The 55,334-nt window shown below is 33.4% G+C and carries 43 protein-coding genes; 16 read left to right on the top strand and 27 right to left on the bottom strand.

Features of this window, described 5'->3' with window-relative positions:
• From QJ521_RS04590 to QJ521_RS04570, 5 genes are all read left to right on the top strand, one after another.
• On the top strand, positions 1 to 988 hold a 988-nt coding region (locus QJ521_RS04590; protein WP_282839259.1), incomplete at its 5' end, for a hypothetical protein.
• 142 nt (positions 989 to 1,130) lie between these two features.
• Positions 1,131 to 1,511: a DUF2085 domain-containing protein gene (locus QJ521_RS04585; RefSeq protein WP_282839258.1), complete on the top strand. Its 381-nt coding sequence runs from the start codon at positions 1,131 to 1,133 to the stop codon at positions 1,509 to 1,511.
• 16 nt (positions 1,512 to 1,527) lie between these two features.
• Positions 1,528 to 2,586 (top strand): SPFH domain-containing protein, encoded by a 1,059-nt coding sequence (locus tag QJ521_RS04580; RefSeq protein ID WP_282839257.1) that lies wholly within the window; start codon positions 1,528 to 1,530, stop codon positions 2,584 to 2,586.
• 3 nt (positions 2,587 to 2,589) lie between these two features.
• On the top strand, positions 2,590 to 3,078 hold the full coding sequence (locus tag QJ521_RS04575; RefSeq protein WP_282839256.1) for a hypothetical protein: 489 nt from the start codon (positions 2,590 to 2,592) through the stop codon (positions 3,076 to 3,078).
• Between the two features lies 1 nt (position 3,079).
• Positions 3,080 to 3,358: a hypothetical protein gene (locus QJ521_RS04570; RefSeq protein WP_282839255.1), complete on the top strand. Its 279-nt coding sequence runs from the start codon at positions 3,080 to 3,082 to the stop codon at positions 3,356 to 3,358.
• Positions 3,359 to 3,454: 96 nt separating this feature from the next.
• Here the strand turns inward: QJ521_RS04570 and QJ521_RS04565 are convergent, their stop codons facing one another.
• Together QJ521_RS04565 and QJ521_RS04560 are read right to left on the bottom strand one after the other, a co-directional pair.
• Positions 3,455 to 4,150 carry a hypothetical protein gene (locus QJ521_RS04565; protein WP_282839254.1) on the bottom strand — a complete coding sequence of 232 codons (696 nt, stop codon included), beginning with the start codon at positions 4,148 to 4,150 and terminating at the stop codon, positions 3,455 to 3,457.
• Between the two features lie 123 nt (positions 4,151 to 4,273).
• Positions 4,274 to 5,308, bottom strand: a complete 1,035-nt coding sequence (locus QJ521_RS04560) for a hypothetical protein (RefSeq protein ID WP_282839253.1) — start codon at positions 5,306 to 5,308, stop codon at positions 4,274 to 4,276.
• Positions 5,309 to 5,517: 209 nt separating this feature from the next.
• On the opposite strand from QJ521_RS04560, the gene QJ521_RS04555 reads away from it, so the two are divergent.
• From QJ521_RS04555 to QJ521_RS04540, 4 genes are all read left to right on the top strand, one after another.
• Positions 5,518 to 6,471, top strand: a complete 954-nt coding sequence (locus tag QJ521_RS04555; protein ID WP_282839252.1) for an L-lactate dehydrogenase — start codon at positions 5,518 to 5,520, stop codon at positions 6,469 to 6,471.
• 197 nt (positions 6,472 to 6,668) lie between these two features.
• Positions 6,669 to 7,865: an enolase C-terminal domain-like protein gene (locus QJ521_RS04550; RefSeq protein WP_282839251.1), complete on the top strand. Its 1,197-nt coding sequence runs from the start codon at positions 6,669 to 6,671 to the stop codon at positions 7,863 to 7,865.
• Between the two features lie 12 nt (positions 7,866 to 7,877).
• The gene (locus QJ521_RS04545; protein WP_282839250.1) at positions 7,878 to 8,651 is read left to right on the top strand and encodes an SDR family NAD(P)-dependent oxidoreductase; all 774 of its coding nucleotides are present in this window, start codon (positions 7,878 to 7,880) and stop codon (positions 8,649 to 8,651) included.
• Positions 8,651 to 9,442: an SMP-30/gluconolactonase/LRE family protein gene (locus QJ521_RS04540; RefSeq protein WP_282839249.1), complete on the top strand. Its 792-nt coding sequence runs from the start codon at positions 8,651 to 8,653 to the stop codon at positions 9,440 to 9,442. The genes QJ521_RS04545 and QJ521_RS04540 overlap by 1 nt, the downstream gene beginning before the upstream one ends.
• 72 nt (positions 9,443 to 9,514) lie before the next feature.
• On the opposite strand, the gene QJ521_RS04535 is transcribed toward QJ521_RS04540, so the two are convergent.
• Positions 9,515 to 9,907, bottom strand: a complete 393-nt coding sequence (locus QJ521_RS04535) for a hypothetical protein (protein ID WP_282839248.1) — start codon at positions 9,905 to 9,907, stop codon at positions 9,515 to 9,517.
• 196 nt (positions 9,908 to 10,103) lie between these two features.
• Between QJ521_RS04535 and QJ521_RS04530 the strand changes: the two genes are divergently transcribed.
• The 3 genes from QJ521_RS04530 to QJ521_RS04520 all read left to right on the top strand — a co-directional run bounded on the left by QJ521_RS04530 (position 10,104) and on the right by QJ521_RS04520 (position 13,455).
• Positions 10,104 to 10,934 (top strand): aldo/keto reductase, encoded by an 831-nt coding sequence (locus QJ521_RS04530; RefSeq protein WP_282839247.1) that lies wholly within the window; start codon positions 10,104 to 10,106, stop codon positions 10,932 to 10,934.
• Between the two features lie 4 nt (positions 10,935 to 10,938).
• Positions 10,939 to 11,910, top strand: coding sequence for a Gfo/Idh/MocA family protein (locus tag QJ521_RS04525; RefSeq protein ID WP_282839246.1), 972 nt, complete (start codon positions 10,939 to 10,941; stop codon positions 11,908 to 11,910).
• A 171-nt stretch (positions 11,911 to 12,081) separates the two neighbouring features.
• Positions 12,082 to 13,455 (top strand): MATE family efflux transporter, encoded by a 1,374-nt coding sequence (locus tag QJ521_RS04520; RefSeq protein ID WP_282839245.1) that lies wholly within the window; start codon positions 12,082 to 12,084, stop codon positions 13,453 to 13,455.
• A gap of 266 nt (positions 13,456 to 13,721) precedes the next feature.
• Here the strand turns inward: QJ521_RS04520 and QJ521_RS04515 are convergent, their stop codons facing one another.
• From QJ521_RS04515 to QJ521_RS04460, 12 genes are all read right to left on the bottom strand, one after another.
• The gene (locus QJ521_RS04515) at positions 13,722 to 14,717 is read right to left on the bottom strand and encodes a carbohydrate kinase family protein (protein ID WP_282839244.1); all 996 of its coding nucleotides are present in this window, start codon (positions 14,715 to 14,717) and stop codon (positions 13,722 to 13,724) included.
• Positions 14,714 to 15,832, bottom strand: coding sequence for a glycoside hydrolase family 130 protein (locus QJ521_RS04510; RefSeq protein WP_282839243.1), 1,119 nt, complete (start codon positions 15,830 to 15,832; stop codon positions 14,714 to 14,716). Before QJ521_RS04510 ends, QJ521_RS04515 begins: the two co-directional genes overlap by 4 nt.
• The gene (locus QJ521_RS04505) at positions 15,822 to 18,923 is read right to left on the bottom strand and encodes a hypothetical protein (RefSeq protein WP_282839242.1); all 3,102 of its coding nucleotides are present in this window, start codon (positions 18,921 to 18,923) and stop codon (positions 15,822 to 15,824) included. Before QJ521_RS04505 ends, QJ521_RS04510 begins: the two co-directional genes overlap by 11 nt.
• Positions 18,920 to 19,459, bottom strand: a complete 540-nt coding sequence (locus QJ521_RS04500; protein WP_282839241.1) for a cupin domain-containing protein — start codon at positions 19,457 to 19,459, stop codon at positions 18,920 to 18,922. The genes QJ521_RS04505 and QJ521_RS04500 overlap by 4 nt, the downstream gene beginning before the upstream one ends.
• Before the next feature lie 8 nt (positions 19,460 to 19,467).
• A complete protein-coding gene (locus QJ521_RS04495) occupies positions 19,468 to 20,514 on the bottom strand; it encodes a glycoside hydrolase family 130 protein (RefSeq protein WP_282839240.1) in 1,047 nt (348 codons plus the stop codon).
• 1 nt (position 20,515) lies between these two features.
• Positions 20,516 to 21,421 (bottom strand): carbohydrate ABC transporter permease, encoded by a 906-nt coding sequence (locus QJ521_RS04490; protein WP_282839239.1) that lies wholly within the window; start codon positions 21,419 to 21,421, stop codon positions 20,516 to 20,518.
• A gap of 1 nt (position 21,422) precedes the next feature.
• Entirely contained in the window at positions 21,423 to 22,205 is a 783-nt protein-coding gene (locus tag QJ521_RS04485; RefSeq protein ID WP_282839238.1) for a carbohydrate ABC transporter permease, read from the bottom strand.
• Positions 22,206 to 22,362: 157 nt separating this feature from the next.
• Entirely contained in the window at positions 22,363 to 23,745 is a 1,383-nt protein-coding gene (locus tag QJ521_RS04480; protein WP_282839237.1) for an ABC transporter substrate-binding protein, read from the bottom strand.
• A 72-nt stretch (positions 23,746 to 23,817) separates the two neighbouring features.
• On the bottom strand, positions 23,818 to 28,551 hold the full coding sequence (locus QJ521_RS04475; RefSeq protein ID WP_282839236.1) for a DUF5011/hyalin repeat domain-containing protein: 4,734 nt from the start codon (positions 28,549 to 28,551) through the stop codon (positions 23,818 to 23,820).
• Positions 28,552 to 28,565: 14 nt separating this feature from the next.
• Positions 28,566 to 30,536 carry a hypothetical protein gene (locus QJ521_RS04470; RefSeq protein ID WP_282839235.1) on the bottom strand — a complete coding sequence of 657 codons (1,971 nt, stop codon included), beginning with the start codon at positions 30,534 to 30,536 and terminating at the stop codon, positions 28,566 to 28,568.
• An 8-nt stretch (positions 30,537 to 30,544) separates the two neighbouring features.
• Positions 30,545 to 32,935, bottom strand: coding sequence for a hypothetical protein (locus QJ521_RS04465; protein ID WP_282839234.1), 2,391 nt, complete (start codon positions 32,933 to 32,935; stop codon positions 30,545 to 30,547).
• 10 nt (positions 32,936 to 32,945) lie between these two features.
• The gene (locus QJ521_RS04460; RefSeq protein WP_282839233.1) at positions 32,946 to 34,532 is read right to left on the bottom strand and encodes a sialate O-acetylesterase; all 1,587 of its coding nucleotides are present in this window, start codon (positions 34,530 to 34,532) and stop codon (positions 32,946 to 32,948) included.
• A 137-nt stretch (positions 34,533 to 34,669) separates the two neighbouring features.
• On the opposite strand from QJ521_RS04460, the gene QJ521_RS04455 reads away from it, so the two are divergent.
• A complete protein-coding gene (locus QJ521_RS04455) occupies positions 34,670 to 35,695 on the top strand; it encodes a LacI family DNA-binding transcriptional regulator (RefSeq protein ID WP_282839232.1) in 1,026 nt (341 codons plus the stop codon).
• Between the two features lie 175 nt (positions 35,696 to 35,870).
• Here the strand turns inward: QJ521_RS04455 and QJ521_RS04450 are convergent, their stop codons facing one another.
• Genes QJ521_RS04450 through QJ521_RS04430 form a run of 5 tightly spaced genes read right to left on the bottom strand, consistent with a single transcriptional unit; the run spans position 35,871 to position 43,477 of the window.
• Entirely contained in the window at positions 35,871 to 37,076 is a 1,206-nt protein-coding gene (locus QJ521_RS04450) for a mannitol dehydrogenase family protein (RefSeq protein WP_282839231.1), read from the bottom strand.
• Positions 37,077 to 37,114: 38 nt separating this feature from the next.
• The gene (locus QJ521_RS04445) at positions 37,115 to 39,583 is read right to left on the bottom strand and encodes an alpha-ketoacid dehydrogenase subunit alpha/beta (RefSeq protein ID WP_282839230.1); all 2,469 of its coding nucleotides are present in this window, start codon (positions 39,581 to 39,583) and stop codon (positions 37,115 to 37,117) included.
• Positions 39,584 to 39,595: 12 nt separating this feature from the next.
• Entirely contained in the window at positions 39,596 to 40,966 is a 1,371-nt protein-coding gene (lpdA, locus tag QJ521_RS04440; RefSeq protein WP_282839229.1) for a dihydrolipoyl dehydrogenase, read from the bottom strand.
• A 10-nt stretch (positions 40,967 to 40,976) separates the two neighbouring features.
• Positions 40,977 to 42,206 carry a dihydrolipoamide acetyltransferase family protein gene (locus tag QJ521_RS04435; protein WP_282839228.1) on the bottom strand — a complete coding sequence of 410 codons (1,230 nt, stop codon included), beginning with the start codon at positions 42,204 to 42,206 and terminating at the stop codon, positions 40,977 to 40,979.
• Between the two features lie 2 nt (positions 42,207 to 42,208).
• On the bottom strand, positions 42,209 to 43,477 hold the full coding sequence (locus QJ521_RS04430) for a zinc-binding dehydrogenase (protein WP_347568079.1): 1,269 nt from the start codon (positions 43,475 to 43,477) through the stop codon (positions 42,209 to 42,211).
• 148 nt (positions 43,478 to 43,625) lie between these two features.
• On the opposite strand from QJ521_RS04430, the gene QJ521_RS04425 reads away from it, so the two are divergent.
• A complete protein-coding gene (locus QJ521_RS04425) occupies positions 43,626 to 44,387 on the top strand; it encodes a DeoR/GlpR family DNA-binding transcription regulator (RefSeq protein ID WP_282839226.1) in 762 nt (253 codons plus the stop codon).
• 784 nt (positions 44,388 to 45,171) lie between these two features.
• Here QJ521_RS04425 and QJ521_RS04420 read toward each other — a convergent pair.
• Both QJ521_RS04420 and QJ521_RS04415 read right to left on the bottom strand, forming a co-directional pair.
• A complete protein-coding gene (locus tag QJ521_RS04420; protein WP_282839225.1) occupies positions 45,172 to 45,474 on the bottom strand; it encodes a hypothetical protein in 303 nt (100 codons plus the stop codon).
• 104 nt (positions 45,475 to 45,578) lie between these two features.
• On the bottom strand, positions 45,579 to 46,295 hold the full coding sequence (locus QJ521_RS04415) for a CPBP family intramembrane glutamic endopeptidase (protein WP_282839224.1): 717 nt from the start codon (positions 46,293 to 46,295) through the stop codon (positions 45,579 to 45,581).
• A gap of 406 nt (positions 46,296 to 46,701) precedes the next feature.
• On the opposite strand from QJ521_RS04415, the gene QJ521_RS04410 reads away from it, so the two are divergent.
• Positions 46,702 to 48,165 (top strand): catalase, encoded by a 1,464-nt coding sequence (locus tag QJ521_RS04410; RefSeq protein WP_282839223.1) that lies wholly within the window; start codon positions 46,702 to 46,704, stop codon positions 48,163 to 48,165.
• Positions 48,166 to 48,363: 198 nt separating this feature from the next.
• Here QJ521_RS04410 and QJ521_RS04405 read toward each other — a convergent pair whose 3' ends face one another.
• From QJ521_RS04405 to QJ521_RS04395, 3 genes are all read right to left on the bottom strand, one after another.
• Complete coding sequence (locus QJ521_RS04405) at positions 48,364 to 49,236, bottom strand: metallophosphoesterase (RefSeq protein WP_282839222.1); 873 nt, start codon at positions 49,234 to 49,236, stop codon at positions 48,364 to 48,366.
• Positions 49,237 to 49,308: 72 nt separating this feature from the next.
• Positions 49,309 to 50,457 carry a lysophospholipid acyltransferase family protein gene (locus QJ521_RS04400; protein ID WP_282839221.1) on the bottom strand — a complete coding sequence of 383 codons (1,149 nt, stop codon included), beginning with the start codon at positions 50,455 to 50,457 and terminating at the stop codon, positions 49,309 to 49,311.
• A gap of 1 nt (position 50,458) precedes the next feature.
• Positions 50,459 to 51,865, bottom strand: a complete 1,407-nt coding sequence (locus QJ521_RS04395; protein ID WP_282839220.1) for an MFS transporter — start codon at positions 51,863 to 51,865, stop codon at positions 50,459 to 50,461.
• Between the two features lie 206 nt (positions 51,866 to 52,071).
• Here QJ521_RS04395 and QJ521_RS04390 point away from each other — a divergent pair, with 206 nt between their 5' ends.
• On the top strand, positions 52,072 to 52,917 hold the full coding sequence (locus QJ521_RS04390; protein WP_282839219.1) for a hypothetical protein: 846 nt from the start codon (positions 52,072 to 52,074) through the stop codon (positions 52,915 to 52,917).
• A gap of 271 nt (positions 52,918 to 53,188) precedes the next feature.
• Here the strand turns inward: QJ521_RS04390 and QJ521_RS04385 are convergent, their stop codons facing one another.
• Both QJ521_RS04385 and QJ521_RS04380 read right to left on the bottom strand, forming a co-directional pair.
• Complete coding sequence (locus tag QJ521_RS04385; RefSeq protein ID WP_282839218.1) at positions 53,189 to 54,643, bottom strand: flotillin family protein; 1,455 nt, start codon at positions 54,641 to 54,643, stop codon at positions 53,189 to 53,191.
• A gap of 13 nt (positions 54,644 to 54,656) precedes the next feature.
• Positions 54,657 to 55,226, bottom strand: a complete 570-nt coding sequence (locus QJ521_RS04380; RefSeq protein ID WP_282839217.1) for a hypothetical protein — start codon at positions 55,224 to 55,226, stop codon at positions 54,657 to 54,659.
• Positions 55,227 to 55,334 lie beyond the last annotated feature (108 nt).

The raw sequence follows: 55,334 nt of genomic DNA, 5'->3' as shown, positions 1-55,334 counted from the left end.
GACTTATAATACGCAAAGAGACAATGCACAAGATGTGCAACTCAGCCCTCACTTGATGATATATAAAGATTTGTTAGATAATGTTGTTGAAGAGATTGAAGCTCAAAATATAGAATCTATAGAAGCGCAAATCTATGTTGATTTCCGAGATTTCATGGAGCTTGATGCTTATGTATCAATTACCAATGACCGCGGTATACTCGTTAAATTAACCCTATCAGTTTACGGATATGAATATTACTATGGTATTAAATTCGGATATGAAGACCAAGATTTTTTCTTGCGAGAACTATCAATGGGTACAGAACCAGGTCGTTATGAATACTTCGAGTTTCTAGAAAATCATCAAATGATTGACATTAGATATACAGAATATTCTTATTGGTATCGTTATCAAAATCAAAACGATAATACTTATTATGAGATTAGTAAAGAAGATTCACAATTTTATGATGATTACGTTTTATCGTGGTTCAATCCTGAAACCAATATCAGAACTCGAATCATTAGAACTGGTGAAGGCAACATGAATCATATTGAATTATTTAATTATAAGGGTATTTGTTTTTCATTTACTGAATATGTAGATGATGGAAATATTGATGTTGCATGGCAACTTCTTGAGGCTACAGGATGGGATAGCGTTTACTATGAAGAAAATACAACTAATCCTTTAAATGGTATCTATAAAGATGGCGAAAAAATTTTTAGTGATGCACGAATGAACATCGACTTGAATAGCATGTTCGCTAATGTTAGAGTACAATATACTTTTATGAAATCTGAATTAACAAACGATATACTTAATCTATCAGCGTATGGACTTGACTTTAATCATGAAGAAATTAATTTAGATTTTATTGAAACTACCATCTCAAACTCATTTGAAGAATCTGCATACTTAAGCGTTTATAGAGGTATAGATTTTGTTAATGATGATTTATCACAAACATTATATGCTGCTATTGATGAAGATATCAAACCATAAATAATTAATTAATCGAACACAAAAGACTTTCATTTTAGCCTATGAAAGTCTTTTATCATTAACAAATATATCTTAATCTCTATAGAAAAATATCGTCATTTATCGTATAATATAGTTAATGCATAAACCAATGGGTGGAAATATGGATCAAGAACTGGATAACCTTTCAAAAAAACACCGTATGTGGCTTTTCTCTATGCACTTTGGCAAAGCTTGTGGGTGTCATCAAAAACCAGAACGTTCACCATTCTTCAAAGGTCATCAATTTTTTCTTTGTTTTAGGTGTAGTGGCATATTTATATCGGAAATAATTATAGCACCACTCTTTTACTTGCTAAATCTTCATTTTGGTTTTTATACATTATTGTTTGCTATTCCATTAATTATAGATGGAAGTATACAGCACTTCTTTCACATAGAGTCTACCAACACCAGAAGATTTATAACTGGATGCCTTGGTGGATATGGTATCGGAATATTTGTTATTCACATTTTAATGACGATTATAAAATATATTATATAAATGAGAGGTAGAAATTATGGCAGTTTTAGACGTATGTAGATTTGAAGGCTTTACGGATCGCCGTTGGTTAGTTTATAAACATCCTAATAACGAGTTTAATACTAAATCAAAACTAACTGTTGGTCCTGGTCAAATAGGTATCATCGTTCACGGTGGTAAAGTGGAAAGCATATTTGAAAGCGGAACCTATACAATGGATAGTGAAAACTTTCCATTCTTAAAAGCACTACAAAAAGGTGTTTATGGTGGAAATGTTCCATTTACCCTAGAGGTTTACTTTGTAAACAAAACTATGAAACTAGATATGCTTTGGGGAACTAAAGATCCGATTCAATTATTAGATCCTAAATTCCAAGTTAAAATTAATGTCAGAGCTAGAGGGCAATATGCATTAAGAATTAGCAACTATCAATTTTTAATTACTCAACTGGTAGGTTCTCTTGGTGGTAAGAACATCGTTGACTTCGATGTGCTTAATGACTTCTTTAGGTCTATTATTAACACAAAAATTAAAACTTTATTAGCACAATATTTCATTAAAAATCAAGTTAGTATTTTGGACATAGCAATGTATCTAGATGAAATATCAAATAGTTCATTTGATTCGCTTAAAGATGCATTCGAAAGATTTGGATTAGAAATCGTTAATTTCTACTATGAAAGCATCAGTATTCCGGATGAAGATCTTGAAGTCATTAATGATATATTAAACCGTAATGCAGAGTTTAACATTATGGGTGAAAATCGTTATCGTACAGCACGTGGTTATGATGTCTTAGAATCAGCTGCTAAAAACGAAGGTGCTGCAGGAAACATGGCGGGTCTTGGTGTTGGTTTAGGTGTTGGTTTAGGTGTCGGTAAACACGCTGCTGGTATGGCAAATGAAGTGATCCCATCAGAAGAAAAAAAGAAAACAGCAAACTGTGTAAAATGCAATGCATTCATCGAATCAGATGACAAATTTTGTCCTGAATGTGGTGCTCCACAAATCATTAAATGTGAACAATGTCACTCTGAACTAGCACCAAATGCTAAGTTCTGTCCTGAATGTGGCACACCAGTAAAGAGAGGATAATATATGAAAAATAAACTGTATTTAAGTATTATAATAATCATTGTCATTGCATTTTCTTTGATTCTAGGATTTGTTCTTGATGGTATGGAAAATATGGCCATAGGTTCGGGAACTCCAGCGGCTATATATTGGGTTTCAAAGGGACTTGCTTTAGCTCTACTGCTTGGTGTTGCTTTATATGTAATGTTTAGAAAACAAGATGTAGGCAATATTTATATTCTCTTATACTCAACTTTAGCATTACAACTTCTTCCATTGATTGAAAGATTATTATTAAGAGGTGATTCTCCTCGTATCATCTGGTCTTTAGTTATCCTATTTATCGTATTTGTTGGGTATTTATCAATTGTATTTGGGCTTGATCTATTAAATGATAAGATTCAAAAGGTTGAAGAAAGTTTAAAGGGTAAGTCTATTCCTGTTGTTGATGAAGACCTTTATAATGACGAAAATGGTCAATTCGTTAGTGCAAAGAATAAGAAGGTAGACTGATATGTCTGAGCACCAATGTAAGTCTTGTGGAAATATATTACATACAAAACAACAAAAATGCCAATACTGTGGAACATCAAATCCAATTTATAAGGTTGAGGCACCTAAACAGGAACCTACTCGATTATTTCAACCTATAGCACCTCCAACAGGTTCTAATACAAACACTACAACAAGTGAATCTACTAATGAGGGTATTAATGTTTGTATTTTAATTCTTCTCATTATTGTATTTTGGCCTGCTGCAATCGTTTATGCGATTGTTAAAATGAAAAACTAGATATTCTAGAAAAAATTAATACTTCAAATAAAAAACCCCTTTAACATAAACACTTTGAAACATAAATTTCAGTGGTTATTGTAAGAGGGGTTTTTATTATATTGAACTTTTCGACAAATCTTCTTGATGTTTTTTAGTTATATACTTATGAATAAAATATAAATATGGAATTCCCAAATTTGTCTCAAGGAGTGAATTGATAATAATTGGGTTCCACCCATTTGGTCTAATCCCTGATAACAGCAATACTGCTTCCCAAGAAAATTGAACTAAGATTCCTATCATTAACATTTTAAGAACTGGTAATCTTTCACTATCATTACTTTTAATGTTTTTAACAATAACGATTGCGTATCCTATGAATAAAATCAATGCCATAACACCGTGATATGAACCAGTACCCCTAGATATTTGAATCAATGGAAAAGTCGATCCAAAACTTTGTGAGAGTAATGCAACAGCAACCCATCCAATAACAATGAGCAATGACCATTCTAAAATCCTTTTATCTCTATTTAAAAACAACCATATCCATACGAAATTAGTAAAACCATAACTCACGGATAACCATAATAAGAACCAAAATGTATTCGCTCCAACAACTTCTCTAGTTCCAAGCAACATATAAAATATGCCATAATCAACAAGAAAATATATAAAAGCCCCTGATAGTCCAAACAAAAACGTTAATCTCTTTTTGAATTTCAACAGTAAAAACCCAAGAAACAACAAAAAAATGATGTCAATGACAATATAAAGTCCATTGAGTTCTCTTGAAACTAAATAGTCCATATTATTTCCTCCAATAGTTAATATTAATTATACAAGAGAATACATCAATGTCAATAACCTGAAAAATGATCAAAAAGAAAAACGCACCAAACGGTGCGTTCTTGTGTTTGAGTATTTATTTAACTAAAACCTACCAATAATAACTTGTTCTTCAGTTATAATTCCAGCTATTACTAATGCTCTTTGGAAAGATGTAGATTCACGTGACATACGAACGGTTGCTCCTGCAATCGTGTCGTATGAATCTTGTGCAGTTCTTGTCCCACCTGCTTGGACATCAATTCCAAATTGATTGTTTTCGTTGACACCTAATGCATAACGCTCAAAACTCCAATCAATAATTGAAACCATTTGCGTAGCATTTTGACCAATCAAAGTCTCAGCAATCGCTTCATAATTGCCTTTCCAGCCACCGAGACCGTAAAAACCATATGATGCCGTTTTCTCTTGTGGTACACCTTCAACAAAAGTTATCTCTAAAGCTTCTAATAAATGTTGAACTGTTGAATTTTGGTTGATACCCTCAAAGACACCTGTTTCAATTAACACATGTGAAAAACTATGGATATTAAATACATTTTTTGAAGCATATGCATCCCATGATGTTGGTTTAACCAATCCAGATGATGAAGTTCTAGTTGTTGGAACATTCAACTCATTTCCAACATTAAGTGTATTTAACTTTTGTGAATAATCAAAATCAGCATCTAGTCTTGTTTCAAACATAAAACGTGTTACGGGATCTACAATTGTTATAGCAACAACACCTTCACTATTGACACCATACGCGTAAAAACTCATAAAGTCTATTGTCTGTATAGTAAACATTGAATCGCCATTCACAACACTTTCCCCAACTGTAGCAGTCGTTGGAATAACAGTATAGTCAATTGCTACTGTAGATGTTTGATCTAGCCTTGATACCCATGTGTCCCCTCTTTTAACTTTAAAATCTAATTCAAGGTCAGTAATGACACCGTCTTTATCTAAAGTCATTTTTGTTTCTATATATTGGGTAGCATCTTCAAATGTAACACCTGTAGCTTCACCAGCCCATGAATACCCGATATATTCTCCAGCGTAACCTGTATCTTCACTGCATGCAAACAATGTTGCTGCAATTAAAAGTAAAATTATAACTAATGATATTTTTTTCATCATATTTCCTCCGATTCTCTATTGATGACTGCTTGAGTATAACATACAAACATCTAATAATCTAATAGAATAATAACACATTATAAATAACATTATAAATAGTATATCTTATTTAGAAAACATATTTTAAACACGGTTAAACTCCTAAACAATGCGAATAATTAGCATATATTGAAATAAAAGAATAAACTGAAATTAGGAGTGATACTATGGAAAAAAGTAAAGTTGTTATTATTGGTACAGGTTTTGTTGGCATGAGTTATGCTTATGCATTATTAAATCAAGGTGCTGTAGAGGAAATAGTTCTTATTGATATCGATCAAAGAAAAGCTGAAGGTGAAGCAATGGATCTTAATCATGGTCTAGCGTTTGCTCCAAGAAAAATGAGTATTAAATCAGGATCTTATGAAGATACAAAAGATGCTGGATTAGTTGTCATCACAGCAGGTGTGAATCAAAAAGAAGGCGAATCTAGAATAGATTTATTAAATCGTAATGCAAAAATTATGCAAGATGTCGTTCGTCAAGTTATGGAATATAAATATGATGGAATTATTTTGGTTGCTACTAATCCAGTAGATATTTTGACATATGTTGCATGGAAAGCATCTGGTTTATCCTCATCAAGAGTTATTGGAAGTGGTACTTCTCTTGATTCAGCAAGACTAAGGTATGAAATATCACAATACATCCATATCGATGTACGTAATATACATGCATATATCCTAGGCGAACATGGTGATTCAGAATTTGTATGTTGGTCCAATGCATATGTTGGTGGAAAACCATTTAGAGATGTGATTGAATCTATGCCAGAACAAATCAAATTCTCTGACTTAAATGAAATATACAAGGATGTAAAAAATGCTGCTCATGATATTATCTCAAGAAAGAAAGCCACATATTACGGCATAGGAATGGCTTTGGTTAGAATTACATCAGCAATCTTTAATAATGAGAATAGAATTATTCCCATATCTGTTTACAATGATGGTGTCTATGATATTGAAAAAGATTTATACATAGGACTACCAGCTGTACTGAATCGAGAAGGTGTTCATCACATCGTGAAATTAAAACTTGACGAGACAGAAACAAAAAATTTAAAGGTGTCTGCTTCAATTCTCAGGTCAAGTATTGATTTAATAAAGTTTGATGCTTAAGAAGAATTACATTATAATCATAATCCAAGCAAAAAAGTTAATGATCCATTGATGATTGACTTTTTTCTTAATGTTAGAATAAGTTTTACTCCTAAAAACATAATGAACTTAAGACAATAAATAAATTTCGAATCATTGTGTTATAAGCTTATAATGGTTATAATAAAACTATATGATTTCTATTAAAGGAGAAAACCATGCCAATCATCAAAGATATCAAAACAATTCTAACAGCACCTGAAGGAATCAATTTAATAGTTGTTAAGGTCATAACAGACCAAGAAGGCTTATATGGGTTAGGGTGTGCAACATTCGCATATAGAGAATTAGCAGTCAAAAGTGTTATTGAGGATTACTTAAAACCACTACTTCTCAATAGGGACGTCAGCAAAATCGAAGACATATGGCATCTTATGTATAATAACGCGTATTGGCGCAATGATGCGATATCCAACAATGCTATTTCTGGTGTTGATATGGCTTTATGGGATATAAAAGGTAAAATAGCAGGACTTCCTGTTTACGAATTGTTAGGTGGAAAATCTAGAGAAGGTGTTCCTTATTATAAACATGTTAATGGTTCTACCTTAGATGAGATTACAGAGAAAGTCGAATCACTAAAAAAACAAAATGTAAAACATATTCGAATCCAATGGGGCTTATATGGTGGCATACCTTCAAACTTAAATACACCTCCTAACTCAGAACCTGGATTTTATCTAAACCCAACACAATATATTTTGGACACAATTAAAATGTTTGAGCATGTCAGAAAACACTGTGGGGATGAGATAGAACTTATTCATGATATCCATGAAAGACTTGCTCCATCTGATGCAATCTATTTAGCAAAACAACTTGAGAAATATCGCTTATTCTTTTTAGAAGATCCGCTTCCACCAGAACAAACCAAATGGCTAAAAAACCTAAGGTCACAATGTGCAACACCTATTGCAATCGGAGAACTTTTTAACAATCCAAAAGAATGGGAATACTTAATCAAGGAAAGATTAATTGATTTCATTCGTGTACACATCAGTCAAATCGGCGGATTTACTCCAGCTAAAAAATTAGCAATCCTAGCAGAACATTTTGGTGTTCGTACTGCTTGGCATGGGCCTGGTGATGTATCACCTGTTGGACATGCTGCTAATGTTCATTTAAGTATGCATGTTCATAATTTTGGAATTCAAGAATGGTGTGGGTTTTCAGATGTAATGTATCAAGTATTCCCAGGAATGCCTTATGAAAAAAACGGATATCTATACACAGACAATAAACCAGGGTTTGGCATAGATATTGATGAGGAACTAGCAAAGAAATACCCAATAAAGACTAGTATTACAAAATGGACTCAAACTAGATTACCAGATGGTACATTGGTTAATCCTTAAGAGGTGTATATAATGTCAAAAAAAGTATTCATTACAGGTGGTAGTAGGGGCATTGGTCGTGGAATAGCTTTACGTTTAGCTAAAGCAGGATACGATGTCGCTTTCACATATCATTTGGAACAAAACGAGGCTGAAACTCTAAAGACTGAAATACTTAATCTAGGTCAAAATTGCTTCTACTATCAAGCATCACTACAAGATGCAAGTATTCCAGAACAAATTACCAAAAAAGCAATCGAAGACTTAGGTGGAATCGATGTTTTGGTTTGTAATGCTGGTAAAACTAAATTTACAAGTATTCGCACGATTGATTTAGAAACGATTGATTTCGTTTATGGTTTAAACTATCGAAGTTATGTAATGAGTACAAAGATTGCTGCTAACTATATGATTGAAAACCAAATACCAGGTCGTATTATCCACATCTCATCAACCAGAGGTATCCGAGCTTATCGTGATGATGCAATCTATGGATCATTAAAAGCAGCCTTAAATCGGCTAATTCAATCACTAGCGATTGAATTAGCCGAGTATAACATTACAATAAATTCTATAGCCCCTGGCGCTACTTCTACTAGAGGTAATTATTCACTTGAAGAGTTACAAAGCGGACACATTAGTTCATTAATCCCCTTAAAACGAAAGGGAAAACCAGATGATGTTGCTGGATTAGTTGAGTTCTTAATTTCTGATGATGCAAGTTATATTACAGGAGAAACAATCAAGGTAGATGGAGGTCTTATTTTATATGGCCCAAACGAAAGACCTAACGGAGGACAATTTTAATGGATGTGAAAATACTAGCAAAAGGATTAAAATTCCCAGAAGGACCAGTGGTTACAGATAAAGGAAATATTTATTGTGTGGAATTGTTAGGTGGGGCAATAACTGAGTTCCATCGTGATACCAAGACAATATCAAGATATGATGTTGGAGGTGCACCAAATGGCATGATGGTTAAAGATGATCGAACATTAATATTTTGTGATTCAAAAAATAATGCTATTCGATCATTAGATGTTAAAACAGGTGAAACCAAAACATTAGCTGATCAAGTTAATGGCACGCCACTAAGAGCTCCAAATGATTTAATTCAAGATAGTGAGGGCAATATCCTATTTACATGTCCCGGTGGCTCTCAAAGGCAACCCATAGGTTATATGTGTGCTTTGAATAAAAACAATGAAGTATCTATTATCGCAGATAACATGTATTTCCCAAATGGTTTATTGTTGATTAATAATGAGAAAAATATTATTATCAACGAAACATGGCAACATCGTCTATTAATTGGAGATTGGAATAAAAAAACATTAAAAATTGAAAATATAAGAACTTTCTATACGATAGGTGGAAACGCTGAACCTGATGGATTAACATTATCAAAAGATAATTTAATCTATGCTGCAGTATATGGTACTGGAATGATATGGGTTTTTGATACAAAAGGAACCCTTATCAATCAAATACAACTACCCGGAAACTGTCCAACAAATTTATATTTTGATCACGTTGGAGATTTAGGATTGATTGTTACAGAAGCTGAAAAGGGATCACTATTATCTATAGAAATGTAAACTAAAAAAATATTCTCTCGTCCGAATTGTCGGGTGAAAGAATATTTTTTTTATTTTTGATATTTAATTCATCTATTCGACTTTATCGATTTTTTTTAATTCTGCCACACGGCATTCAATTTCATGTTCTTCACCATCAACATTAACTGGGAACAACACTAAACCTGTTCTAATCGTTGAAACTTGGTACATACTACTTCCAATTTCAATGATTTCATTTACTTTGTATTCATCTTTGACTCTATAAGTTAAAGTAAGTTCATCTTGATTTAGTACACCATAAAGTTGTGCCCCAAGATTTAATGCATTTGTATTCATTCGTTTAACTTCAACTGAATATCTTTTGAAGTCTTTACTTTCGCTAACCTTGGTGTCTATATCTTTAACGTATTCCTTTACTTTCTCAACTTGTTCTTTTGCAGTTTTCTTGATGTTTTTAATTAACTTTTTATCTTCTTTTTTCATTTTGTACCTCCAGATACACTTTCATTATATACTCATGCTGAAATTTGTGTATCAGTTTATGAAATTATGTGAAATATGTGATTGTTTATCACGTTAGTTTCGCGTTTCATAAATATTAATGACGTTCATGTGAAACTATAACTTTTTTATTGGTATAATAATAATGATAATGAAAGATATACTTGGAGGTTTGATTATGAAAGTTTTAAATCAAGTTTACACATTAAGCAATGGTGTACAATTACCTAAAATTGGATTAGGTACTTGGCAAACAAAAAAAGGTGAGGAGACTTATCAGTCTGTTATGATGGCATTGAAAAATGGTTATAGACACATTGACACTGCAGAAGGTTATCAAAATGAAGCGAGCGTTGGTCAAGCAGTAAGAGATTCTGGTATTCCACGTGAAGAGATTTTTGTAACCTCAAAATTAGAATCACATATTAAAACCTATGAAGGTGCTCTAGAAGCTTTTGAAAAAACGATGAAGGAACTAAAGTTTGATTATCTAGATCTTTTTTTAATTCATGCACCATGGCCATGGAGCGAAATGTATAAAGATTGCAACGAAGGAAATGTTCTAGCTTACAAGGCTATGGAAAATCTATATAAAGAGGGACGTATTCGTGCAATCGGTGTTTCAAACTTCTCTCCAAATGACATCGAAAATATTATTCAAAACTGTGATGTAGTTCCACATGTCAATCAAATTGGATACTTCATCGGCATTGATCAAAGTGAGACAATTGACTATTGTAGAAAACATAATATTTTTATTGAAGCATATTCTCCTCTTGGCATTGGATATTTGTTGAGTAATAAAGATATTCAAAAAGTTGCTGAAAAATATAATGTATCACCTGCACAAATTTGTATCCGCTGGTGCTTACAAAAAGAAACCGCACCACTACCAAAATCAATTCATGAAAATCGCATCATTCAAAACACTGAAGTTGATTTTGAGATTTCAGACGAAGATATGGAGTTCTTGGATACAATTAAAGGTGATCCAAGACGTTGGGATTAAGCATATGATAAAATTTGGAATTATGGGTGCTGGAAATATAGCAAATAAATTTTGTGAGGCTGCAAAAGGCATAGGTGTAAACCTCTATGCGGTTGCATCCAGAGATATCGAGAAAGCTGAAGCTTTCAAAAATAGAAACGGCATTGAAAAAGCGTATGGTAGTTATACCTCCATGCTTGAAGATCCATTAGTGGATTGTGTCTATATTGCAACACCTCATGGCTTGCATTATGAACATATGATGCTAGCACTCGAACACGGAAAACATATTCTATGCGAAAAAGCATTTACACTAAATGAAAAACAAGCTAAGGTTGTACTTGATAAAGCACACACAAAAGATTGTTTTGTGATGGAAGCTTTATGGACAAGATTTTTACCGACCATTAGAGATGTTCAAGCACTTGTTCTTGATGGGATAATAGGTGATGTCATTAAAGTTGAGGCTAACTTTGGCTTTAAAGCATCAAAAGATGATGACAGTCGATTATTCGCACCACATTTAGGTGGTGGAGCACTATTAGATATCGGTATCTATCCATTAACATTTGCTGATTTATTTTTAGGAACACCACAAAAGATTGAAAGCACTGTCGTTTATTATCATACAGGTGTTGATCTATCTAGTGAGATTACCCTAAGTTATCCCAATGCAACTGCACGTTTAAAATTCTCTTTCGATCATAATCTTCCAATTGAAGGTTTTATTCGTGGAACAAATGGGTATATACATATGCCAATGTTCATCGGTGCAGAGCATGCTCTGATTTATAATCAAAATGGTACACTTATCAAGGAAATCAAACATCCTCATGATGTTAATGGTATGGAGTATGAAATACTTGAGATGATTAAGTGTATAGCAAATGGACGAAAAGAGAGTTATATCATGCCACATGAAAAGACACTTAGTTTATTAAATCAAATGGATCAACTCAGAAAACAATGGAATCTTATTTATCCACAAGAAAAATAGAATGCTAACAATAATATTCACATAAAACCAATTGCAGACTTGCAGTTGGTTTTTCTTTTGCACATGTTTCAACAAGTCAAATCAACTTATGCTTTAAAAATGCTATGCTATAATAAATTTAATCTTGAATATATTTATGTTTTCCTATAAAACTATGAACGTGAGGATAATATGAAATCTATTGATTTAACACAAGGTGATATATTAAAACACATTAAACGAGTTTCAATTCCAGTATCTGTGGGCTTTCTATTTAATACTCTTTTTAATGTTGTAGATACATATTATGCGGGTCAATTATCGAGTGATGCACTCGCTGGTTTATCACTATCGTTTCCGATATTTTTTATTATCATTGCATTAAGCTCTGGTTTGGGTAGTGGAACAACTGCTTTAGCTTCGATAGCATTAGGAAAAAAAGATCCTAAATCCTTCCATATGCTAGCGAGAAATGCACTTTTCTTATCCTTAATTGTTAGTATAATTATTTCTATATTCGCTCCTATGATTACCATACCGTTATTTCAACTATCAGGTGTATCCGGAGTCCCTTTAAGTTTAGGAGTCTCATATACCAATACGATTTTTTACGGTAGTATCTTTTTTATATTAAATTTCACGTTAAATGGACTTCTCAATGCTCAAGGAGACACTAAATCTTTTAGGAACTTTCTAATTGTTGGGTTTTTCTTAAATCTTATTTTAGACCCATTATTTATTTATGGATGGTTTGGTTTACCAGAGTTTGGCGTAACGGGTATTGCTATAGCAACTGTTTTTGTCCAATTTATAGGAACTGTTTATTTAACAATACGTTTAATTAAGTCTTCTGAATTTGTTAAAGAAATATATAAAACTGCAAAAATTAACTTTAATATCATTTTAGCAATCTTAAAACAAGGTGTTCCTGCATCATTAAACATGGCAACGATTGCATTAGGTGTCTTTGTTATTAATTATTTCGTTGTTAGATATGGCGGTGCTGATGCAGCAGCTGGGTTTGGTGCTGCATTAAGAATTGAGCAACTTGCTTTATTACCTGCTCTTGGTCTAAATGTTGCGACTTTAACGATTGTTGGGCAAAACTTTGGAGCAAGTCAATATGATCGCATTATTGAAGTCAGAAAAAAAGCACTGCTGATTGGATTATCTATTATGGCAGTAGGAATTATTGTTATTTATCCTTTAGCACCAATACTTGTTGGTTTGTTTTCCGATAATACTAATGTTGTCAACTATGGTTCAGGATATTTAAGAGTTGAAGTATTCGCTTTTTTCACTTATATCTTTTTAAACATTAATATCTCATTACTACAAGGTATCAAAAAGCCGTTTTTCGCAATTGTAGTTGGTCTCTTTAGACAAATACTTCCAATCACTTTATTCTACTATCTTGGAACAACACTAAACATGGGTGTTCATGGTGTATGGTGGGGTATAGTTATTATTAATTGGTTAGCAGTCATTATTGTATTGCTTTATACATCATATGAACTTAAAAAATTGAAAAAGGTGCTTAGTGCACCTTCATTAAAAGCTATATAATTTTTATTAATACATAAAAGACCTGAACATTATTTGATTGATTTGCTAATTTAACACGTCAAACATAGTGCTTCTTTTTACAATATGATTATCCAGTTTCTCAACATGCAAGGTTCTTTAACATTTGCAAATCATTTTAAATAATCTAAAATATCCCCTTTCTATAAACATCTACAACTTTAATTATTTGTAGTGTCTACTTTAAGGGGATTATATCATTCTTGGATGAGTGCTTTATATTTGTCTTTTCCATTATTAATAAATTTCTATTTTCTTCCATATTTGTTTTCTAGTTCCAAAAAATCCTTTATTTTGCATAAATTAGGTTTAGGTGTTGGACTCATTAAGACGTCTGCTGCTACACATGATGCCAATCTAAGCATTTCAGTAGGTTCCATGTCGTGCATTAATCCGTAAAGTGATGCTGCACAAAAAGCATCTCCTGCACCTACACTATTTACAATCGCTTCCTTTGGAAGAAACAATGAGTTTAAACGATAAACATTTATACCATCGTATATAATACTTATATTAGGTGAATGGATTATTATTTTTTCTTTTACACCCATATTTTTAATCACTTTTGCGCATTGAATTAGACTATCAATTTGAAGTACACCATTCTTAAATATCTCTACCTCTGCTAATTTTGAAGCTTCAATTTCGTTAATGATCAAGTGATTAATATAAGGAAGGGATGATGAAATCACTTTTCGATATCTTGTTGATTCTTCACTCACTATGTCACAACTTATAATAACTCCATCTTGTGATAATTGCTCCAACCAATAAGACATACGAGTTCTACCATGTTCAACAATTTCATCCATATATGGCAGCAACAACAAATATCCTACATGCAAATACTTTGTAAGTACAGGTTTAGTATTTTGTCCAAAAAACCGACTTGCACCTTCTTGCAAGAAGAAAGTACGCTTAGCATTCTCTACATTTACAAAGGCATCAACATGTGATGTTCTTTCATCTTTTAATATATCTATTTGTTTGGTTTCAATACCTAGATTCTCGAATGTTTGTAAAGCAAATTTACCATTCTCGTCATCACCAATAGTGCCCATAGCAATAATATGAAGTTCTGGATCCATAACCTTAAGGGCAATACCAGTATTTGGTACACAACCGCCTAATGAGGTTGAAACATCATTGATATATGATAAATGACCTTCTTCTGGATAGATATCGATATATTTATTTGAATCAACAATGATATTACCTGCCACAGTTATTCCTGAAAGTTTCATTTGGACACATCCTTTTTTACTTTAGACATTGCCAAACATGTATAATATTCACTTCCACCATAATACATCATCCACTTTTCATTTTTCATAGTCATTCCAGTAAAAAAGACTGTATCTCTCCAGTTGGACACTAGATTTTTTGGATTTAAGTAATCATAACCATTTTCATAAGACCTTTGATCTGCTTTTAATACAGGTCGTTCTAACCATGTGATTGGTTTTGTGACATCTGCATGACTAAACAAAACTTCACCAATGGCATAAAAATGCCCACTATGATGTCCTCCTGTAAACAAAACAATATCATCTCCTCTATGATTTGATAATGCAAAACAACCTTCACCACCTGGCCAACGGTGTTTTGATACATTGCTTGTCCAGTTAACTAAATCAGATGAGTAAGCGATAATAAAGTTATTCAGATACATTACAAACTTCCCATTAATTTTTACTGCTTCATTATCGGGACTTTGCACCACACATGCATTACGGTGTATCTGATTGGAGTCTCCAAAGACTAATTTGGGACGGCTCCATTCTATAAGATCTTTACTTGTAGAGACAACAACGCCTGACTCCTTTGTATTAAGTGGTTCATGAAAATTCCATCGATTACAAAAAAGGTAAAATGTGTCATCATACTTGACGCAATTGACGTCTTCAAAACTATAATCCTCATCATCACCGTTGCGAAACAAGGGCCCTGCGACTCGTTCGAAGTTAATCCCGTCAAGGCTTCTAGCGACACCTATATCACATATATAGTCAGTGACAACTTCTATTGGACTTGAATCTTCCTCACTTGTAACAAGTTCATGTGGCATTTCACCACGATAAATATAGTACATATAACCTTGATGCTTAATGATAGAGCCATTGTGCACACCACCACTAATATGTCCTACATCCCACGCTTCTTTACTTGGTTCAAAAACGGGTTGATCATGTTTGTCAAACGGACCAATCGCCCAATTAGGAAGCACAGATTCATCAACGTATTCACGTGTGAAATCACCCCAATAAAGTTTTTCATTATATTTTTGCTTATCTCTTATTCTTTTTCGTTTGACTGACTGCCAATCAAAGAATCCTTCTTTAAAAAAATCACTTTTCATAATCATCCTCCTTACATTGTTTGTATTCTGCGTATTTAGGGTATTGTTGTTGGTTTGTTAATCGTATTGCGAGTACCTTCATACTTTCAGCATGAGATGCTACAACAATGTGAGTAGAGCTTCTTTTATCGCTTTTGAAGCGATATATGCTATTCATATGACGATATTTTTTTTCTGGATATTTTTTTTCTATGTCCATATTTGCTTCTTTGTTGTTTAAAAATACTATCAACTCAGAACCTTTAGAAAGCCCTTCGACATAAATATCAATATAGTCACTAGCCTCTGTATTTAATACTGTTTCTATTACATATAAATTCTTAATTTTTTTCGGTTTTATATCACGCATCAAATGAACCATATTATTCTTAATGGAACTACTAGAAATGACATCACATCGTTTCAAGGAGAAGCCTAATCCCTTTTTTCCATATAAAATAATTTCGATTGATTCAATAAATTCGTTAGCCAATTCATGAATTTTTACTTCAATAAGTTCTGTTTTTGATAGTCGATTATATTTTGAAGTAAGATTTTTTCCGTGATGAATCAAAATATCATATACACAACTTTCGTTAAGGGATGCAATTTCAAGTTGAATTATACTCTGATCAGAGAACGTCTTCTGAACTTCTATGTTCACTGAGATTTGATCTACCGTGTCATGACCGTAAAACATCCATAAGTGACCATCATATATAAGATCTGCGTTTTGATATGTTACATCATTCATGCTATCTTCATTGAGTCTATATAAGATTTCTCTTTGTTGAGCTTCTATTCTAACTGTTTCGTTTTTACTTATGCCTGATGGTGATATGGACAACACCTCAACTTGATGCTCTAGTTCACGATCGATAGTAAAATTAAAATTTTCATCTATCAAATCATATGTTCTTACATAAAACTCGTTTTTGATAACGATACGATAATGTGTGTGTCCATCTTGTGTCGAAGGATTCCACTGCATTTCTATCGCTTCATAGCCGTTAAATTCAAGTTCTAAATCTGCTTGATGGACTTGTAGTTTTTGATTTATTGAATCGACTGGTTTCAGTGTGAGTTTTGATTGTGACTCACCTTTGATTTCAAAGGGTATACCTAGTTTAAGGTATGAAGTATCAAAAATGCCTAAGGATAATTGATCTTGATAAACTTCATAAGAGTCGTGACTGAGATTATCAAAAGCAACAATGCATTTGTCGTTCTTACTTTGCGTGTTGTATACGATAAAATTTAATGTCGGATTCAATAAATCATTAACATTATCTGATTTAACAATTAAAAAGTTTCGATCTGAAATTTTCGCATTCATTTCAAACATCATATATGCAAGATAAACTTCTCCCGAACCATATATTTCTTTAATTTGGCGCATTGTAGATTGACTACCACCATCTAATCCTGGATTGTCTCCTAAACTCCCTGTAGAAAACTCGTAAGGTATGTATGTCCCACCAATAGAATCATATGGCCGTTCTAAGTTCCCATAAGGATTGCCATTGAGTGGCAAAGCCCATAGCCAGTTTTCTCTTGCATGCCAGAATAATTTAAGTAGTGTATTATCTTCATTATATTTAAGAAAGAAAGATAGACTGTATAAACTTTCCACCATTTCCAAAAATGCTTCCCATCGTTCTCTTGAACACGCATATCCATAACCCATTGTTGAAAAATAAGCATATGGGTGAGGTGACACATAATAGAAAAAATAAATTGATTGTGCAACTTCTCGTGCAAACTTAATATATTTAATATCCTTTGTGAGTTCATATGCGTAAACGTTAGCTTTTGTCAGCCAACCAACAGTTACAGGTTTCGGTGCAACTCGCATCGAATAATAATGATCAAAATCTAATAGATTCGCATGATCTAATCCATTTAGTGCTTCATATAAATATTTTTTATCTTTAGTTAAATCATATGCGGTTAAATGTATAATACTCCAAAATGCTGCACCTCCCGCACTACCACCTTCATTGTAACCTGTTACTGGAAGGTGAGTATCTAAATCATAAGTAACTGGTTGTGCATAGTTTGATAATTTGAGCTTATTTACAAATGGAAGTGTTCGAATAAACCCATCTATTATTTGTTTTTTATTACTCAAAAGAGCCATTTCACCAAGAATTTCTACACGATAGAAATACTTCCAAGTTGACAACAAATTAGGCCCTTCTTCATGACCATCTACATCAGAAAACAATCCTGATGACTGATTTTTGACATGTGATTCGGTTACACCAACAGGAAGACTACCCCATGCAAGATGAAAAAACCCATTAGTTTGATGATCATGATCAATCCAAGGAAACGATCTTGAATCATCTGTGATTTTTAGTAACTCTTCTTCTATAAGAGCAAAAAGTTTATTGTTTTTTAGCCATATTGCATATGGCAACATACCCTTCGCAACGTCCATCAGTGCAAACGATTCACTATATGGATTCTTCTCTAGATAACCATAAGGTATAAAAGTCCCAGTTCCATCTTTAATACGGGCACGATCATCCATCAAATCATTTGAAACACCGTAAGCTGCATCTTCATAGTTATGTATATTTGTTGTTAAAGAAGTTTTTGTTTTAGACTGTATAGTATGCGAGTCCATCACATGTTTAGCACATTTTTGTATCATAGAAGTTAGACGTGGTGCGGAAATTTGATATATATGATACGTCATATTTAGTATAATAACTTCGTGTTCATTAACTTCAAATGCTTCACTCGATAGACCATATGTAATCATATTGCTTTCTTTCGTTTTATGGTAAACCCTAAAGGCTTTATGTGTATTGTAATAATCAAGCACCATCCATGCACCACAAGACTCATGATTTGAAAACCTTCCCATAAATGCTGGAAAAGCAAATGGTAGGGCATATCGATTGACATCTTGTTCATGGGTCATAAGAAATGTCTTTTCATTTACAACATTAGTAACTTTAAAACCAATGAAAAAATCACCTTTTTGAAAGGTTTTTTTATGGCTGAATGACAATTCGATTGTAAGATTTAAATCATTATTAACAGCTTTTGTAAACTGTTTTAAGATACAACCCTGTGGTGCTACAACCAATAAATCAATCATACTTGTTCCTCTATACGAACTTCTCTAATAATTCTTCTATCTGTGAAGACATCTAAATCATCTGTACTTCTTGTCGAAAACTCAGTAACGATTGCACCTTCACTTCCTGCTTGAAACCAGTGTTTAGTTGCGGGATATATTGTGTGTTGCATACCGGGCTTTAATACGATTTCATGAAAAACTGAAACTTGTGTCTCAGGCATCACTCCAGATATTGGTAATGTTGGAGTACCTTCTACATAAAGATAGACTAGTCCCTGTCTACAGCGGAAGGTCTCTTCTTTCCCCTGACCATAAGATGTGTTAGGATGTAAATGTTCTGGGCATGTCTGAAAAGGAAATAGCACAAGCTCTTTAGCACAAACACGTTCCGTATTGACATACGTGTGAATTTGCAAACCAACATGTTCTATTCTTCCTAATCCAAAATCAGCAACCTCAATTTGCTGCTTCTCAGACTCAGTCAATAATATCTTCGCTTTTTCAAGGTATTCAATTGTTTTTTGTTGGTATAACTTATACTCTGATTTTTTCATAAACACTCCTACACTTTTATACTTTTAAGCAATTCAGATAATGAAAATGTAAGCAAACAAATATTTTCATCGCAATTTCCATAATAAAGGCTCACTATGTCTTGCTTAACAATTAAACCACATGGAAAAATAACATTTGGCATGAAACCATTTTTTTCGTAGTCCATCTCAGATTCAATCCATGGTTTCTCACTACGGTACAATATTTTACTTGGATCATCTTTATCTAGTAACAAAATACCTAATTTATATTGGTTATCTTTAGATGCACCGTGATAAATCTCAATCCAACCTTTTTCCGTCAAAATCGGAACACATGATGCCCCAATTCGTGTGTCATCAAATCTATCTTCACGCAGTGAACATAATAATTGATGATTCCCAAAAGACTCGAGATCTTTCGATGTAGACATCCACATTTCCGGTCGTTGAAAATAAGCGCTCACAGGCCTATTAATTGCATAATAAACACCTTTAATTTTATCCGGGAATATTACAACATCTTTGTTGTCAGCAAGAAAAATAATTCCCTTTTTTTCATAAGTTACAAAATCTTTAGTTACAGCTAAGCATGTCACTACACCTGATTGTGAAATAGCACTGTAGTTTATATAGTACTCATCACCTATCTGTGTAATTCTTGGATCTTCGATGCCATACGATTCGTAATAATCCGAAGGTACAAGCCACGGTTTTTCATCAATTATAAAATTAATTCCATCTTTGCTTTTAGCAAGTCTAAGATGTGACATACTCGTAAGATACAGCATGTCTTTTGTTTTCACGAATCTAGGGTCATTAAAATCAATAGATCCATTTCTTTTGTCAAACAACTTGATAACAACCTTTTTTTGAGTCACATCATACATCGGCACTCCGACTATCGATACAGAAGGTGACTTATACTTTTCAGCAACTCGAATCAACAAAACAGTTTCATTGTTGTACTGTGTGACACCACAATTAAAAGCACCAATGACTTCCATATCTGGTCGTGATGGCTTAATATTTTTAGGTGTTATTAATGGATTTTCTATATGTCTTATTATTTTCATATCAACTTTCCTTCGATCCTGTTAGTTTAACACCTTCCATAAAGTGCTTTTGCGCATAGAAATAAAGAATTATAATTGGCACACTTACTAAAACATTAGCTGCTGATAAAATATTCCAAGGCAGTATGGTTCCACCAGATGCTCCAAGTTCACCAATTGCATTTTGATATATCATATATGTGCCCTTCGCAAGAGTCCATAACTGAGGATCATCTAGATAAATAAGTGGTCCAAAGAGATCATTCCATGAATTTAAGAAGGTAAAAATAGCAATTGTGATAAGAACCGGTTTGTTCATAGGTAATGCAATCCTTAAAAATATGCTTAACTCGCTAGCTCCATCAATTTCAGCTGATTCAAACACTTCTCTACTAATGCCTCGCATGAATTGTCTTTGCAAGAAAATGTTGAAGATACCTCCACCAAATAGTGGAGGAATAATAAATGGAAGAAATGTATTTATCCATCCCATTTTGTTATATAACTCAAACATCGGAATGATTAAAATCTGTCCTGGTATAAGCATTCCGGATATAAACAAGCCAAATAGCAACTTAGCTCCTTTGACTTTAAATCTCACAAAACCATAAGCTACAAAGGCACTTGAAAATACACTTCCAGCAACAGCAAATACTGTGATAATTAATGTGTTACGTAAATATAAGAAAAACGGATTATCCCTAAATACGATAACAAATGCTTGAAATGTAACTTGTCTTGGCAAAAGAGCAGTCGGATGTATGATCATTTCATCGTAAGATTTCAGCGACGTGCTTATAAGTACAATCATAGGCATTAACATACTAATACCTAATATAATAATAAGAGTGTATAAAGTACCAAAAACTAAGCGTTTCTTAAGACGATAGTTTTCATCAGGTTTGTGTTGTCTTTCTACATATTGCACTTTATTCACCTCCATCTTGATAAAAAACATATTTTTTAGAGAACAAGAAATAGATGAATGTGATAAAGCCTATAATGATGAACAATAACCAAGCCATTGCTGATGCTTGTCCTAAACGGAAAGGCTGTCTATATGCCATATTATAAAGTCTAAGAACGTAGAATAATGTCGAATTCCCTGGTCCTGCTCCTGAAATAACAAATCCTTCAGTAAATACTTGTAAAGCACCAATCGTACCCATCAATACATTATAAAAAATGATTGGTGAAAGTAATGGTAAGGTGATTTTAAATAACTTTGTCCAGTATCCTGCACCATCTATTTCAGCCGCCTCGTAATACGAGTCTGAAATACTATTAAGTCCTGTCATAAAAATAATCATTTTACCGCCAAATCCATAAGCAGAAATAATAACAAGTGTTAATAAAGCTGTTTGTGCACTTTCCAGCCAAATAGGTGGTGAGCTTACTCCAATCATACGTAATAATGAGTTTACAACACCATTAGATGGATCAAAAACCCATCTAAACATAATTGCGCTGGCTACAGCTGGTAACAAGGATGGAATAAAAAATATAGTTCTAAAAACATTTTTTCCTTTGACATTATTATTGAGTAAAAGTGCAACCAAGAGTGCAAACACAATGGTAAAAGTGACATTCAAAAATGCATAGATTAGTGTATTTTTAAGTGATAACCAAAAAAGAGGATCCATGCCAGAAAAGAATGCCGCATAGTTCTTAAAACCAACAAACTTGGCTTCATCTGGCGCCAAAAGTGTCATATCGGTAAAACTCAAATAAAGTGACCGAATGACAGGATACACGATAAAAAAGATGAAGCCCAGTGTCGCTGGAAGTGTAAATAGCCAAAACCACACATTTTTCGAGCGATGATATCCAATTTTATTAGTAATAAATGTGCTTAGTCTCATAAATTTTCTACTTGTAATTTAAAGTTATATAATCATTAGCTTGTTTATGAATTCGATCTAATGCTTCTTCAATTGAAATACGTGAACCGTCGTTCGCTAACATAAGTGCTAAAATTGGCTCAATCACATTAATTGTGATATCTGAGAAGTACTCAAATTTAGGTAGTGTCATAGCATAGTTACCATATGGGCCATTAGGATTAATGGCATCGATTGCGAGTTGTGTACGAACTTTTAGCTTTCCATCTTCCATTTCATCGAGTACAGATTCTCTTACTGATAAGTAACCAATTTCGACTGAATCTTTAATACCTTCTTTATTTGTCAAAAATTTAACAAATGCCCATGCTGCTTCAACATTAGGCGTATCTTTATATATACCAACACCTTCAATAGCATATTCTGCACCAGCACGTCTTTCAAGTCCAGTTGGCAGTAAAGTAACTCCCCAATTTAGTGAAGAAAGTGAGTCGTAGCGCGACCAATTGGCAGTATGACCGCCATATTCCATTGCTACCTTCAATCCCTGGAATCCACCAAAATCAGTTTGACCTGGAGAAACACTTATTTTTGGCCGACCTAGTTCCTGATTACCATAAGCTTTATCTCTCCAAATTTGAAGTGCATTTCTACCCTGCTCATTATTGAAATCAACATAGCCATCTTCATTAAAGATGTCTGCACCACTTTGTCTTAGGTGAATAAGCCATTCACCCCACCAACCTCCAACCATGCTAGAACCCCATTGCGTATAATCACCATTATTATTTTGTTTAGTTAAAATACCTGCTGCCTTAAAATAATCATCAATATTCCAGTTGATATGTGGATAATGTAATTCTGCATCTAGTGTTCCTGCAGGTGCTTCAGATAAACCTGCTTGAAGCAAAGCATCCTTTGACTGATCAAAAAGAGTCTTGTTGTAATATAAAAGACTTATATTGAAATATTTAGGCATAAACACAACACGCCCTGAATTATCTTCAAGTCGATCCATAATACCATCAATAAAATCTTCCATATCTAATTCATCTTGATCTCTTTCGATTAGAGGTGTCAAATCATAAAGACTTCGACTATATAGTTCTGTATACATATCCCCACCAATCAGTAAATCTGGTGGTGAACCAGCTCCAACTCTAGTTGCTTGATTAGAATGTAAATCTGCACCGGAGGTCCATATTGGGTTAACTGTGTATCCTTCTTCAGAATAAAATGTTTCATATCTTTCGATAATGTTTTCAAAATATGCACGGTCTTTATTATCCAATAACACCGTTATCCTTCCATCTGCTTCTCTTGTTCCGGAATTGTTTAGACACGCGGATAAAACAAAGATAGAGACAAACGCAAGTATGAAAATCATTAGTCTTTTTGTTGTATTCTTCATTAAAAATCTCCTTTCAACGAGATAACATTTTGGAGCTGTGCTAACAGCCCCAAAATGTAATTCATATATGTTTTATGATAACAAATCTCTTTGAGCTTGTGTTAAAAATTGAATCGATGATACTTTGAGTGTAACATTTTCTCCTATAACATAAATGGCTAGTGTCATGTTCAGTTCAATATCTGTTTGTCCGTAACCCGATCCTGCAACATAATCTCTCAAGTCAATAATTATTTGACCTGTTGTTGTACCCGAACTTACGATTTCTTGAACATAAGGATCACCAAGTTCCATCTTCCACGTTCCACCAGTGATTTCATCAACTTGAAGAACCAAATATGGTGTTTCATCTGTGGTAACTGGTGTTACAGTTGTAGCTTTTGGCCAATAAAATCCTCCATTGTAATGGAATGTTGTCACACCTTCAGCTGCTGTGATTGATACTGTATTTTCTTCAGCAGGAACCCATGCTGTTTTTACTATAACTGTAAGAATTAAATCATTTGCACTTTCATAGGATACAACAATTTCATAAGAACCCGTTGTGTCAGTTTCAAAAGTCATGGTTGGTTCGTCAAATACAGCTAATACAATATCAACTTCAACACCATCTTTATACACTGCATAACTAAGTGATTGACCATCAATAGGATTATCTACATTTATATCAATCACGTATGGTTCATCAATTAAAATAGTTTCTGTTGCTTCATTGGTAGATGTTATAACTGGAGTTTCAGGAGCAACTACTTCAATAGTTCTTGTAACTAAGTCTGCTAGCCCATTTTCATAATAAACTGTATAAAATCCAGGAGTTGAAGTTTTAAACTCACCATCAATTAGAACTTCAGATGTTACATCAACATCTTCATCATTGTTAACAGTTATAATAATCTCTTCGCCAACAACTGGATATTTAAGTGATGCTCCAACATTTACTTCAACATCAGGGAGTACACTTACATTGTTTTGTGGTGTTACGTTAATGATCTCATTATAATTTTGTGCAACTTGTTCTTCGGTTAGCACTTCAAATGGTGTGAGTTTTAACTTAACATCCCCACCAACAATATAAACTGTAAATGTCATTGTTAATTCATTGTGAGTTTCACCATAACCTGCAGAAGCTACAACTGTTCTTAAATCAATCAAGATATGGCCAGTAGTTGTTCCTTCAGCAATGATATCCACATGATATGGATCACCTAATTGTAATTTCCATGTTCCGCCTGTAATTGAATTGACATTAAATGAAACAAACGGTGTTAAGTCTGTCGTAATGTTCATTAAATATTTAGATGTTGGCCAATGGAATGGTCCAGTATAATGAATTGTAAATTCATCATTGATAAAACTACTTTCAATTGCACCACCATTTGTAATATTTTCATGTATCCATCCAGTAACAACTGTAATTGTTTGCACCAAATCTAAAGCACCTTCATACGACGCAGTTACTGTATAAACACCTGTTTCTGTTGCTGTAAAGACGCCATCTTGAATTAATAAGCTAGATAAATCATCTACCTCATCATCCTTTGTTACGACATAAGTTACAACTTCACCTTCCACAGGATTTTCGACTTCTACATTGAGTGGGTATGCTTGACTATATTCGATGCTTGTTTCACTTTCGTTTTCTGTCGATAAAATAGGTTCTGACTCATTAAGTACTGTAACTGTTCTTACGACACTTGTCGCATATGATGACTCAAATACTAGTTGATAAACACCTGGTTGTGTCAATGTCACAACACCGTCTAGAAGTACTGTGTCAGTAATGTCAAGCTCATTTGAATCAACAACTTTAACGATTACTTCATGTCCGTCAACAGCATATTTTAATTCAGCTGAGACGTTAATAGGTGTATTAACAGATACGGTTTGATTGTTTGCAGGAACAACATTTATTATACTATTATAGTTCTCAGCAATTTCATCAAAAGACATAAACTTAAATGCATTTAGTTCAAGTCTGATATCTGAACCCACGATAAGGACAACAAACTTCATTTCTTTTTGAATAGATTCACCCATAAGAGCTCTAAGATCGATAACATGGATGCCTGCCTGACTGTTTTCTGGAATCACGTTATTCATTAATCCATCAATGTCGAGTTTCCAAGTGCCACCTGTAATGGATTTTGCATCTACAACTAGGTAAGGTTGTTCTTCAGTAACTGTCGCTATTTTTTCATGTTTTGGCCAATAATAGCCTCCACTATATGATAATACGAGATTGCCATCAACAACGCTATTTTTATTGTTTCCACTTACTTCACTAATCCATCCAGTTTGAACTGTAATTGTAATTTCAACTGCATCTGTCGTTTCTGATTGCATAACGATACGATAATTACCTGTTTCAGTTGCATTAAATCGTACACCTTGGTCTTGAGATGTGAATACAACATCAGACAAATCATCTTCACCTAGAAATGCTTGATAAGTGACAGTTGAACCATCATTAGGTTGAACTGTAGCAAAAATATCTAAAGGTTGGTCATAATTAATTGTTGTACTTGTGTTATCTGTCGTTATAACAGGTTCAGAAGTTACAGTAATCATTCTTGTTTTTGATTGAACACCTTCAAAACTATATGTAATCGTATAGACACCTTCATCGGTAGTGCTAAATACACCATCTACTAAAACTGTAGACGTAACGTCAACATCATCATTTTCCACTTTAATAGACACATGTCCAAGTGGGTATTTAAGTGATGCACTAACTAAAACTTCAGCCCCTACAGTGACTTGCATATTATCGACTGGTTTAACTGTAATAATCTCATTTTCAGCATCTGGAGTTTGTTTTAAGTTTAGATAATCAATTTTTGCTATTTTGTCATTACCACCAATAATGAAGAAACTTATAGATAAACGTTGACTGTTTTTCGTATCCTCGTTTAAGTTCATCAAATGATATAAATCGTATGTGAATACCCCTGTTGTATTAACTTCATTTTGAATGGTGTAATTATGTTGTGTTGCTAAACCAACATCGTACATAACATCCATTTTCCAAGTTGCACCAGGAGTCAATTCATCAAGTTTCAAGTTCAAATAACGATAATCTTGGAGATCGATATTTCTGCCAAAAACTTCACCTTTAGAGAAGAAATCTGAGTTTACTATCCAAATTTGTCCATTTCTACTAAAGACTGTTGCATTACCAACCCAATTATCAGAATTATGTCCACCTTCATCAATCATGCCTTCAAGTTCAACTCTATCACCCTTTTCAGGTAATGCATTTTTACTTAATTCTTCATCTCGGACAAAGCTAAACTCCGATACGGTTGCTGTAGCATCTCCTTCAGCAATCAACATAAATTCTACTGTAACTTTTCGATAACCTGTTTGATAAATATTAGTCATATCGACATCAAATGAACCTACATCACTGACATTTTTAACAGTACGTCCATTAATGATAACGCGTAATGTAGCATTTTCATCGATTGCAGTTACTTCAAATGTAAATTTAGGATATGTTGAAAAATTAGATGTACCTGATAGCCTAGCTCTTGCTTCACCTGTCAGTGCTGCTATTTTATAGATAACAAGTTCGTTATCATCATTGACTGAAACGTCTGCACTACCACTTAAATTAACTAAATCATAGATTGATACGTCATCATAATCTTCAAATGTTTGTACGTATTGATCATACGCGACATTAGCAATACGATCAAGGCTGATTTCTCCATTTATAATAAATTCAACTTCAACTAATCCTGTTTGATCAATGCCTAAATCAACAAGATCTAGTCCAAAATGACCATAACGTGTTGCATTATCAATGACTGTTACACCATCAATTTTTAGACTGAATGAAGATGTATCGCTTACTTGTGATACAAATAAATCTACCATATTAGCGATGGATGAATCTATATACATTTGTGTTTTAACACTTGCAGTACTACTTTCCTCTGAACTGATTCTTAGAACACCATGTTCAGCAACCATGGTTCCTCCGGTAATGCTTAAACCTTCTGAATCATCAAAGTTGTTAATTTCAGGAATATTCGCAACAGATTGAAGATAATCAATCTTCATGTAATTTCCTTCTGATTCGATGATATAAATATAAAGGTCAAATGATGCATAATCTAGATCTTCAAGACCTTCAACTTTTGTTAAGTCAAAGAAGAATAAACCTGCAGTTGTCATGTCACTAGGTGTAACATCTCTTGAAGAAGTTTGATCACCTGCCATCATAATTTTTATTGCCCATCTTGGGTTATTACCGCCTAAATCATCTACTTTAACTGCTAAATAAGGGTACTCACTTAGGGTTACTCTTAAGTTTTTCCCTCGACTTGGATATGGCACAAGACCGGTATTCGTTAAAATCAATTGTCCGTTTTGAACATCATGCATGTTCTCTGTGCCACCTAAACTCCATTCATCTTTCGCTGAAGCATCATCAAATGTTTCAGAAATCATATAGATGATTGGATCTGGGTCTTGTTCCTGAACAACATATTGAACAGTTGATGACCATGATGAAGTTAAGACATCGCCTTCACCGTCAGCTCGAACTTTAACCTGATATGTTCCTGGTTGATTGATTGAAATCGTATACGAAGTAGTTTGCACCTTATGTTCGGTATTATCAACACTTACAGTATAACCACTTGCCAGTTCAACAGCATCCCACGATACGACATTCCCATTGACGGAAACGTTAGTTGGGGCTTCTAACTGAATGCTTTCTGTACTTTTACAACCAATAATAAGCAACGATGTCAATAGCAGAAAGATTCCTAACAAAACATGTTTCGCTTGTTTATTCATATTTTTCTCCTTTTTTAGTATGAACTATTATTTTTTGAAGGTATATTCTTGTTCGTAGTAAACAAGATGTCATTAATTTCAACGCTGCCATCATTACCAATGACTTCTATCATAATACCTAGATTTTGTATACCTTCGAGTTCTGTAATTGCTTTAATATCATAAATGTATCTGCCTTCTTTACTTCTGAAATAACGTTGCGGGTATTTTCTTTCAAGTAATGTTCTCATTTCATAGCGACGGTTGTTTTCAAGATTAACTACATACAGTTTCCACATCGCACCAGATGAAATCTTATCCACATCAATATAAATATACCCAATGTCGTTTAAATTAATATCTCCAACTTCATAGGTCACTTGACTAATAACTTCATCACTTGTGTTAGAGATGATATTAAGTGCGTTTCCAAAGCGAATTGGATTCATAACTAGTGCTGCAGATTGATCAGCAGCAAATCCTCCAATAACAAATACTACAAATGTAAAAGTTGTGGTACCTTGTGCTTGCAAAATTTGAGATATATCATATGCAACTTTTCCAGTTTTACTGTTATCACGGGCAACATAAATATCAGACGATGCACCGTCAGGAATTACTTTAACAGCCCATGCCCCAGTAACAGAGACTACATCGAAGAAAACAATAGGTGTTTGATCTAAATCGACTGTGACTTGCTTTCTAATATCACCATAGTTGTAAATTGTTGTTTCTTTTAATCTGATGACGTTGTCTTGATCAATGTATGCACTAAAACCATCTACCCATTCTCCATGAACAACATCAAATGACAATTCAGATTCGCCGACAAGTTGCATACTTGAGATAACAACTCGATCTGATGATAATACATAACTAATGGTGTACATATCTTTTTCGATTAATCCAAGTTCAAACAAATTGAATGATAATTTACCATTTACATTTTGAATAAAGAGTGTCTCCGTTTCATAGACGACTTCGTCTAGCGAATTGGTAATCGTTAGTTTAATTGTGTCTCTAGGTTGATAATCTGTAAGTATCATTTCCAAAATTGGTAATTCATTTGGATCAAACTCAACCTCTGTTGATGGTGTTGCAATTACTGTAGGTTCTGAATCATTTCTTATAATTAACTTGTTGTTTTGAATCAACAACTCATTATAAATATTTGACATTTCGCGTTCTATCATAGGTGATATAAACTCATGTTCTTCTTCTTGAATAAACTTAACATAGTCTAGATGAAAGCCTCTGTTGTTTCCTTCACTCTTAATATGAACGGTTACATTAGATAGTCCTGCCAAATTCATTTCAGATAAATCATATCTTAAATATCCACGTTGGATTTGCTCCATATCAACTGCAACTGGATAACTTTGATCATCATGTATCAATGTAACGGAAATTTTAGAATGTGTATTTTTTGTTAAAAAACGTATTTGGAAAAAATCTGCATCTTCTGGATTGATTTCAAATGTTTTTGAAATTTCGGTAGTTCCTTCACCTGTAGGTTGAACAATTAATGAATGGAAATCACTTTCAACTTTACCGTTTACAACACTCCAACCTGTCGTAGTTCCTAGATTGAAGTCATCACCTGTGTGATAGATTGCATATTTACTCTCAATTTTTTGAATCTCAGATATACCATATGTTTTACCGTTTTCTGCAATCGCAGTTGCTCTGGTATAAAGTGTCACATGATCATCAAAGAAGAGTCTATATTGACTTTCTAATGCAACAATTGTAACAGTTGAGTTCTTGTTAAACTGGATGTCTTTGGAAACCTCTACTACATAGTGTGAAACTCTGTCAAGTTCATTAAACGATAAGAGCGCAGAACCTGATTCAATCTCTGTAATGACCACCGATGTATCTCCAGATGGTTCAAATTGATAATTTGGAACATCGGGTATGTATGTCTCATTTGTTTCACTTTCTTGACAAGCAGCTAGACTGAATAAGCTTAAAACCATTAATATCATATATACTATTTTTTTCATGGTTTCACCTACACTTTCTTAACATCGATAATAATCGATTCTCTAGCATTAATATTTAGTACAATACCTCGATTTAATGCCTCAAATGTAAACGTTCCAATGGAGACGCCGTTTAATGTGATTTCATAATTCCCATCTTCCATAAAATCAAAGATGACAACAGATGATTGGCTATCGCTAGATGGGTTGTAAAATACAAATGAGTGTTCATTTCTATCAAATGAGTTGTATGCTCCTGTTAAGTTCAGCATAAGCAATTTGGGATTTACAGCGCGACCGTTGGCTTCAAACATCAAATAGTTTAAGAAAACTTCGCCTGAGCCATATATTTCCTTAACTTGACGATAGGCAGATTGCGAGCCACCTTCATTACCAGGGTTATCAACTAAAACGCCTGTTGCAAACTCAAAAGGAATATAATAACCATCAAGTGCATCATAACCTGGAACTCTTTGATAATTCCCATATGGATTACCATTAATTGGGAATGCATAAAGATATGTTTTTGATGCTGAATAGAATAGATCAAGAAGTGGCGTGAAATCCTTCATATGCTCCATAACTGGTGCAATTAACCAGATGGATTGAGCCATTTCAAGATATGCTTCCCATCGTTCTCTTAAATCTGCATAACCAAATCCTAATGAAGCGAAATATGTGCTAGGATTGGAATTGATGTAGTAAAAAGATAATAAACCTTGAGCTGTTATTTTAGCTTGATCCAAATATTTTTGTTCTTCGGTTAAATCATATGCTAATAAATTAGCTCTAACATTCCATCCGAGAACAACTGGTTTTACTGCAACGCGCATCGCTGTCATGTTAAAATAGTCCATGCTATTTGCGTAATCTAGAGAATTAAGTCCTTCGCTTTGATAATATGAACCTCGGTCTTCAGACAATGTTGAAGCCATAAGATGGATGTATGCCCATGTACTAGCATTACCAGCACTACCACCATCATCATGTCCTGATGCTGGTAGACGTGTATCATAATACCAAGCAACTGGCTGTACATAATTGTCTAGTTTAAGTGTGTTTAAGAATGGCATAAGTTTCAAGAAACCTTCTGTAACTCCTTCATCTTCTGTAATTGCTGCCAAATCCGCAAGATTGGCAAGCATATCATAATACTTCCATCCACTGATACCAACTCTTGACCCAGTTTCTTCACCGGATGAATTGTTCCCGAATACTCGATTCGCATAAGTATGATGTAAAAAATATTCATCGCTTTTGGCGTCATTGCCTGTATAAGGCGCAATCCAACTCTCTCCATCGCCATGATTCGTAGTTAAATGTGTTATAAGAGATGTAACATATGCTATTTTTTCAGAATCATTTTCAGTGAGTGCATAACGCAACATGCCTTTTGTTGTATCGAGTAAAACAAAACTTTCAGCCCAGCCAGCACCAAAGTCTTCCATGTAACCATATGGTTTCATTGCACCATGATGTGTTTTTACACCAGTTCTTGGATCTGTCAGATTCTTATAAAGTCCCTCAACGATTAAATCAAAAGATGGGGCAACTAAATTAGAAAGTGCTGCAATATCATCAACTGGAATTGGATTAATATCTAAATATTTAGAAGCTGCTTTACCAATAAGTTCATAATAACTTGAATCTTCTTGATCAATTGACCAATAATCGGTGAATTGATATGTCCCTTGTTTAAAATCACCGGACTTAGATGTAACACCTAATTCAAATTGATCTTGTACTTTACGTTTTCTCATCTTTCCAAAGACTGAATCTGAATTAATATAATCAACAACATTGATTACATTGTATTCATAGTCTGCTGAAAATAATTTAGTGTAAATAGCTGGAAACGCATAAGGTACATCTGCAAATGCTATACCTGGATCTTTGGTTGCGATTGCTCCGTATTCACGCTCAATTAAATTTGCATTGGTACGTAAAGCAAAACTAAGTTGAAAATCTGCAAGGTAGTTATCATTTTGATTATTCAACGTAAATGAACGTTCAATAAAATGTGAATTTTTGTCTACGGTAAGTACCATCGTTACCTGACTATTTTTCACTTCTATTTGCTTAATATCATCTTCATTTTGAATGACATTGATTTCTTCAATTAGATCATCAAATGAAGTGTTTGGATTTTCTTGATTAAACTGCAGTGGAGAAAAACGATAAAAGCTTCCATCCATTGAATCAAATAAAAGTTCATTGTTTCTTCCTGCGAAAACACCACTAAATGACCAATTATCTTGGTCCTTGTTAAACTCAAAATAATATTGTCCTCCAATACCAATTTGAACTTGGTCATTTTTCTCATTGAGCAATAAATTCACATTCTGATTTTGGGTGCACCCCATTAGAATCGTCATGCTCAAAACTATTAAAATGAAGATTATTCCTATTCTTATTCTCATATTTCCTCCCTTATGTGTAGATTAAAAATTGATCAAGTGGATAATGTCCACTATTGAAAACACAAACAAGTTCGCTTAAACTTCCAGGCTGTCCATTCGAACCAAAAACCTCTTGAAAACTATATGAGTAGCCATAACGTATTGCCTGTACGTTATCTAATCTTGCATTGAGTTCAATCGTCTCATGATCAACAAGTTTAGGCTCTGCATAACTAAATCTAATGCCATCTGAACTCACTTCAAACCCTGTTTTTTTGTCAGTCAAGTAAATACCTTCTCCAACGTTGGAGAATTTAAGAATCAACTTACCATCTAAATAACCAGCATAAATTAATCTGGGTGATGTCCAAATACCAGGTGCTTCATAAAATGCATCCATGAATGCGTGTGCTGCACGTTTACCAATTAAGTCTTTATCATATGGGTGAATTGGATCATTAGTTTGACTTGAAAGAATGCCTAAATCGATATTAACTGAATATGTAACTCCTTCGATATTGGCTAATCTTTGTTGTTGTTTTCTAACCTGAAACCAACTCTCCTGGGTGTTTGGTAAATCAAAATCGAAACGCGGCAATCCAACAATTAGAAATTTTAGATTGGGATTGCTAAACTCTCTTCGCCATCCATGAATAAGTTTTGTCACGTTTTCTTCATATTTAACGTCCTGTCCTTCACCTTGATACCATATAACTCCTCTGAATATCATGTGCTTAAGTGGTGCAATCATGCCATTATAGTATTGTGATGGTGTGTCAGCATCACTGATATTTTTCACATATGTGCTATCCATTCCAATTGCATCTACTTTTGGAATCCATGTGTTTGTATATGTAGCACCAACTGCAGATATGATGATACCAACCGGTATGTCATATTGATTCAGTATTTCTTGTGCAAAATAGAAGGCTGTAGCACTTACATTTAGAGCATTATCTGACGACAATACTTCCCAGGGATACGTCTGATGAGTTTGAAACTTATTAAGAGGCTCACTTGAACCTAATATACCAACTGTAATAAATCTGATTTTCTCTTTATCAATATCGTCAATATCTTGTTTGATTTTTTGGGTATATGCACTATTTGCACTATTTAAAATTTGACTCATTGTGATTGCCATATTTGATTGTCCACTCATCAAATACACCTCACCAATCATAATATCTTTGAAGACATATTTTGAAGTTTTAGTATAGAGTGTCATCTCATATGGACCACCATGTGTGTAATATCCAATATAAAATGAAAACAACTGATTGGTGGTGACTTCACTATAATAGGTTTGTCCATTAAACATAAGAGCTATTTTGCCGTCTGTATCATGTGACCCATGAAACTTAATTACTGCATTTGCCTGTAAAACCATAGAATCAGAAAATATAGGTTCAAAAAGAAATCTTGATTTTTCTAATGGTACACTATAATCAATATCAAATGTGGGTTCCATTGAAGTCAACAAGTTATCATTCGTTGATATCAAGTTAAGATTCAATGCATCCATCATCTTATTTACCTCCGTTGATGTTTTGTGACAAGCTGTTAATAAGATAATTAAAGTTGATAAAAATGCCAACATGAGATATCTTTCACACATAAACTCACCTTTTCTAACCATGTTTTTAAACTAACACTTACTAAGATTATACATAAAAACGCTTTCATTCTAAAGTCAATTTCATAATTTAAGTTATTATAGTTTTATTGTTACGTAACAAATGATATAATAGAATCATGAATAAGAAAAAAGTAACCATGGAAGACATCGCTAACGAACTTAAAATATCAAAAGTCTCTGTTTATAAAGCGCTTAATGACAAGCATGATATAAGTGAGGAGTTGAAAAGAAAAGTTTTTGATTGTGCGGTACGTCTTAATTACAAGTACATAGATCCTTTAGTTAAGCAATGTCGCAATTTTTACTATATCATTCCAAAACGTTTCATGTCTTCGACTGAGCAATTTTACTTTGGTATTTTCAAAGAACTCAGTAAAATTTTGTCTGACATTGGTGCAACGATTGAGATACACATCGCTGATCAAGATTTCTCACCGAAGGATTTCAATACAAATGTAAGAGCTTACCGCCATGAAAAAGCAAAAACATATGGTGTCTTTTGGGCTGGTATAATTCCTGCACAAACATTAGAATCTTTTCTAGATATTGACATACCAATTATATGTATTGATAACTATATCCAAAATAGAACGGGTAGTTTTATTTATATAGATGATTATCATGCGGGATATGAGATGACAGAGTTTTTGATACAACAGGGACATCGTAATATCTGCTTTGTAATTGAAACTGCAATATCCACAAATATTGATAAGTTTTACGGATTCCAAAAAGCACTTTATGAATATAAAATTCCATTCACCCCAAGTATGCATATAAATCTATCATTAGCCAATATGCAAAACTTTAAATATTTTAACATACCATCGCCATTACCGACAGCATTTTTATTCGACTCAGATTATTCAGCTCAAAACTTTTTAATAACTATGATTAGTAAAGGTTATGATATCCCAAAAGATTTTTCGGTTGCTAGTTTTGATAATACTAGTTTATGTGAGGAGACAATACCACGTCTAACCAGCATCGGTGTTGAACCTAAAGAAATAGCTAATGCTGCTTATCGAATGATGCTCAAAAGATTATCTTCTACACATATAAAACCTTATATGATGATTCTATATTCATCCATTACAATTAGAGATTCTGTTGGCACCTGTAGAGAAACATCAATAGAATAATTTAAGAAAATAAAGAGTTATAGCGTAGATACGATAAATCGTATCTACGCTTTTAGATTTCACTAGCACCCTATTCTATCACAAATTGTTTTTTGATTCTTATATTTTACATCAACTGATATCAATTTGGATTGCAACTCAATTATATAGTTTAGCAAAAAAACCATACGATTTTTCAATCTACTATTTTTTCTGATTTAAACTTCTCGCAAAACGAAATTGCAGACGTTAAATCTTTTTTTTGAAGCATTGCGTAAAGTCTAGAAATAACTTCAGTATCCTCATCATTAGAAATTCCAGTGTGTTTTGTAATTGCTTTCCTCAAGTCAGTTTTCGCATCATTAAACACTTCTAAACTATGTTGGCTTTCATCTAGTTCAAATAATAATCCACTAGCAACACCAAGTAATAAATATGCATATGGTATATGTTTTTCTTTACATAAGTTTATAGCACCAACGATTCTATCATTACTTGCAAGTTTACGTTTGGTGTCTCTACCAACACGCTCAACCGTATCTTTTAATTGTTTGTTATTAAATCGATAAATTAGACGATCATAGAAATTAATTAGTTCTTTAAGTGGATACCCATCAGTTGCTATAGCCTGGGCAGATTCTATGCCACAAGCATAAACACAGTATTTAATTTCAATGTCACTTATCGCCTCATGAATATATGTATATCCCTTAATCGCAGCGAGGTAAGCTGTCACTGCGTGACCCATATTATGCATGAATAACTTTCTTCTGATATACACTTCAAATGGTGCATAAGCTATCATTTTCTTAATTACAGGCAGTTCTCCAATATATCCATCTTTATCTGTATGAAGTACTTCAAATGATTCAACAGTAATATCAGTAGGGTATGTTGCTTCGAGCATAACTGGAACCATTCGTCCAATTGATGCCTCTACAAAACCAACATTCCGTAATACAAGGTTGCTTTCTTCCCCAAGTTCATTTTTGATTAAGTTTTTTAAATATTTATCCACATGTAAAAGATTTTCACAAAGTAATATATTTAATACCTCTTTCTGTGTTTCATACCTTCTAAGTATGCCTTTGGCAACAATAGGTGCAATATATTTCAATACATTCGCACCTACAGCAGTTGCCATAAGATCACATGTTGCAATTGCATCAATCGCTTCTTTTTCGTGTGTCTTCGTGTTTATAGCTCTAATGTTTTCAATGATGATTTGTTGTTCATTTTCATTTGAGACAGTTGTAATTTTGTATTTTCTATCTTTATTTAAAGTGTCAATGATTTTTTCATTTATATCTAAAAATATAACTTCATATCCTGATTGAGATAACAATTGACCAATAAATCCTCTACCTATATTTCCTGCTCCATACATAACGGCTTTTTTCATATGACCTCTTTTAAAACTTTATTTTTTGTGTCTATTCACTAAACACCTTTCTTTGCTTTTCTTAATTGTTCTGACACAGAGTTATTTTGCTTACTCACATGTCCATTTAAAGGTAGTATTTTATCGTGAATTGCATCGATTATCCAGTCTGCTTGTGGAAAATAGTCTGAATCAAACTCATAAGGTGGTGTTATCCAGTTTTTCGCACCAACTACTACAGGTGGTCCATCAAGATAATCAAATGCCATTTCAGAGATATTTCTAGCAAAGTCATTTAAAATTGATCCTCTTGAACATGCATCACTTGCTAAAACAATTTTTCCCGTTTTCTTAATAGATTCTATCACTAGTTCGTAATTAAAAGGAACTATACTTCTTGCATCAATAACTTCTGCAGAAACATTATATTTTTCTTTTAGAATCTTCGCTGCTTCAATTGCATGATATAACGTTGCTCCTATAGTTAAAATTGTTACATCTGAACCAGCTTTTTTGATGTTTGGCTCTCCTAGTGGAATTTCATAATATTCTTCGGGTACTCCAGTTTTGACAAATTCTTCACCTTTATCATAGATACGTTGACTTTCAAAGAAAACCACCGGATCAGTACCATTTAATGCTGCATTCATTAAACCTTTTGCATCATAAGGTGTTGCAGGGAAGACGACCTTAAGTCCAGGCACATGTGCGGGTAATGCAATCCAATCTTGAGAATGTTGTGCGCCATATTTTGAACCTATTGAAACTCTTAAAACAACTGGCATTTTCAATACACCACTACTCATTGCTTGCCATTTGGCAAGCTGATTAAATATCTCGTCACCAGCGCGACCCATGAAATCAGCATACATTAACTCAACGATGACTCGTCCACCACTTAAACCATATCCAACAGCTGTAGAAACGATAGTCGCTTCTGAAATTGGACTATTAAATAAACGATGATATGGTAGTGCTTCGGTTAGTCCTCTATAAACCGCGAATGCTCCACCCCAATCTCTCACATCTTCACCATAAGAAATAAGTGTAGGATCTTTATAATAACGATCAATAATTGCTTCAAATAGACCATCTCTGATATTGTATTGTTTTATTTTTGGAATCATCTTACCATTATCATCAAATGCATAGCGCTCCCTTGACTTTAATAATTTGACTCTTGGGTTTTCCTCGTATGGTAGTAGAACATCTGATTTGCGTGATGTATCAAAAGATTCTACAGCTTGATTACTAAACATTAGTGATTCGATATAGAGTGGATCTTGACCCAAATCTAAATATGGTGACTTTCCAACATCTGAAGCCACTAAGAATAATCTATACATTCTTTCCTTCACATTATTTAATATAGCTTCAAATTCATCATCATTTGCAATTTTGGCTTTAACTAAATTTTCTCTAAATGTGATTAGTGGATCTATTGCTTCCCAAGCATCGATTTCTTCTTTACTACGATAACTCATGGCATCTGATGGAGAATGCCCACTAAAGCGATATGTAACAACATCTAAAAAAACAGGTCCAAGTCCGTTTTTAATAACTTCAAGTTTACGTTTATATGCATCTATAACAGCTAGTAAGTTGAAGCCATCAACACGTTCTGCATGAAGTTGTGATGGGCTTATACCAGCACCTAAGCGTGCAACAAAATCATAAGCCATCGTTTCTCCTCTCGTTTGCCCACCCATACCATATCCATTATTGAACACATTAAATATAATTGGTAGCCCTCCTTTTTTCTCCCAAAGTTCTGTAAACTGATCCATAGCTGCAAAATTGAGTGACTCATAAACTACACCGCAACCTAATGATCCATCACCAATATTTGCTATCACCAGACCATTTTTATCATTAACCTTCTTAAATAATGCTGCCCCTGTTGCAATCGGTGCTGAACCTCCTACTATGGCATTATTAGGGTATATACCAAAAGGTTGGAAAAAGACATGCATACTACCTCCCATTCCTTTATGGAAGCCTGTTTTCTTCGCAAATATCTCAGCTAATGTACCATATAGTAGAAAATCTACAGCAAGATCTTTAACCTTAGCATCTGGACTTTCACTATGCACAACGTTGTAAGTTGCTCCGTCTTCAAACTGTTTCATGATATTGATTAATTTGTCTTCAGAAAGTTTATGGATTGAGACTAAACCTCTAGCCAAAACTTCACTATGACTTCTATGTGAACCAAATGTTAAGTCATCTTCCTCAAGCAAATATGCTTGACCAACAGAAGCTGCTTCCTGTCCCATAGATAGATGAGCTGGTCCTGGATAACTAAATTTAAAACCTTCATATTCGCCTTTCACTTTAATTGCATAAAGCATACTTTCAAATTCTCTTAATGTTGCCATATCATGAAACATTCTTAAAAAATCATCTTTACTGTAATTATCTTTTTCATCTAGAATTGTTTTTTTATAATCATTCACCGGAATATCTTTAAATGTAATCTTGCTTGGCTTTAAAACATTTTTTGGATCTATAAATTTTGATTTTGGCATTTTCTGTTCCTCCTATATATGAAACAATGCATCTTTAATAAGTTCTCCGACTGTAGGGTGCGGATAGATGATTTGTTTTAATGTTTCAATTTGTATTTCCAGGTGTATCATTGAACTTAAGAAAAGTATAATCTCACTTGCATAAAGAGATAAAATATGTGCTCCAATTAGAGTGTTTTTCTTTTGATTAATGATTAATTTTAGAAACCCATTCTTATCATTGCTTTCTGCGAGATGTCTACCAGAGTAAGAAACTGGTAATTTAATTACTTTCACATCGTAACCTTTCTCTTTTGCTTGGGCTTCTGTATAACCCACTGAACTTACCTCAGGATTTGTATATATAACTGATGGAATATAATCATACTCGATATAATCAGCTTTACCTTGGATATTACTTATACAAACTTCCGCTTCTTTATATGCTGTGTGAGCAAGCATCGATTTACCATTCACATCTCCAATAGCATAAACATTTGCAATATTTGTTTTAAGCTGATCATCGGTTATAATAGCTCCATTTTTACTCAGTTCAATATGAATATTTTCTATACCTAAATCTTTTGTATTTGCTTTTCTACCAACAGATAACAGGGCATAATCGTGCTTTATAGTATATGACTCATCATTCAAACTGTATGTAATTTCATGATCACTGATTTTTGTAACTTTTGCATTCAACTTAAATGATATCCCTTGATTTTCAAGGATTTTTTTTAATTCTTTTGAAAGTTCCTGATCCAGTGCTCCACCAATGGTAGGTTGCATTTCGATCACGGTCACTTTGCTGCCGATTTGTGCAAAATATGATGCCATTTCAAGACCAATGACACCGCCGCCTATTACAGTCAAATTTTTAGGTAGCTCAGTCAAATCTAGTGTTTCTTTACTTGTGAGTATTTTTTTTGACTTTAATGCCTCCGATAAGCCTTCAATTGGGGGTAATATTGGTGTTGACCCAGTAGCAATGATTAATTTTTTTGCACTATATTGTTGCTCATTCACTTTAAGGATATAATCTTGATTTTCTTTTTTGATAATCTCAGCAGTTCCTTCTATAACGGTGACTTTAGATGTTTTCATTTTATAGCCAACACCATCAACTAAAGTTTTCACTACTTGATTCTTCCTATTCACAACTTCTTCCATATTAAATGTTATGTCTTTAGCATGAACTCCGTAAGAATCACCATGTAATGCGTAAGTATATTGTTTCGCACTGTTCAATAGTGCTTTACTTGGAATACACCCCTCATTTAAGCAAACACCACCTAATTTATGTTTTTCAATCAGCAATGTTTGTATTCCTGATTTCCCAGCAATATCTGCCGCGTGGTAGCCGCCTGGACCACCACCAATAATAACTAATTCATAATTTTTCATTGTAAACTCCTTATCTTAAACCATATGGATCTGATTCTATATTTTTTGTAAAATCTTGTAGATATTCTTTTAATTCCTTTAAAAATCTCGAAGCACCTGCACCATCTATTACCTGATGATCATAGGTTAATGACAATCCCATAGCTTCGAAGAATACAATTCGTCCATATTCATCTTTTTTAACTTGTGTTGTAATAGTGTTCACACCCAAAATGCCAGTCTGTGGTGGATTAATAATTGGTGTGAAATGTTCAATATCTAAAGTCCCCAAATTTGAAATAGTAAACGACGCTCCAGATAATAAGTCTGGGTTAATGCTACCCGCTAAGCAATCATTGATTAATGATTTTGCTTGAATGGACATTTGAGACAATGATAAAGTGTCTGCATTAAATAGCGTTGGTACCATCAAACCTCTTTTTGTATCCGTTGCTATCCCAATATGCATATGATTAAAAACTTTTAGTTCTTGATTATCAAAGTGTGCATTTAAATCCATATGACTTTTTAAAACTCTAGATACGGAGTATACAATAATGTCATTTAAAGTAATTTTAGGTAACGACTCTTCTTTTTCTTTCAACTTTAACAGTTTTCTATAATTTATAATATCAGTCGCGTCAAATGACAGTGTATGGGTTAGTTGTGCTGTGTTTTGCAAACTATTCATCATAGCTTTCCCTATCAGTTTACGCATATTACTAAGTGGTTTTATATCGAATTTTTGCTCATTATCGGTTTGTAAATCACTAGACATTCTATTAGAATATGAAACATCTCGCTCAATGATTCGGCCATTAGGTCCAGTACCTCTTAGACTTTTTATATCTATATTTTGCTTGTTTGCTTTACCTTTAGCTCTTGGGCTAGCGAAAACATTCTGTGATGTGTTCAAATTGCTATGATTAACATCCTTACTATTAACAATCTCATCTTTTACGTCTTCAACAATCTTAGGCTTATCTTTGGGTTCAGATTCAATCTCAACCTCTACTTTTTCACCCGGTTTTCCAACATAGCAAACAGGTTCTAGAACATTGACAATTTCACCTTGTTCATAAAGTATTTTTATAACGACACCTTCAACTTCAGATGTATAATCAAAAACTGCTTTATCTGTTTCATAACTAAAAAGAACTGTTCCTATTTCGATCACATCATTTTCTTTTACATGCCATTCACTTAAGAAACAACTTTCAACCGTGATGCCTTGTTTAGGCATTAAAACTGGAGTAGCCATTATTACACCTCTATTTTCTTCCCGTGTTTAAGCAGATAGTTTTCAGCTTCCACACTCCAAAGACCATTATGTCGATCACATATTTCGCTTAATTCATAAAAGATTGTATCATTTTTTCCAAGTTCTTTAAAATCAGAAATTGCAGTCATTGGCATCGATATATGTGTATAAACTAGTTTTTTAGCACCTGGAACTTGTGGTAAGTTCAATGTGGTATCAATGACAGAATCAAGACCACCTACATGAGATATCATAATTTCTGGTCTAAGTATGTTTTTTGAAAACATATCAAGTACCTCAAGCATATCGTTTGTGTTTCCTCCAGAAGTCCCAGTTATACGATGCCCTTCATAATGAAGTTTATAATAATTAAAACTTGCTGAAAAATTAGGATCAGTAGGCCCAGCGAAAAAGTTCAAACAACCTTTTTGAGCAAGCAACTGATTACCTTGTTCAGCGAGCATTTTTACTGGTGCAAAAATAAACACATCATCAAATCCTTGGTTATGATTGAGTGCTTTTATTTGGTTCACTGGATCACTAAAATTAATTGTGTTGACATAAATAAGCTTGACACCTTTTTTCTCAGCAAACTCTGGTGATATCATTTTTGATGCACGATCCAATCGATTTTGATCAATATCAGTTACGATTAACAATTTAGGCGTAATGTCTCTATTTACTGCATATTCTATTGCCGCCAAACCCATAGGTCCCGCTGCCGCTAATAGAATCATTGCACCATCTTTTTTAATGTCCATATCATGGATGTGTGTTTCAAAATTTGAACGGAAATTTTCATGAAATGCTCCAGCAACACAAGAAAATGGTTCAGCTAAAGAACCAGAGAAATACCCTTCACCTTCAAATGGCAAGAGACAATTTTGTATCATTACTTCTTCAGGGATAATTACGTATGTTGCATTACCACCAATGAATTGATATGAATATCCAGGTGCATCTAGACTCCCTTTGTAATTTAAAGCTGGTTGAATCGCATACTTATCACCGATGTTATAAATACCTTGCCATTTTTCTCCCACTTCGAGAAGTTCTAGACAAAATTCATGACCGATTATAGTCGGATGGGTATCAACATTGGATGGTACTCTTTTATGACTTGATCCCTGATTCACCGCTTTATATGTTGACATACATATACTATCGGATATTACCTTTGCTAATATCTCTGTAGATTTAATTTTTGGTAACTCAAAAGATTCAAGACGCAAGTCCTTTACTCCATAAAGTCGTACTGCTGTAGTTTTCATCATATTTACCTCATTTACCATTTTTTTACAAATTCATTCTACTATACTTGATTGAATTTTGTTCATTTTGCTTATCTTGTTGTATAATAAACATATATTGCATGTTTTATAAGCATGTTTAATCATGTTTAATCAAAAGGAGTGTACAATGTCACATTTAGAAAGACAGGATGATATATTATCGATCCTTTCAAAAGAAAAAAAGATTAGTGTTGAAAAACTATCAAAATTATTGTACGTAAGTGAAGCAACTATCCGTCGTGATTTAGCGCACATGGATAACCTTGGTTTGCTACGTAGAACATACGGTGGTGCAATGATGGCGAAAAACACTGCACATGAGTCAGCTTTTGCAATGAGAGAGGCAGAGAATATCGGAGCTAAAAAAGCAATGTGTGGACTTGCGATTAGAGAAGTAAATGACCATGATGTCATTTATATGGACAGCAGTTCAACAATACTATCCATGATTCCCTTATTACAAAGATTCAAACAAATCACAGTCATTACTCATGGTATAAGGACAGCCTTAATGCTTTCACATTTAGAGAATGTTGAAGTATATATCTCTGGTGGAAAAGTTGGCAATTTCTCTAATAGCATTCTTGGAAGTTCAGCAATTGAGTTTTATAATCATATCAATGCTGATGTTACCTTTCTGTCATGCAGCGGGTTTAATATAAATGGAGATATCACCGACAACAATATTGATCATGCCTCGTTGAAACGAAAGATGATAGAGAATAGTAAACGCGTTGTATTGTTAGTCGATAATTCTAAGTTTGGGAAGACATTCATGACAAGCTCATTTAAGTTATCTGATGTGGATGTTCTAGTTACTGATAAAATACCACCTCAGGAGTTTATAGATTTAATTACATCTTTAGGTTGCAAACTTTTATATGCATGAACATAATTGTGTTCATATCAACTTAGAATAACAAAAAAAGATGCACTTGCACCTTTATTAAAAGTTGATAAATACTTGATGATCATTTAAATGACGTGAATTTAATCTGATTGTTCAGCGCTATGTACAAATTTAGAAATACATATTTTGTTACAGGATGTTTTGCAAAAGATTGCTTTCATTAGCAATTTTTTTATACACTTGATGAAAAGAATAATAAGTACAAAGGGATAAATAATAAGATTTGAATACCCATATGAAAGATAATTGTATATATAATCGATAAAAAAACAGATTCATTTATCATATCAATGAATAGTGATGGCAAATAAACCACCAATAATGCTATAACTGTGACTAATAGTCTATTAAAATATTCTATAAAAGAATAGTTATAGGTTGTAAAAAGTGATGATACAAACATATACAAAACAATGAAAAGAAAATATATGGAAAACAGAAAATAATAGTGTATTGATTTGTTTTCATTTAAAATTTGTTCATTAAACTTTTTGTACCGATATAATTTAAACATCGCAAAAAGCAATGAAAAGAATAAAAACCATATTAGGGCTATTCCAAAAATATCTCTTATAGATGCCCATAAAAATAGAATCAAAAGATTAGGGGTTAAAATAATAAAAATAAATAATACGACAGAACATACAACAGGTAATATTTCTATTATATAATTCTTCACTTGCTTCATTACTGTTCCCTCCCGCTTACAAAAAGCAATTGTATGCTTTATTATTTCACAACTTAATAACTTGATATCCTATTTTTATTCAACAGCAAACTCAATGACACACAAACTATCATCTAGTTGTTTAAAATATAAATTCTTATCTTCTTCTAACGAGTGATAAACCCATTTGATTAGTTCTTGATCAAATAATATTTTTGCTGAAACTTCTTTATAATTAGGTTGCTTCAGTTCATATGATATCAGTAATTGATTTGTATTTTGAATATCCGCAACTTTTGGTGTGTCTTTTTGTACTAATGCATAGTATTGATTAGACTTTTCTACAACACTTAAAAAGCCTTCTTTATCTTGAAATTTAAACTTGACTACTTTCTTCATCTTCATTACCTCCTTTATGTTTCCCCTTGATATCATCATAACATAGAGAGTCCACTATTATGCTTCAATCCACATTAATCTACCCAATGATAAATAGTTGATTTTTATATGAAGAATGAAAGTAGTATCGTTATACCCACCATTAAGACATTTGAAAAACTATGCATAATCATTGGATAGACAACACTTTTTGATTTCTCGTAACAATCCCCATAAAAATAACCTAATCCAATAGCCATCAACACTTGAGGTAGAGCGAATGAAATATCAAAAGGACTTAACGAGAATTGTATATGCGCGATACCAAAAATAATTGCTGCAAACAAGTTCGCATAACTTAAGTGTTTATCTATACGTTTTTGACTGACTAAAAGTACAAAAATTGTGATTGCAAAAGCTCTAAAAATAAGTTCCTCAGAAGGCCCCGATAATATTATCTGAAACCCTAAATAACCACTAATATTCCTAGCGTTTAAAGGATACTGAAAGGGTTGGAATCCGCTAGAAATAATAATCACTATAAAAGCAATGACAGTATATATAGAAAAATAGAGCATGAATTTTTTTAAATATCTGTATCCGACTTCCTTGTTCCCCATATTTAAATGGAAGTTTACTTTATAAAATTTTGTACTAAATAAAATTATTAATAGAATTACAACAGCTTGAATAATGTGATGTACGCTAATCCACATAAATGCGCCATCAGGATCAATTGACGAATAGTCAAACATGTTTGCAACCCACGTACCTACTTTAGGTGCACCAAGCAACACCCCTGTTAATAAAATAATACTTATGATTTTTATAAATACTTTCATCTTGTACCTCTTTGCCTTTTTACTTTTACTTTTCTATATTAAATAAATTGAAAAAAGTGAAGCATAAATTAGTACTTTTCTCACTTATATTCATCTTATTTGTTCAGCAATTATTCGATAAAGTATATTGAGTAGTTTATAACTATTATATATCATTATTAGGTTTTTTGTATTATTGATTAGAATATTTCATTATCCTAGATATAAGATATAAACATGAAGCAACTAAAGTCTTATAAATCTAATATGAAGACCCATTTTTTTTACATAGATAAACCGACAAACACATAGGAAGTATTACTGTACAATGCGTTGGTAACAACTAGCTATCCGACATTAATCTCACAATTATGATAAAATACAGTTATCCTTGGTATTTATACCAAAATCTAAAGGAGATAAATTCGTGAAAACAAACAAGAAAAAATTAACTACTTCTGTTGGTAAACCTGTTTATGATAATGAGAATTCAATGACAGCTGGTAAAAGAGGTCCTATGCTTTTACAAGATGTTTGGTTTCTAGAAAAACTTGCACATTTTGATCGAGAAGTAATTCCTGAACGTCGAATGCATGCAAAAGGTTCTGGAGCATTTGGTAAATTTGTTGTAACTCACGATATTACAAAATATACAAAAGCAAAAATATTTTCTGAAATAGGGAAAGAAACTGAGATGTTTGTTCGGTTTTCTACTGTAGCTGGCGAACGTGGAGCTGCTGACGCAGAAAGAGATATTCGCGGGTTTGCAATGAAGTTTTATACCGAGGAAGGAAATTGGGATTTAGTTGGCAATAATACTCCTGTGTTTTTTATTCGGGATCCTCTTCGTTTTCCGGATCTAAATCGGGCAATAAAACGAGACCCTTACACTAACCAAAGAAGTGCAAAAAACAACTGGGATTTCTGGACTTTATTACCCGAAGCTTTACATCAAGTCACGATTACAATGAGTGACCGTGGTATCCCAAAATCTTACCGCCATATGAATGGGTATGGTTCTCATACTTATAGCATGATTAATGCCAAAAACGAGCTTATTTGGGTTAAATTTCATTTAAAAACTAAACAAGGTATTGAAACCATCAGTGATCAAGAAGCGGAAATACTTATTGGTAAAGACCGTGAAAGTCATCAACGTGATTTATTAGAAGCAATAGATCGAAAAGATTTTCCTCGATGGACGATGTATATCCAAGTTATGACTGACGAACAAGCAAAAAAACTTTCCTATAATCCTTTCGATGTAACCAAGGTATTATATCAAAGTGATTTCCCATTAATTGAAGTTGGTTACTTTGAATTAAACAGAAATCCAGATAATTACTTTAGAGATGTTGAACAAGCTGCATTTAATCCTGCAAATATCATTCCAGGTATAGGTTTTTCACCTGATAGAATGCTACAAGGAAGATTATTCACATATGGTGATGCACAGCGTTATCGCCTTGGTGTAAATCATGATTCAATTCCAGTTAATGCTCCAAAATTTGCTAAGCCAAACAGTTATCATCGTGATGGTACAATGCGTGTTGATGATAATGCTGGAAAAACTACAGGTTATTGGCCTAACAGTGAAGGTGAGTGGAATGATAGCCAAGAATTAAAAGAACCTCCTTTAAAAGTAGAAGGTCATGCATTTAATTATGATTTTAGAGACGATGACGATGATTACTATACTCAACCCGGTAAACTTTTTAGGCTTATTACACCTGCTCAACAAAAAATGCTGTTCGAAAATACCGCACGTAACATGGGTGATATTCCTAAGTCTATTAAAGTTAGACACATTAAAAACTGTTTGCTGGCAGATAAAGCGTATGGCAAAGGTGTTGCTGATGCATTAGGTATACCTTTATCTGATGTGAAATAATATAAAGAAATCAAACATAAAATCATCTGTAATCAATTGACGTTGCTTTATTAGTAACGTCTTTTTTTATGATTTGCATTGTCACATATGAATATTTTAATTGACTCATAGTGTCTAGAATAAAAGACCATCTCGATTAAGAAATGGTATTCCCTATTTTTTAGCATGTTTATGTTTGATGCCCACTATATTCATATCCTATTCTAAATAGACCCAACTAGATATGCTCCCGAGTTTATCGATATCTATAACTCTTGCACCTTTTTGAAACGAAGGCATTGTGTAATTGTAATGTCCCGTACAACGACCAAAAGCTAATAAACAACCTTCATTCATGAAAGAAAAATCACAGACATGATCATGACCAACAAAGATTCCTTTTAACGTGTTGGTTTTTAAAACTCGTGGAAAAAAGAAACTGTCATACTTTGAACAAGAAATCTCTTCAAAACATGATCCTTCAATGGATACGTCATTTTGCTCAATCGCTTTCTTATATTCAATCAATGGAATATGGAAAAAGAATAGAGATGAAAAAGTATTATATTCTTTTTTTAAGGATTCAATAGTTTGAATTGCATCATCAATCTGACCTTGGTCAAGATAATCATAACTCCATATCTCTTTACCATCGATTATATCAATACGAGTGTTATGGGTATCTAGCATCCCTAGTAACGCAATTAACTGATTATCTTTAACTACCTTGAGATAATGATTACCGCATCCTTTAATGAGAGGATTACCTTTTTCGAAACAACAGTATTGACTATTCATCAAAATATTAGCTTGCTCATCTAATGATAAAAGAGATTCATGGTCATGATTACCAAAAACAAATGACCAATAAATACTAAAAGAATCTAAAAATATACGAAGATTATTCAGCAATTCTATATTATCATGAGTCATGGTGATATCACCCGTGATGATGATGAAATCAGGTTTTGTATCAATAATTGCTTTTTTCATCAAATCATAGGTTTGGTCATCGCTTGGAGATTTCATCAAGTGAATATCTGTTATTTGTAATATTCTATAGGTTGATTGCGTCATATATAAGTTTTTCATGATCGTTCTCCTATTCTATGTCTTGTTAATATTATCCAAATAGCTATCCTTAAATAATAAGCTTATATCTTCTCATTCGTTTTTATCTTTTAACAAGTATAAATACTCTCCGACATGTACCATTTTCATTGGTACCCATTTGTTTTCCATCTCAAACTGATAAATAATATCTGACTCGTAGATTTGGATATTTCTTCCAATATCAGAAGGAAGAGTTGGAGTACTACTCACCTTGAAAACTAATTCTTTATATGCTTGATCAATTGTCCCTTTATACACATATTCAAATCTTTTTAGTGTTATGACTCCACTTCCAACTTTAACAAGTTTTTGATTTCTAAAAGACATCAACTTCGTTTTTTCTTCTATCTGATAATTGATATCTTTGTCAATTTCATCTTTAACAGCTAATGCTTGTTTAATAAATAGATTATCTATTCCTTTACCGTTTAGCATTCCATATGTATCATATGTTAATGTGTAATCACATGAGGGACAAACCAATTGATTTTTAATACTTTTCAGTCCTTCGTGTAGACATGAGGGACATTGATAAATAACATTTTCCAAATTGGATATATTGTTTACTTTATACTTATATTGTTTGTCCAAATTGTATTCGGATTGTGAGTAATATAGTTTATCACAAACAATCTTATAAACCTCTTGACCTGTCATAGTAGTGAGCTCTTCTTTAGTGATAATCAACTCTTTAATTGTTTCTACTCTACCTTTAAATGTCTTTTTAGACCAAGGAGGATTAACAAGTCCTGCTCCCATGTGTTTAACGATATAAACATCTACATTTGCTTTCTTCAAAAATTTTGCTATAGAAAAAGCTGGCGTTAAAAATCTACCCATAGGTGATATTTGTCCTTCAGGAAATACTGAGATAATTCCTTTTTTCTTTAGGATACGAAATGCATGTAGTGTAGCAAGAGGATCAGCTTGCATCAAAGACTTGGGAATCGCTCTCGCAAGCCTTAAAAAGAAACCTGTAACTGGTTCATAAAACATTTTTTTCGCTGCTAGATAGCTGACTCTTCTTGGATACATCGCAGCACTTGTATAAATGAAATCATAAAAAGATGTATGATTAGATAAAATAATTGCTGGTCCTTTAATCTTACAGTTCTTGATAACTCTTTGACCTTTTAGATATGCATATATTTTGACTAGAAATCCTAATACAGCATTTAGGATAATATTCGGTTTTTTCATTTTATAACCCTAAAATAATTTCTTCTCGAGAAATCGTTAGATCTTGAATAGCATCGGTTATTTCTTTTTGCTTCTTGGCATCAATTTTATATTGATATGAAATATAGATTCCAATACTCATAAAGATGAGAGGTGCTAAAGACATGATGATACGTATCATCAGTAATGCACTATCTGGTTGTCCTACAATGGCTGGACCATTTAGAGGCTGTTCCTGAAATCCTGCAAGTCCGATTAAAAACATCACCAATGCAAGTCCAACAGCTTGAGCTATCTTATTAATGAAATTCGTGAATCCACTCATCTGTCCATCTAGTCTATCTTTAAATTTAATTTGACCGGCATCAACGACATCTCCATACATCGTGTGAGGAACAAGTCCTGGACCTGATATACCAAAACCCATAACAGCTGCTAATAAATATATCATGATTGGATTTACATTTGCTGGAATGACTAATATAAATAATGCAGTAATAATCCAAAGGAATGCACCGAAACGATATGCAAAAGTTTTACCCTTCTTTTCAATCATTTTAAGATAGACTGGAAGTGCAACGATTTGCATAGAAAACATTAAGGCAGCGGATATGAGTCCAACCATTGTTGGATTACCTAAAGCTGTCTCGCTTTTGGTAACAAAGAAATCAACATAAAAGAAAAATAATCCACTCATAATTGCCATTGACATTTGAAGTACTAAAAACATGCCTAAGTATTGTCTAAAGGGGCGAAGACCTAAAGGTTTCGCCATGCCTTTAAAAGAAAGTTTAGTTTCCACTATTGGTGTTTGTATCTCTTCTCTTGCAAATAGTCCTGTAAACAGGACAGATAGTGCAAAGAGTAACCCAAATGATAAACTCATGACTTGAAAGCCTATCGCACGATCTCCAAACATGCCAACGATGATACCAGGAACGGCAACGCAAAGAATGGATGAAAATATTGAAAAACCTAGTCGATAAGAATTATATGAAGCTCTTTTTTGGTAATCTGAAGTGATTTCGCTTGATAAGGAGTAGTAAGGAATCATGACTGATGTTTGAACCGTTGTAAAGATTAAATAGGATAACAAAACAGCAACGACTCTTAACCCTGTTGAAGAAAAAGAATAGGGGAAGAATAATAAGAACATGGATAGTAGAACAAAAGGGGCAGCAAACATTAAATAGATTCTTCTTTTACCCATCTTAGACTTTGTTCTATCGGATATATGTCCCATGAGTGGATCAGTAATTGCATCCCAGATTCTAGCAACAAGAATAACCACTCCTATCCAATAGGGACTAATCCCTACTGTAATTGCTAAAAATCCCGGATAAAGAAAATTGACAATGTTAAATGAACCTCCACCAAAAATATCAGCAGATGCAAAAGCAAGTTTTTTCTTTAACTCATTATGCTTCATGGAAGTCTCCTCATGATAAAGATTATTATTCTAATTATATAATAAAATATCGCTTTTTTTTCAACAATAAAAACAAGTGCTTTAAGGCATACATTTTACCTTACGTTTATATGATTCATTTTGCTGTTAAATAGATATAAACTCTTGTGTTCAAAATGAGCACAGTTTGTGTTTTTACTGTATAATGTATCTAAGTGGGTGATCAAATGAAACATCGTCAAATCAATATTATTAAAGTTATGCTAATCATTAGTTCTGTAGTCTTTTTTGTCACACTTCTTGCATTAATTTTCGATGATTTTTTAGCAGCTCAACTCGATGTTATCGGCATTCGTATCGCAATGCTAATCGTAGCATTCGCTTCTTTTGGTTCGAGTACACTTTTTAGTTTGCTCATCCTTCATCATAACAAGACGGTTAGTATGATTAACGATGACCTTAACAGGAGAGCTGAACTCTTCCGTGAGTTGCAGTTTTCATCTTCTAACTATTCAGTTATCGATTTCATGGACCGCATGCTAATCTACATCGAATCTACACGTTATGTGGATCGTTATGTGAGAAACAATAATTTTCTATTCCATATGATTGAAAAAGGACTCAATGAGCAACATGTCGTTGAACATCCTGATGATTATGATTATTTCTCTTTTAGAATTCCTTTTCGCGTAATAGAAGGCAAACTTATTTCAAAGATTACTTTCAATGAAATTTACTTTGAACGTGATCAAAAACGATTCTTTTTTATGACACCATCAAGCGAGAAGGAAAGTCGTGCGTATTTATTATATAACGAGCAAACTAAACGTAATAATGTCATCATTAATCTTATCGTCTCAAAGACAAGTGATTTTTTCGATCCTAAAATAGTTAATGCTTTTTCGAAGATAAAAATGAATCTTCACATTACAAGTTTACTTGGCGTTGTCGTTGAGGGAATGAGTGAACTCTATTTTACGAACCCAGAACAAATCGAAGGTGACTTTACAAACACTTATAAGATTAACTCATCAAATTTCATTATTAAGGGTATGCCTTATATCGAAAAATAGATGTTGTGGTTACCGTAACAAATTCAGTATGTACTAATCGTTTAGTCTAGTAAAACATTCATCAACACTTTAAAAACTATACGAATGTAGATCTCAGTTCAATATTGAACTGATTTTTTTATATTCCATATGCTTAGCGATCTATTTCTTATGGGTTGCTTATCAACTAAAAAAGACCCCCATCTCATTTAAGAAATGGGGAAATCTAAGCTTTTTGGTTTATTTAATCTTTTACATCAGGCATATATGAATGCAATAATACATTAAAAAATTATTTCTCATTGTTATCTTTTTCTTGAACAACTTCTTTTTCAACTTCAGCTTTTACATTAGCTATTTTTTCATCTGCACTTTGAATGGTTTCTCCTAAGTACTTAGGTAAATCCATACCTGCCATTTCAAACAATTCTCTCATTGGAGGAATTGACTTAAATAAGTTTGAGGCAAAATTTGCTGTTGATGAACTGCCATCTTTTGAACCACTATCCCAAACTGTAATCTTATCAAATTTAAGATTCTTGATTGCTTCAACTTGAATACCTACAAGCGTTTCTAGTTTATCAGCAATCAGCAGTTTAATCGCCGCATCTGGACTATTGCCAGCTGCTTTAACCACTTGCATAAAACCTTGAGCTTGCTTGGATAGAATTTCAAGCATACCGCGACCTTCAGCTTCCATTTTAGCATATAGACCATCAGCTTCACCTTGTGCTTTTCTTCTTGTTTCTTCTGCAATGGCTTCTGCTTCAATGACTTTCTTTTGTTTGTCAATCTCCGATTTAACAATAACGTCTGCTTCCAGTGATGCTTTTTCACGACTCGCGCGTGCCAACTCAGCTTCTTTTTCAGCAACATAAGCTTCTTCAAGTGCTTTTGCTTCAGCAGTTTTTTCAGCTACTGTTGCACGTCTTAGTGCCTCTGCTTGAATTTCCCGACGACTTGCATCTGATTTAGATACATCTCCCAAAGATTTATTTTCACCTTCTATAGCCGTTGCATTTGCAGTTGCCACTTGAATTCTTTGATCTCTAAAAGCGTTAGCTTCACCAATGGAACCATCTCTATTTTTTTCGGCAACTGATTTTTTAGCATCATTAATAGCTTTTGCAGCTGCTTCTTTACCTAGTGCTTCAATATAACCAGACTCATCATTAATATCAGTGACATTGACGTTAATCAATCTTAAACCTATTTTTTTAAGTTCTGTTTCTACATTATCAGAAACAGCTTCAAGAAATTTATCACGATTTGTATTGATTTCCTCAATATCCATGGTTGCAATAACTAAACGTAGTTGACCAAAAATAATATCTTGCGTCAACTCTTGAATCTCAGCAAGCTTTAATCCTAATAAACGCTCAGCTGCATTTTGCATAACTCCAGACTCGGTTGATATACCAACAGTAAATCTTGAAGGAACATCAATACGAATATTTTGTCTAGATAACGCTTTTCTTAAATCAACACTTATAGAAAGTGGAGTTAAATCAAGAAATTGATATGCTTGAATAAACGGATAAATGAATTTTGCTCCACCGTGAATACACTGTGAAGAGCGTGATGATCCATCCGAGTTTTTCCCAATTTTACCATAAATAACCATAATTTTGTCTGAGGGACATTTGCGAATTCTAGTTACAATAAATACCAAAACTGATACTACAATGATAACCAATGTAATGATTAATCCAATTGCATTCCCAGCTGCATTAAATATATTAAACATAATTTATCTCCTTTTATTTTTTCATGCTTACAACAAGTGTTGTATCATTTTCTAGCCCAACTATATCAACCATAGTTTTTGATAATAAATCCAAATGATCATCAGTAATCGCATCGACTTCAATAAAACGATCCTCCAGGGTTAGAATTACCTTGCCTTTTCCTGAGCGTTCTTTGGGAATCCGAATGTATACGGTCGCCACCTTACCAATTGTTCGCTTATAATCAAGATTTCCGGAAGATTCTAAATTCAATGCTGCTTTAAATGCAATTGCTTGTAAATAACTCGCAAGAATACCTGCCAAAAGACCCAATAACAAAACAAGTAGTATATGCATGAAGGGCGCAATTATAAAAACAACCCATCCGCCAATACTAAAAAAAACTAACATTCCACGTATAGTTAAAATTTTCAATCCCGAAATTGCACTTAGGGGTTCATCTGCTAGAAAATCTAGATCTGCATCTTGAAATCCCCCATCAAAAGTTGAATCGTCCACACCAAAAATCATTAAAAGCAAAAAAATAAGCATAATAACAGTAGCAGTCACTGCAAGAATAAATGCAATTTGCTGTAATGTCATTAGATTTGTCCACCAAAGTGACATAGTAAACCCCCTTAATATGTATGTTTCTATTTCTATATGTGATTATACCATATTTAGATACTTTAACTATACAAAAAATCATGT

The organism is Peloplasma aerotolerans, assembly GCF_030012175.1.
Lineage (GTDB): Bacteria > Bacillota_I > Bacilli_A > Acholeplasmatales > Acholeplasmataceae > Peloplasma > Peloplasma aerotolerans.
This window is presented reverse-complemented; position numbering and strand designations above follow the sequence as displayed.

Bases quoted from the DNA above. Each gene is read 5' to 3' on its own strand.
- QJ521_RS04585 (WP_282839258.1), top strand. From the start codon at position 1,131: ATGGATCAAGAACTGGATAACCTTTCAAAAAAACACCGTATGTGGCTT.
- QJ521_RS04580 (WP_282839257.1), top strand. From the start codon at position 1,528: ATGGCAGTTTTAGACGTATGTAGATTTGAAGGCTTTACGGATCGCCGT.
- QJ521_RS04575 (WP_282839256.1), top strand. From the start codon at position 2,590: ATGAAAAATAAACTGTATTTAAGTATTATAATAATCATTGTCATTGCA.
- QJ521_RS04570 (WP_282839255.1), top strand. From the start codon at position 3,080: ATGTCTGAGCACCAATGTAAGTCTTGTGGAAATATATTACATACAAAA.
- QJ521_RS04565 (WP_282839254.1), bottom strand. From the start codon at position 4,150: ATGGACTATTTAGTTTCAAGAGAACTCAATGGACTTTATATTGTCATT.
- QJ521_RS04560 (WP_282839253.1), bottom strand. From the start codon at position 5,308: ATGAAAAAAATATCATTAGTTATAATTTTACTTTTAATTGCAGCAACA.
- QJ521_RS04555 (WP_282839252.1), top strand. From the start codon at position 5,518: ATGGAAAAAAGTAAAGTTGTTATTATTGGTACAGGTTTTGTTGGCATG.
- QJ521_RS04550 (WP_282839251.1), top strand. From the start codon at position 6,669: ATGCCAATCATCAAAGATATCAAAACAATTCTAACAGCACCTGAAGGA.
- QJ521_RS04545 (WP_282839250.1), top strand. From the start codon at position 7,878: ATGTCAAAAAAAGTATTCATTACAGGTGGTAGTAGGGGCATTGGTCGT.
- QJ521_RS04540 (WP_282839249.1), top strand. From the start codon at position 8,651: ATGGATGTGAAAATACTAGCAAAAGGATTAAAATTCCCAGAAGGACCA.
- QJ521_RS04535 (WP_282839248.1), bottom strand. From the start codon at position 9,907: ATGAAAAAAGAAGATAAAAAGTTAATTAAAAACATCAAGAAAACTGCA.
- QJ521_RS04530 (WP_282839247.1), top strand. From the start codon at position 10,104: ATGAAAGTTTTAAATCAAGTTTACACATTAAGCAATGGTGTACAATTA.
- QJ521_RS04525 (WP_282839246.1), top strand. From the start codon at position 10,939: ATGATAAAATTTGGAATTATGGGTGCTGGAAATATAGCAAATAAATTT.
- QJ521_RS04520 (WP_282839245.1), top strand. From the start codon at position 12,082: ATGAAATCTATTGATTTAACACAAGGTGATATATTAAAACACATTAAA.
- QJ521_RS04515 (WP_282839244.1), bottom strand. From the start codon at position 14,717: ATGAAACTTTCAGGAATAACTGTGGCAGGTAATATCATTGTTGATTCA.
- QJ521_RS04510 (WP_282839243.1), bottom strand. From the start codon at position 15,832: ATGAAAAGTGATTTTTTTAAAGAAGGATTCTTTGATTGGCAGTCAGTC.
- QJ521_RS04505 (WP_282839242.1), bottom strand. From the start codon at position 18,923: ATGATTGATTTATTGGTTGTAGCACCACAGGGTTGTATCTTAAAACAG.
- QJ521_RS04500 (WP_282839241.1), bottom strand. From the start codon at position 19,459: ATGAAAAAATCAGAGTATAAGTTATACCAACAAAAAACAATTGAATAC.
- QJ521_RS04495 (WP_282839240.1), bottom strand. From the start codon at position 20,514: ATGAAAATAATAAGACATATAGAAAATCCATTAATAACACCTAAAAAT.
- QJ521_RS04485 (WP_282839238.1), bottom strand. From the start codon at position 22,205: ATGACACTTTTGGCGCCAGATGAAGCCAAGTTTGTTGGTTTTAAGAAC.
- QJ521_RS04480 (WP_282839237.1), bottom strand. From the start codon at position 23,745: ATGAAGAATACAACAAAAAGACTAATGATTTTCATACTTGCGTTTGTC.
- QJ521_RS04475 (WP_282839236.1), bottom strand. From the start codon at position 28,551: ATGAATAAACAAGCGAAACATGTTTTGTTAGGAATCTTTCTGCTATTG.
- QJ521_RS04470 (WP_282839235.1), bottom strand. From the start codon at position 30,536: ATGAAAAAAATAGTATATATGATATTAATGGTTTTAAGCTTATTCAGT.
- QJ521_RS04465 (WP_282839234.1), bottom strand. From the start codon at position 32,935: ATGAGAATAAGAATAGGAATAATCTTCATTTTAATAGTTTTGAGCATG.
- QJ521_RS04460 (WP_282839233.1), bottom strand. From the start codon at position 34,532: ATGTGTGAAAGATATCTCATGTTGGCATTTTTATCAACTTTAATTATC.
- QJ521_RS04455 (WP_282839232.1), top strand. From the start codon at position 34,670: ATGAATAAGAAAAAAGTAACCATGGAAGACATCGCTAACGAACTTAAA.
- QJ521_RS04450 (WP_282839231.1), bottom strand. From the start codon at position 37,076: ATGAAAAAAGCCGTTATGTATGGAGCAGGAAATATAGGTAGAGGATTT.
- QJ521_RS04445 (WP_282839230.1), bottom strand. From the start codon at position 39,583: ATGCCAAAATCAAAATTTATAGATCCAAAAAATGTTTTAAAGCCAAGC.
- lpdA (WP_282839229.1), bottom strand. From the start codon at position 40,966: ATGAAAAATTATGAATTAGTTATTATTGGTGGTGGTCCAGGCGGCTAC.
- QJ521_RS04435 (WP_282839228.1), bottom strand. From the start codon at position 42,206: ATGGCTACTCCAGTTTTAATGCCTAAACAAGGCATCACGGTTGAAAGT.
- QJ521_RS04430 (WP_347568079.1), bottom strand. From the start codon at position 43,477: ATGAAAACTACAGCAGTACGACTTTATGGAGTAAAGGACTTGCGTCTT.
- QJ521_RS04425 (WP_282839226.1), top strand. From the start codon at position 43,626: ATGTCACATTTAGAAAGACAGGATGATATATTATCGATCCTTTCAAAA.
- QJ521_RS04420 (WP_282839225.1), bottom strand. From the start codon at position 45,474: ATGAAGAAAGTAGTCAAGTTTAAATTTCAAGATAAAGAAGGCTTTTTA.
- QJ521_RS04415 (WP_282839224.1), bottom strand. From the start codon at position 46,295: ATGAAAGTATTTATAAAAATCATAAGTATTATTTTATTAACAGGGGTG.
- QJ521_RS04405 (WP_282839222.1), bottom strand. From the start codon at position 49,236: ATGAAAAACTTATATATGACGCAATCAACCTATAGAATATTACAAATA.
- QJ521_RS04400 (WP_282839221.1), bottom strand. From the start codon at position 50,457: ATGAAAAAACCGAATATTATCCTAAATGCTGTATTAGGATTTCTAGTC.
- QJ521_RS04395 (WP_282839220.1), bottom strand. From the start codon at position 51,865: ATGAAGCATAATGAGTTAAAGAAAAAACTTGCTTTTGCATCTGCTGAT.
- QJ521_RS04390 (WP_282839219.1), top strand. From the start codon at position 52,072: ATGAAACATCGTCAAATCAATATTATTAAAGTTATGCTAATCATTAGT.
- QJ521_RS04385 (WP_282839218.1), bottom strand. From the start codon at position 54,643: ATGTTTAATATATTTAATGCAGCTGGGAATGCAATTGGATTAATCATT.
- QJ521_RS04380 (WP_282839217.1), bottom strand. From the start codon at position 55,226: ATGACATTACAGCAAATTGCATTTATTCTTGCAGTGACTGCTACTGTT.